The sequence below is a fragment of the Streptococcus sp. 2022WUSS037 genome, assembly GCF_044427225.1.
Classification (GTDB): domain Bacteria; phylum Bacillota; class Bacilli; order Lactobacillales; family Streptococcaceae; genus Streptococcus.
Window position 1 is genome coordinate 1 of the sequence record NZ_JAOTGJ010000006.1, and the last position, 57,671, is coordinate 57,671.

Genomic DNA, 57,671 nt, shown 5'->3' on the forward strand with positions numbered 1-57,671 from the left:
CCGCAAACCAAGTAGACTTGACCTAAATCACTGAGTCGGATGGTCATAGTGCAGTACCTTATCCAAGATTGTTTCTAATATTTTTTGGTTGATAGAGTGAAAGAATGTGACTTCCACTTTTCCGAGATGAATTTTCATCAGAATATCATTTCTGCCTTTCTTCTCAAAGCGGCGAGATAGGGGAATAGTCAATGGGACGATGGGGTGTGACATAATAAATCCTCCAGTTTTGTTTTTTATAACAGTATACAGGAGGAGGGAGTGATTAGATAGATACCTTGTTATTGGGCGGTTACAATACATTGTCCGAATGAGACGATGTATGGAGGCAATCGTATGTGGCTTCGTAGAAGTCGTTTGCGATTGTCTTTTTCGTTTCTCATAAAAGTCGGCGATATGGCAAGGACTGGTGTGACTGGCTGAAGCGATATTGTGAATACATTTGAACAGAATCTTTCTAGCGTAGGGATTGCCACGCTTGGTAATGTGTTCCTTAGCGAGGAAGTTGCCAGATTCATAGTGTCTCAGATCAATACCGATAAAGGCATTGATTTGATTGGCAGACTGAAAACGGCGAATATCTCCCAGTTCACCAATAATACTTGTTGCAGTAGTCTCAGCTATTCCAGGAATAGAGAGCAGAATGTCATATTCAGGTAATGGCTGAGCTAGTTCCACCATTTGGTCTAGGACAGTTTGTCTCTGTTCAGAAAGCCGAAGCAATTCTTTTCCATAGTAACGAACCTCTTCCAGCATTGGAGAGGTTTTCTTGACGGCACAATAAGATTGATTAGCTAGTGCTATCAGCTTCTCAGCTAAATACGCCACACGCTTGTCCGAAATACGTTTTGAGGTGGACTGACGAATGCTCTCTAAGAGTTCGTCCTTGCTTAAATCAAGCACGAAGTCCTTGTAAGGAAACGCAGTAACTAAGTTCCAGTATTGTTCCCCAGTTGGCTTTGATAAGACAGTCTCTATCTCTGGAAACGTGACTTGCAAGACCTTGTGCAGACGGTTTTTAGCTCGAACGATGTCCTCAGCTAAGTTCTGATAGAAGCGACTTAAATCTCGCAGTTCTTGATAGACTTCTTCTTGGACATAAGTGGGTTTACGATTCAGCACAAATTGAGATTGAGCCAGTTTTTCGGCGTCAATTTGATCTGTTTTCCGCACACGCAAGCTATCCAGTTGCTTCTTAGCTTCTAAGGGATTAAGCCGTGTATAAGCGTAGCCATGTTCATCCAGAAAAGCTTGGAGACGACGAGAATAGACACCTGTTGCTTCAAAGATGATTTCTGGCTTATGGACGGTTTTCAAATCGCCAAGTAGCCGAGCAAAGCCTAAGGCGTCATTGGACATGGTATAGCCATGAACTTTCTCACCATTGACTAGAATGGCCACTTCTGAACTTGCCTTACTCACATCAATCCCAAAAACTGCACGCATGATATTACCTCTTTGTCTTGAATGATTCCTTGTTTTAGTGATGTCATTTTCAATACTCGACGTCTGGCGTCCCACATACTTTGATAACATTCTTTCTAAAACAGGTGTCTTGCCAGTTTTTGATGCGACGTCTAGCGTCAAAAGAGTTCTCGACTTAACAAGACACCTCTACTTTAACATAAAGAAAAAGTAGTGACTACTCTCTCCCGTCGGAGATTTCCTCACTACTAATCTTAGTATGTTTTTGTTTTTTTTGAATCAAAGAAGAACAGCTACATCATGTAACTGTTCTTTTGTTGATTATTGGCGAACTTCTAGAAGTCCTAAATCTCCATCTTCACGTTTATATAATACGTTTGTAGTACCATCATTTGCATCAGTGTAAATGAAGAAGTCATGACCTAGTAATTCCAATTGGAGAATTGCTTCTTCTATATCCATTGGTTTTAAATCAACCTGCTTTGTTCTTACAACTTTTACTTCGTCTTCTGTTTCTTCAACTAAATCTTCTGCAAATACTTGACCTGTTGCAACTTTTTGGCGATGTTTTCTTTCAATTTTTGTTTTGTTACGACGAATTTGACGTTCAATCTTGTCTACAACCAGATCAATCGAACCGTACATTTCCTGTGATACATCCTCAGCTCGAAGTGTCATTGAGCCAACTGGAATTGTAACTTCAACTTTTGAGCGCTTATCACGGTAAACTTTTAGATTTACTTTCGCATTCAATTCTTGATCTTCATTGAAATATTTCTCAATCTTTGCTACTTTCTCTTCTACATAAGTACGAAGTGCTTCTGTAACTTCAAGGTTTTCTCCACGAATACTGAATTTAATCATATTAGTACCTCTTTCTTGGCTTTCGCCTTTCTTCACTATAATTATACCACATTACAAGAATATTGCAACCGTTTTCTTACCTTGCAAGTGAAAATGTTTTGATTTCTTTCTGTCCGGTTTTCATGAAAAGACTTGTGACAAGCTGGATTGTAGCTCCTGTTGTGTAAATATCGTCGATTAATAAAATTTTTTCTGGTAGATTTTTTTCATCTAGTAGGTAAAATGTTTGTTCTGTTTCTAACCTCTCTTCTCGACTTTTAGAAGATTGCTTTTTACTATCTCGTTTGCCCAGCAACTCTTGATAAGGAATCTTAGCAGCTTCTAGTAAACCAGTAACCTGGTTAAAACCTCGTTCTTCCAATCGTTCTTGACTGAGTGGAATGGGAACGATGGTGTAATCCGAAAAATCTGCTATTGCTTCTTTGATTTCTCTTGCAAATATTTTTCTGAGAACATAGTCGCCTTGAAATTTGTATCGGCTAAAGTATGCCGCCATGGCTTCATTGTACTGAAAAATGGCCGTGTGGGATACTGATTTCCCTTGGCTTAGCCAGTAGTGACAATCCTTGCAGCTTCCTTCTTCCCCGCTTTTAAAACAATATGGACAGTGTTGCTCTGCTATTTTTTCAAAAGTAGCAAGACAATCATGACAAACTCCTGACTGGGTTTTGCCAAAGAAAATAAGCTCAGAAAAGGTTTGTCTGGTTTTCAAGTTTTGAGTACATAGTAAGCAGTTAGACATAGCCGGCCTCCTTGTTCATTTGTTTGATTTCAGCAATGGCCTTTTCAATGGAACGGGTAGACCCCTCGTGGAAAAACTGGAGTAGGCCAGTCGGACGATCCATACTCCTGCCGACTCGACCTGCAATCTGCACAAGACTGGACGAGGTGTAGAGGTAATGATTAGCTTGGACAACGATGACATCAACACCAGGGAAGGTTACCCCACGTTCTAGGATTGTGGTAGAAATTAGGATTGTAATGTCTTTATTGCGAAATCCTTCTACTACTTCAAGACGATTTTCTGTTTGACTGGATACAAAGCCAATTGTTTCATCTGGAAATGTTTTTTCCATTATCTTAGCAAAATTTTGACCTTTGGAAATTTCTGGTACAAAAATGAGCAAGGGAAAGCCTGATTTTCTCTGTTCTTGGATTGCCTTCGTAAGTTTGGGGACCAGTTTATTTTGCTTTAGGTTGGCATCAAACTTGGAAAACCAAACCTTTTGTGGCACAACAAGTGGATTTCCATGAAATCGTCTCGGTAGACTGAGCCGTTTTAATTTGCCTGTTTTAACTTTTTTATCCAATTCATCTGTTGATGTTGCTGTCAAAAATACTTGAACACCGTCTTCCTTGACCGCATTATCTGCCGCTCGATAAAGCATGGGGTTGTCTGCGTAGGGGAAGGCATCTACTTCATCAATCAAAACCAAATCAAAGGCCTGATAAAATTTTAACAACTGATGTGTCGTTGCAACAACGAGAGGCGTTCGGAAATAGGGTTCGGACTCTCCGTGTAAGAGACTAATGGGGACTGAAAAGTCATTTTGCAGTCGTTTATAGAGTTCGATGCAGACATCAATTCGTGGACTGGCTAGGCAAACTGCTCCGCCTTTATCAATCACAGAGGCAACGGTGTGGTAAATCATTTCTGTCTTGCCAGCACCCGTTACGGCATGAACCAAGGTCGCTTGTCTTTTTTCAACATTTGCTAGCAAGCCGTCAGAAATCCCTTGTTGCCAATCGGTTAACGTCCCCTTCCATTTCAAACAAGAATTTACAGGAAATTCTTGCTGTGGAAAATGGTAGAGTGTTTCATCTGACCGTACTCTGCCCAAAAGCAAGCAGGCTCGACAGTAATATGCTTCGTTTGGCAACTTGTTTTCTTCTTCAAACACTGTTCCACATCGAAAGCAGGCTTTCTTTTCTGAGAAGTTCGCAATTGAAACTGCCCTTTCTCTTTCTTTTGCTGTTAATTGGTATTTGGTAAATAATCTTCCATAATAATTTTCTAATTCTTTCATCACTTATTTATTCGGAATTTCTTGTCAGTTTTTAAAAAAATTAGTACAATTTGGTTATGAAAGAATTTAAAACAATTAGAGAAGATGGTATTGTTGAAGAAGAAATTAAAAAGTCACGATTTATCTGCTTTATGAAACGAGTGACCAGCGAGGAGGAAGCTCGCGACTTTATCAACAAAATCAAGAAAGAACATTACAAGGCTACTCATAACTGCTCTGCTTTTGTCCTTGGAGAAAATATGGAAATCAAGCGTTCCTCAGATGATGGAGAGCCGTCAGGAACTGCTGGTGTGCCAATGCTGACGGTTTTAGAAAATCACGAACTGACCAATGTCGCAACGGTGGTTACCCGCTATTTTGGCGGCATCAAACTGGGTGCTGGTGGTTTAATTCGTGCTTACGCTGGAGCCGTGGCTAATGCAGTCAAGGAGATCGGTGTTGTGGAAGTCAAGGAGCAGGAAGGTATTTCCATTAGTATGTCCTACGCCCAATACCAAGAGTTTGCCAATTGGCGAGCTGAGCAAGGTCTGGAAGAATTTGATACCCAGTTTACTACTGAAGTTTCAACCATGATTTTTGTCGATAAAGAATTCCTTGAACAAACATTAGCAAGTCTTACTGACTTTTACCACGGAAAAGTATTCGCGGAAAAAGCTAACTCTCGAATCGTTGAGGTACCTGTCTATTAAAAAAAGCTATCGGCGAGATAGTTTTTTTATATTATCCTTTTTTGACTTTCTACTATATAATGTATAATAACATTATTTGGAGGTGCCTTATGGCTATTTATCAAAATATTACGCAATTAGTTGGAAAAACTCCGATTATCAAACTTAACAATATTGTACCTGAAGGAGCTGCTGAGGTCTATGTCAAATTGGAAGCTTTCAACCCAGGTTCTTCTGTAAAAGACCGTATCGCCTTGGCTATGATTGAAGATGCTGAAAAGGCTGGTACAATCAAACCTGGAGATACTATTGTTGAGCCAACAAGTGGTAACACTGGTATCGGTCTTGCTTGGGTTGGAGCAGCAAAAGGTTATAAGGTGATTATCGTCATGCCTGAAACCATGAGTGTTGAGCGTCGTAAGATTATCCAAGCTTATGGAGCTGAACTCGTCTTGACTCCTGGTAGCGAAGGGATGAAGGGGGCTATCGCCAAAGCAAAAGAGATTGCTGAAGAAAAAAATGGCTGGGTTCCTTTCCAGTTTGCTAATCCATCCAATCCAAAAGTTCACGAAGATACAACAGGACAGGAAATTTTGGAAGACTTTGGAACAACTGGTTTAGATGCCTTTGTATCTGGCGTTGGTACTGGTGGTACCGTTTCAGGTGTTTCGCATGTTTTGAAGACAGCAAATCCAGATATTGCTATCTATGCTGTCGAAGCTGATGAATCAGCTGTCTTATCTGGTGAAGCACCTGGTCCGCACAAGATCCAAGGTATTTCGGCAGGTTTTATTCCAGATACTTTGGACACTAGCGCCTATGATGGCATTATTCGTGTCAAATCCGATGATGCCTTAGCTACAGGTCGTGCTATCGGTGGAAAAGAAGGATTCTTAGTTGGTATTTCTTCAGGTGCAGCAATTCACGCTGCTATCGAAGTCGCTAAGGAGTTGGGAACTGGAAAAAAAGTGTTGGCAATCTTGCCTGATAATGGTGAGCGTTACTTGTCAACAGCTCTTTATGAGTTCAATGATTAAAAAGAAAGAAGGTTAGGAATGCATCCTATACCTTCTTTTCTTTGTGTTCTTTGAGATAGCCTTTAGCTTCCTCAATCCATTTCGGAAGTTGTTTTGCTAAAGGGGAAAAACCAATTTTATTCCGTTCATTTGTAAAACGATGATGACGCGGAATTTTTTGTTGTTCTTCTTCTAAGGTCCGGATTGATAAACTAGCCTTTTCAGTATATTCATCAAAGTCGACTACCTGTACCAAAACCTCTTGCCCCAATTTTAAATGATCATAAATATTATCAACAAAACCTGTTTTGATTTCCGAGATATGGATTAGGCCCGTCGTCCCATTCTCTAATTGTACAAAGGCTCCATACGGCTGAATGCCCGTTACCGTCCCCTTGAGTTTATCTCCGATTTTCATCTTAATCCTCTATTTCGATGGTCTCAATTACAACATCTTCATGTGGACGATCTGCTGAATCTGTTGCAACCGCTGCGATAGCATCCAAGACGACGAAGGAGTCTTCATCAACTAGATGACCAAACACTGTGTGGCGTTGATCTAGATGTGGTGTCCCGCCATTTTTGACATAGGCTTCTGCAACTTCTTTAGGCCAACCGCCTCGTTCTAATTCTTTCGCATTGTATGGGAAGTTTTGGTTTTGAACGATAAAGAATTGGCTTCCATTTGTATTTGGTCCTGCATTGGCCATTGACAAGGCTCCTCTGAGATTAAAAGCTTCCATTGAAAATTCATCTTCAAACGCAGTACCATAAATAGATTCACCACCCATACCTGTTCCGGTTGGATCGCCACCTTGAATCATAAAGTCTTTGATAATACGATGGAAGATAATTCCGTCATAATAGCCATCTTTAGAAAGAGCTACGAAATTTGCTACAGTTTTGGGTGCAATTTCAGGGAAGAGTTTTACTGTTAACTTACCATGGTTAGTCTTGATATGCGCAACTGGTCCTGTAACATTTTCCAAATCTAATTGCGGGAAATATTTTTCTTTTTCTACCATACCTAATTTCTCCAAGGCATCAAAAATGCCATCTTCTTCTACTTTTTTTGTGATATAATCTGCATGCTTTTGCAGTTCTGGATGCGAATGCCCCATAGCGATACTAATTCCTGCATAATCGAATAACTCAATATCGTTGAGTCCATCTCCGAACACTAGGACATTTTCAGGTTTCAGGCCTAGTTTTTCAACAACCTTAGCAACACCAGTTGCTTTGGAAGAGCCTTTTAGCACAATGTCCGATGAAATAGCATCCCAACGAACACTACGCAATTCCGCTTGCAACTCTTCTGGAAGTTCTACTTCGTGACCATCTTTCTCGAAAGTTAGCAATTGGTAGATGTCATTTTCTTTATAAAAAGTTGGGTTTGTTTCCAAACCTTCATAAATCAAGTCAATTACTTGACTAATGCGGTCAGTTCGTGCAGAAAGTGTCCCTTTTTGACTACCAAGCATACCATATTCGATTCCAATTTCTTTAGCCCAATTTAATACAGATTCTACTAAATTTTGGGGCATCGGCTGATGGTACACTACCTGACCTTTGGCATCTTCTACGTAGGAGCCGTTAATCATAGCGAAAAAGTCTGGCTTTAAGGCCTTGATTTCTGGCACCAAACCATAAGGAGTTCGTCCTGACGCAATTCCTGTCAAAATTCCCTTTTCTTTTAGTGATTTGAAAACCTGCTGAATTGATTCAGGAATGTAGCCTGTATTCTTTACACGTAGCGTGTCGTCAATGTCAAAAAAGACTATTTTTATTTTTTTTGCCTTATATCTGAGTTTTGCATCCATATAATTCCATTATCCTTTGGTTGAAAATTAACTAATTTTCATTATACCACTATTGGTCCTCTTGCGCCACCAAACCATGCTGGAAAGCATAAACAACTGCTTGAGTACGATCGCTAACAGCTAGTTTGGATAAGATATTGGAAACATGGGTTTTAACAGTTTTTAAGGAAATGAAGGATTCATCTGCAATTCGTTGATTATCATATCCCTTGGCTAACAGCGTCAAGATTTCGCGTTCACGGGCTGTCAAGTCATCATGTAAATCTGGGTGGCGTTTATGGTGCTCTACTTTTTTCTCTACTTCTGTCTCAATAGCATATTCTCCAAGAGCTACCTTGCGGATGGCTGCTAAGATTTCGTCAGCACTTGACGTTTTCAACATATAGCCACGAGCTCCTGCTTCCAGCACAGGATAGATTTTTTCATTATCTAGGTAGGAGGTCAGGATGACAATCTGCGCTTGCGGCCACTCCTTCAGCAAGGCCAGGGTTGCTTCTACGCCAGTCATCTTGGGCATAACCAAATCCATCACTACAACATCGGGTTTAACCTCTAATGCTTTAGCCAAACCTTCCTCGCCATCACTAGCTTCTGCAACTACTTCAACATCTGGCTGTAAATTTAAGTAACTTTTCAATCCTAGACGAACCATCTCATGGTCGTCAACTAGCATCACTCGAATCGTATTCATCTTCTTTTCCTTTCAATAGTGGGATACGAATATCGATCGCCACTCCCTTATTTGGGGCTGTGCGAATTTTTATCGTTCCAGCCATGTCTTCAACCCGCTCACGTATGTTTTGAAGACCGTAACTTAATTCATCATCTGCCCCTTGTTGGAAGCCGATACCATCGTCTGTCATTTTCAACTGCAGTTCTGTTTCCTTCTGCAAGAGGTAAACATCCAAATGCTTGGCCTTGGCATGTCGCAAGGTATTACTGATAATTTCTTGCGCAATGCGGAAGAGATGTTCTTCAATTAGTTTCGGTAGCTCCTCTACTTCATGTTGGAAATGAACGATAATATTACTTTTGTCGCTAACTTCACGCAAAATCAGCTCAAATCCTTCAACCAAGGTTTTACTTTCAAGTTCACTTGGGCGTAGATGTAATAATAGGATGCGTAGGTCTCTTTGGGCAGACTCAATCATGTCTTTCACGAGCATCAGCTGTTCCTGCAAAGTTTCCTGCGGAAGAGTGGATAGATTGGACGATAATCCTGACAAAATCATGCTCGTTGCAAATAACTCTTGACTAACCGTATCATGCAAATCCCTGGCAATCCGTTTCCGTTCTCCCTCAACAATCTCTTCTTTCTTGACTAAATCTTGATTGTCAACCAGCTGTACCTGACGCGTGAGGTTTCTGACCTTATCAGACAACTGGAGCAAGAGTTGATCACTTTCGGTATCTGTTCGAATACTTTTATTCTTCAAGATAGCTTGTAACTTCGTCCGCATAACCTGAGTGGAGGCTAGGCTGACAGTTTGTACCATTACAGCTAGAAAAAGAGTCAAAACAATAACTAGTAGAATGAGAGTAAACACGAGCTGCTCCGTTGAAATCCAGAGCGTAACATCTAGCAATGAATAATTTAAAAGTGGGAGGGTGGAAGCAATCACTACAAAAACAATAAGACAGGCAAACCAGGCTAGGAGTAGGTAGGTACGTTTTCTCATACGCGAACCACCTCCACATCTCCCAGTATATTGTTGGTAACGACTTTTACACGTTTGTGTGATTCTTGATAATCGGGACTATTGACCGCTATACTTTCATTCCGCAAATCCCAGTATGATTCACCCAAGAAACTTACTCGTCCATAGATACTAGTTGCTGACAGTGCAACCTCAACATCAATTGGAACAATAATTTTTGTCCGTCCAAACGTTTTACGAATTACAACAATATTATCTCTACCAACTAATACAGTCTTATCCAAATCAACTACATCATTGCCAAACAAGCGTACAATGTTAATATCTTCAAAACCAAACCTATCTTGAGAGTGGTCGTGGTTGCCAAACCATCTATTTTTCTCTTTTTGAACCTGTAGAGAATAGTCACTAAAAACAATGTGGGTATATTGGTTTCTCTTTTCATAGCGTGAAAAGAAATTAATCAGCATGTACACGACTAGTAGCATAATCCCAATAATGAAGAAGGGATTTAAAACAAAGACCAAAAATAATAGAGATAAGGAGCTGACCAGTAAAACACTGTTGACTTTTCTTCCTAGGAAGTACCAAATGATGAGTAATAAGGCAGAGAAAAGTAGCAGGGTCCGACTGGCCTCATTGGCTACCACATCAAAGGCTGCCATCGTAAAAATCATACTTTCTATTAGTAGAAAAAATTGAACTTTCCGCATCTTCTCCATCCTTTCTATACTATTGTAACAAAAAATAAGTAAAAGAACTCCATCTAAAGTAGGAAATATTAGTTCAAAGCAACGAGATGCAGGCTGTACTTGGGTACGGCAAAGTAAATTAACAAGGCAAGCAAAATAAACTAAACATACTACAAACTATGCAAATCACTCCTAGGCCATCACCCTTGATGGACAGAAGGAAACAATTTTGGCATAGGGGACCGCTCACAAACTACGCTCTCTAATTAAGAGAAAAAGGTTCGGCATCTGCCCAACCTTATTCATCTTTATTGTCCACTATCTGTTGAAGTACTTGTACTCGTGGAACTTCCTGTTGAGGAATCGCTACCGGCGCCGGTTGATGCAACGGAGACATACAAGGTAACTGTTCCATCAATTGTTGCGCCAGCAGTAGGATATTGTCCAATGACGATATCACTTGTCGTTGAATAATAGCTTCTATCTTCTTGTTTTTCAATACTTTCCACATTGACACCCAGTGCTTGTAATTGACTACGTGCCTGTGAATAGGTGTACTTGCCAGATGTTAAATCAGGCATAATCAATTCTTTTCCTTTTGAAATAACTAGATTGATGATAGAACCTTTTGTCAACTCTGTATTGGCAACGGGATCTGTACTGATAACTTGACCCGCAGTAACAGATGAGCTGTATTCCTGAGTAATAGTTCCAATACTGAAGCCTGCTGTCTGAAGAATTTGAGTAGCATTCTCCTGAGTTTTTCCAACAACGTTTGGAACAACTTGTGGCGCTACTCCTTTGGAAACGTAAAGGGTAATTTTTGCCCCCTTCTCAGCAGAACTATTTGCTCCTGGATCTGTTTTGATGACGAGACCTTGGGCAACTTTTTCGCTATATTCTTCTTTTGTTGTCACTTGGAAACCAAGAACCTCCAATTCCTGCCGTGCAGTATCAGAATCCTTATCTGTCACATCTGGAATAGATACCATCGCAGCCGTTGCTACTACAATATCAATCTTACTTCCTTGACGTCTGGTCGTCTTTGCAGCCGGGGAGGTCCGTATTACCAAGCCTTCATCTACAGTCGCTGTCGCTTCTTCTGTGATGTTTCCAACTTTCAATCCTGCCACTTCAATCATTTCTGTAGCTTTTTCAACGGTTTGACCAGATACGTCAGGGACTGTAACTGTTCGTGGAGTGTTGAAAAATATGAGTCCAGTCGCTATGACTGTTAACAAAATAGCCCCTATCAAGACTTTGTAGCGTGTACGCATACCTGATCTTGGTTTTGAAACAGGCTTATTTCCCGACTTCGCCACTTCTTTCTTACCAGACCCCTTATCCGTCGTAGAAGTTTGGGCAGAACTGTTTGTATGCGGTACTTTCGTTTCAACATTGGCTTGGGAGAGTTTCGGCAAGGTTTTTGGATCAACCTTGTTCCCTTCTAGTTCAACCCTGGGTTCATTCCGACGATCCATGGATAGGGCCGAAGCTAAATCTGCGTACATTTCTGCAACCGACTTATAGCGCTCGTTTAATTTTTTAGCCGTTGCTTTTAGTACAACATTTTCTAAAGCCTGAGGTACGTTGGCATTCTCTTCTCTAACAGATGGGAGAGGTTTTTGGAAATGCTGAAGAGCGATCGTCACAGCACTGTCTCCATCATAGGGAATGCGACCCGTCAACATTTCAAAAAGGATGATTCCCATCGCATAAATGTCACTTTGAATGGTCGCTTTCGAACCACGCGCCTGCTCAGGTGAAAGATAGTGAACAGAACCTAACATGGAGTTGGTTTGTGTCAAACTCGTTTCAGCAAAGGCAACTGCAATACCAAAGTCTGTTACTTTAGCGACTCCATTGGAAGTCAAAAGGACGTTCTGAGGTTTCAAATCTCGATGGACAATTCCTCTCGTGTGCGCCATTCGCATAGCAAGGAGAATCTGTCCCATAATTCGCACCGCAACATCGTTGGAGAGTGGTGCATTTTCTTTTATATAACGTTTTAAATCGAGGCCATTGACATATTCCATAGCCAGATACTGTTGACCATCTTCTTCGCCGATGTCCGAAATACGAACGATATTGGGATGGTCAAGTTCTGCCATGGCACGCGCTTCACGTTGAAAACGCTGGATAGCAATTTGATCTGTCTGATAGTTGGTCCGAAGAACTTTAACGGCAACCTCTTCTCCATCTAAAATCAAATCTCTTGCTAGGTAAACATCTGCCATACCGCCTCGACCAATTTGCCGAACGATTCGATACCGACCGGCAAAGATCTTACCGATTTGAATCATTACCTAGCCTCCTCCGTAATGTGAAACAAACCTACTGTAATATTATCTAGACCGCCTGCATTATTAGCAAAACGTACAAGTGTTTCTACCTTGCTTTCAATGGATACATCACTCAATACAATATCACGAATGTCCTCGGTTGGTACCATATTGGTTAAGCCATCGCTGTTAATAAGGACATAATCTCCAACCTCAAGAGTTTTCAAAGCAATGTCTGGTTCAATTGGTTCGGCTTGTCCGATGGACTGCGTTACAATATTTTTTTGAGGGTGACGCTGTGCTTCTTCTTCTGTGAGCTGACCAGCTCGAACAAGGGCACCTACCAGCGAATGGTCGTTGGTTAGACGTGTATATTCGCCATCTCTAATCAATCCAACTCGTGAATCTCCGACATGGGCATAGATCATTTGGTTGTCGATGACAACAACTGCTTCAAGAGTTGTTCCCATTCCCTTATATTCCTCTGTTTGACCCAATTCATAAATCTTTTGATTTTCTGCATCAATGATTCCAACCAGCCATTCACGAACATCATTTAAGGTAATCAATTGAGTATCAACCCAGGCAGCACCTAAATCTGTCGCTGCCATCTCACTGGCAATATGACCAGCACGGTGACCGCCCATTCCATCAGCCAATACGACTAAATCAATACCTGCTCTGTTTTTATAGCGGTTAATATAATCTTGGTTGTTCGAACGTTTTTGTCCAACATCAGTAAGTAATGCAATTTCCATAATTTTTATCGTTGCTAAGCAACTTCCTCCTCTTATTCTAGGATTTTCGTCTAAGTTGACCGATGAAAAATCCATCTGTCTTATACTGTTCAGGGGTTATCAACAAGCAGCCATCCACCATAATATCTGTTTGAGGGTGTTCTAGTGTCACCTGCTCAAAATTGGGATGGTTTTGCAGAAATTCTTGAATGACCTCTTGGTTTTCCTTAGCAATAATCGTACATGTGCTATAGGTTATTATACCACCAATTTTCAAGCTTTGGCAAACACTGTCCAGTATCTGCAACTGGATAGTCTTTAGAGAATCAAAGTCCATCGATGCCTTGTTATAACGAATATCTGGCTTACGGCGGATGAGTCCGATACCTGAACAAGGGGCGTCTACCAATATCTTATCAAAGGTATCAGAGCCAAATGTTTCATGAACACGACTGGCGTCCAGACGTTTGGTCTCAATCTTATCTTCTAGACCTAAACGAAGTGCGTTTTCTTCAATCAGGTTTAGTTTATGATCATATAAATCCAACGCATAAACTTTTCCATCCGTAAGATAGCTTGCCATATGACAGGTCTTTCCACCCGGAGCTGCACAGGCATCCAAGATGATTTCATCCCCTTGAATATCCAAAGTCGGAGCTACCAATTGACTGGTTTCGTCTTGAATAGTGATAAGCCCTTCCCTGAAATAATCTGTCCCCGCAAAGTGTCCATGAGATTTAACCAATCCAACTGGTGATAACTGCGAGTGTTGGGCATCTAGCTCCTCTGCTAATTGCTCCACTCGTTGACTATCTGTCACGCGTACGCTGGCTTTATTTCGGGTATGAAGACTTTGTAAAATCTTCTCAGCACGTTCATCGCCATATTCTGCAATCAGAGTTTGGACCAACCAAACTGGCACAGAATACTGAACGGATAGACGTTTATTTTTTCGTTTGATTTCTGCAGGATTGGGCAAGGTCGATTGGCTCATTTTGCGTAAAATAGCGTTGACAAACTTGTCAGTTCCAGGCTTCCGCTTGGCAATATCAACTGCCTCATTGACAACTGCATGGGGGGGCAATTTGTCCAAATATACCAACTGGTAGAGGCTCAACATGAGGAGATAGTAGACCCAAGTGTCCAACTTCTCTCTGTCTTCAATGAAATGGGCCAGGTACCATTCCAGTGTTATCTTCCGAGAGACTGTCCCATAGACCAACTCGGTCGCCAAGCCCTTGTCCTGTATTGATAAAGGAGAAGATTCTAGGGCCTGATTGAGTGCGATATTGGAATAAGCACCCTGATCAAAGACTTGTTCCAATACAGATAAGGCTAGACTTCTTGCTGTTTCATGTTTATTGACCACCAAATTGATCTCCTACTGCAATATCTCGACCTGCACCATTTAAAAAGTCTGCAATGGTCATTTTAGGCTTACCTGCTGGCTGAACCGTTTTCAGTGAAAGAGCTCCCTGACCTGTCGCAATGACCAATTCTTTCTTGCTTCGAGCAATGACTTGACCGACTGGACCTGTTCCTTCTACTTCAACAGCTTCTTGAATTTTAAAGCGTTCCCCTTGCCAATAGGTGTGGGCAACTGGCCACGGATACATACCACGAATGTGATTGAAGAGTTGGCGAGCAGATTTGTTCCAATCCAGCACCTCTTCTTCTGGTCGAATGTTCGGTGAAAAAGTTACCTGTTCTGGATTTTGAGCGACTGGTTTCAAGTCCCCAGCAATATAGGCTGGCAAGGTTTGTAATAATAAATCCCGACCAACAACTGCCAATTTTTCAAACAAGCTGCCGACATTATCGCTTTCTTCAATGGCAATGCTATCGCTGGAAATCATGTCGCCGGCATCCATTTCCTTGACCATTTCCATGATGGTTACGCCGGCACGCTCATCACCGTTAATCAAGGCATAATGGATAGGGGCACCACCACGGTATTTAGGAAGAAGAGAAGCATGAACATTGACTGCAAAGTCAACTGAGTTCAATAATTTGGTTGGTAGGAATTGCCCAAAAGCTGCCGTCACAATCCCATCTGCTCCTAAATTCATCAGCTCGTCTAGTTCTTGGCTTCCAGATAGTTTTTCAGGTTGATAGACTGGTAATTGGTATTCCAAGGCTACTTCTTTCACAGGGGTCATTTGGATGACTTTTTTTCGTCCAACAGCTCGGTCTGGCTGGGTGACAACAGCAAGGATTTCATACTGGTCATCCGCCAAAAGTCCTTTTAAGACTGTCGCTGAAAATGCTGGTGTTCCCATAAAAATCAACTTGGCCATACTTGCTTTCTCATCTCCTTTACGTGATTCTAACAAATTCTATTATCCCTTAATTATACCATTTTTGCTTATTTTTTCCTTAATTTAGGGTTTATTTGAACCATATAATCAAAAAAATGCAAGGTCTCTCACGACCTCACATCATATTCTGCGGTTCATTGTCAATAATCAGCCGCAAATCTTGATTTTCTCTCTCCTGTGTCCAATCCAAAATCTGGTTCAACACCTCTTCCAAACGGTCTTCATGCCGGTATTTCAAGATGATCTGGTAGTGGTAGAGATTATGGGTTCTGGCAATGGGCTTGGGCGTCGGTCCCAAGATTTGAATTGCATCTGTTAAGTGTTGACGGAGAAAGGCTACAGTTTCATAGGCTTTTTTCACGACAAATTCTTCTGACTTGTGCGAAAAGGTTAAGCCAACTGTAAAATAGTAAGGTGGATAGCCAAGATTTTTCCGAATGCCCATCTCATAACGATAGAAACCTTCATAATCCTGCTCTTTGGCAAAAGCAATGGCATAATGATTGGGGTTATAGGTCTGAATCAGGACTTCCCCTTCCTTATCAGCTCGACCAGCCCGACCGGCTACCTGAGTGAGCAACTGGAAGGTCCGCTCAGAAGAACGGAAATCAGGCAAATTGAGAGCCGTATCAGCATTGAGCACTCCAACCAGCGTCACATTTGGAAAATCCAAGCCCTTGGCAATCATCTGGGTTCCCAGAAGAATATCCGCTTCGCCTCGACCAAACCGTTCGAGCAAGTCCTCATGAACACCTTTTTTCTTGGTAGTATCCACATCCATACGCAAAATTCTAGCTTCTGGCAAGAGCTCCTGCAATTCATCGTAGGCCTTTTGCGTACCCGTCCCATAATAACGAATGGAACGACTTTGACAGTTTGGACAGGTCTGAGGAATCCCCTTTTGAAACCCACAGTAGTGGCAATTCATTGTTTTTGTGTCCATGTGGAGCGTCAGGGAAATATCACAGTTGGGACACTGGTCAACACTCCCACAATCACGACACATGACAAAAGAAGAATAGCCACGGCGGTTTAACATAAGAACGACCTGTTCCTTACGAGCCAGCTTTTCTCTAATCTTTTCAATCAAGACAGGGGTAAAATTACTAGCCTCCTGCTGACCAATATAATCACGGAAATCCACAACTTCCACTTCTGGAATACGAGCCAAGGGATTGGCCCTCTGGTTAAGAGTCAATCTTCCATAAACTCCTCTACTAGCCCGAGCCCGTGTTTCAAGGCTTGGCGTAGCAGAACCCAAAACCAAGGTGGCTCGATTATAGTCTGCCCGCAACTTTGCCACATCACGTGCATGGTAGCGTGGATTGCTGTCCTGCTTGTAGGTCGCCTCATGCTCCTCATCAATGATGATAACACCCAAGTTTGTCAATGGTGCAAAAATAGCTGATCGAGCCCCGACAACTACTTGGGCATTCCCAGCCTCAATCTTCCGCCACTCGTCATACTTCTCACCGTCAGACAAGCCCGAATGCAAAATAGCGACCTGCTGGCCAAAACGAGAAATAAAACGATTGGTCATCTGAGGGGTCAAGGAAATTTCAGGTACTAGCATAATAGCTGTTTTCCCCATTTTTAAGACCCTATCAATGACCTGGAGATAGACTTCCGTCTTCCCAGAGCCAGTCACTCCTTGCAGTAGAAATGTCTGACTTTCCTGACCGATAGAGGCCACAATCTCCCGAACCGCAATCGCCTGCTCTGGATTCAAATCCAAGGCCTGCGTTTTTTCCACCTTATCAAAAACACCCTGAGTCCGCGACACTTCCTCTTCCCAGACTTCTATATAGCCATTATCTTGGAAATAGCGGAGCGTATCAGCTGAATAGTCCGATTTTAGGTTTGAAAGGAGCTGGTCTTCAGAGTGTTCCAGAAGAAATTCCCTTAACTGCTGGCGTTTCTTGGCTCGATTGTTAATGTCTGCTTCTCGTAATTTCTCCAGACAAACACGGTACCATTTTTCCGTCTTGATTTGTTTCTTATCCTTGGCCACATAGTCTACCAAGATTTTTCCTGACTGGGCCAGACGCATGATTTTCCCTTGCTCTTTTACATCCAAGTCAGAAAAACGAATCTGGTCCTTATCACCAAATAGACTAATCTGCTCTGCCATTTCCAAGCCAAGCCCTGGACGGAGCAATTTGTCATAGGTCGAATTGAGCAAGCTGGGCAGCATGGATTTTAAGAGGGTAATTTTATAGGAGAAGACAGACTTCCTCATCTGGTCCGCCAACCAAAATTGCTCTTGATTGAGAACGGGGCTATAGTCCAAAACCTCGGCAAGCTCTTTCAAGTCTTGTACCTTATTTTCGTCATCTTCATCAATCAAGTCAACTACAATCCCTTGAATCAGCCGATTTCCCTTGCCAAAGGGTACATGGACACGCACACCAACCATGAGCCCCTCTTCCAACTCAGCTGGAACGCGATAGGAATAAGCTTGATCAGTCTGCATCAAAGGAACGTCTACAATAACCTGTGCTAACATACTTCCTCCTTTCTGTAAAAAATCTAACAATCCGTAAGTGAAAAGAAACCCGGATGGTAATCCCAACCGAGTTTTTTATTAAATCTTTTCGCCTTCTTCTTTTTCTTTAGCGATTTGTTCTTTGATTTTCTTCTCTTCTTCTTCCGCCAAACGCTTCGCCTCTTCGGCACGGCGACGAACTGCCTCACGTTTTGCCTCTGGATCTGGGTGGATAACCACATTACCAGATTCAATTTCTTCCAAGGCACGAAGGGTTGATTTTACAGAAGTAAATTCTTGAGTTGGTTTTGCTCCCGCTTCCAATTCATGGGCACGTTTGGCCTCAAGAATAACCAATGAGTACTTAGATGGTACCTTATCCAACAAGGTATCAATAGATGGTTTCAACATCATAATAGGATTCTCTCTACTTTCTATCTATAGTTCCTTACTTGTTCACATCACGAATCATTTCATCATAGCGTCCGATCACACGGTCCACACGGAAATGTTCCGCTTCGATAATGCGTTTCACACGTTCAGCTGCCAATGGAACTTCATCATTGACAACCGCATAGTCATACTCACGCATCAAGGCAATTTCTTCCTTGGCACGTTCGATACGCTGGGCAATGACTTCCTCGCTATCCGTTCCTCGACCAACTAAGCGGTCTTGTAGTTCTTCCAAATCTGGTGGTGTCAAGAAGATAAAGACACCGTCTGGAACCTTTTTCTTCACTTGAAGAGCACCCTGCACTTCAATTTCTAAGAAAACATCAATTCCCCTATCAAGCGTTTCGTTGACATAGGTCAAAGGAGTTCCATAGTAATTTCCAACGTACTCTGCATATTCCAACATTTGACCCTGGCGAATCAAATCTTCAAATTCCTCACGACTACGGAAGAAATAGTCAACTCCATCAACTTCTCCCGGTCTCTGTGGACGTGTCGTCATGGATACAGAATATTCAAATTTATTATCAGAGCTTTCAAAAATTTCCTTTCGAACTGTTCCTTTTCCAACACCAGATGGGCCAGAAAAGACAATGAGTAAGCCTCGCTCTTTCATGATATCTCCTTTTAAATCTTTCATTCTAGTGTAACAAAATTTAGCATGAATTTCAACTGCTTTTAAATACGATTAGAATATTTTCTATTCCCAACCCTAAACGAACTTTGAGCCAGTAGAAAAAGAGCCCTTCGGACTCTTCTACATTTACTTAGCAACATCTGTTGCTCTTGTTTCACGGATAACTGTGATTTTGATATTTCCTGGATAATCCAAGTTATTTTCGATTTTCTCACGGACATCGTGGGCCAAGATAGTAATTTGATCATCTGAAATTTTATTTGGATGAACAATAATTCGCACTTCTCGACCTGCTTGAATAGCATAAGATTGTTTAATCCCGTCAAAGCTATTGGCAATTTCTTCCAAGTCTTGTAGACGCTTGATGTAGGCCTCCATAGACTCACGGCGTGAACCTGGACGAGCCGCACTCAAGGCATCCGCAGCTGCCACAATAACGGCAATAGTACTTGTCGCTTCCACATCTCCATGGTGGCTGGCAATGGTGTTGACCACAATCGGATGTTCTTTGTACTTCTTAGCCAATTCTGTACCAATTTCAACGTGGCTACCATCTACCTCACGGTCAATGGCCTTACCAACATCGTGGAGGAAACCTGCACGGCGAGCCAAGTTGACATTTTCACCCAACTCAGCAGCGAGGACCCCAGCTAATTTGGCAACTTCAATCGAGTGACGAAGAACATTCTGACCATAGGATGTACGGAAATGCAAGCGTCCCATAATCTTAATCAAATCTGGGTGAAGGTTTGGTGCGCCAACTTCGTAGGCAGCAGCCTCACCATACTCACGGATGCGATTGTCCATTTCCACACGGTGTTTTTCAACCAATTCCTCAATACGAGCCGGATGAATACGACCGTCTTGAAGCAGGGTTTCCATGGTCATGCGAGCAATTTCACGACGAATTGGGTCAAAACCTGATAGAACAACCACTTCTGGTGTATCATCAATGATAACATCGATACCTGTGAGACTTTCAAAGGTACGAATATTTCGACCCTCACGTCCAATAATCCGTCCCTTCATCGCATCATCCGGTAAATGAACCGATGTAATCGTCTGCTCAGCCACATATTCACCTGATATACGTTGCATCGCTTGGGCTAACAAGTCCTTTGCCATCTTGTCAGAACGTTCTTTTACTTCACGCTCTGCTTCCTTGATACGAGTCGCAATTTCATGCGTCAGTTTATCACGTGTATCGGTAAGGATGATTTCCTTCGCCTCTTCTTGACTGAGGGCCGCCACTCGTTCTAACTCCAAAGCTTTTTGTTCTTCGAGTTTTACAACTTCTTGTTCACGCTCATCAATGTGCTTAGCTTTATCGGTCAGACTTTGTTCCTTTTGTTCCAAAGTCTTTTCCTTGTTGGTCAAATTGTCGTCTTTGCGGTCCAAGCTGGTCGCCCGCTCTGTCAAGCGTGATTCGATTTGCTTCAACTCTTGACGTTCTGACTTAAATTCTTCTGCAATTTCTTCTCGGTACTTACGAGCTTCTTCCTTAGCTTCCAAGAGTAATTCTTTTTTCAAGGTCTGGCGATCGCGCTCAGCTGTTTTTAGAATAACCTCAGCTTGCTCTTCTGCTCGACCACGAACATTACTAGCTTCTTGTTCTGCGTTTAAAAGTGTCAATTCTGCAGTTTCTTTTGCAGATTTCATCTTCAAAGAAATGGCAAAGTAACCTAATACTAAACCAATGAGAGCAGAAACAAGTGTCACTACTACTGTAATGATATCCATATTTCTACCTCTTTTTTTATAATTCGATTTTCACAAAATCTGTATCTATTTTATCATAATTGAACCGATTTCACAATTCCAAATTGTCAAATATGGTATAATAAATTCATCACTTATTTGGAGGAAACCATGAAAAAAGAAGTCACTGTCGAAAGCTTCGAACTAGACCACACTATTGTGAAAGCACCTTACATCCGCTTAATTTCTGAAGAAGTCGGACCAAAAGGAGACATTATTACAAACTTTGATATTCGCCTTATCCAACCCAACGAAAATGCCATGGATACTGCCGGTCTTCATACCATTGAACACCTCTTGGCAAAACTCATCCGTCAGCGTATTGATGGCCTGATTGACTGCTCACCATTTGGCTGTCGAACTGGTTTCCATATGATCATGTGGGGCAAACAAGACCCTGCTGAAATTGCTCAAGTCATCAAGGCTAGCTTGGAAGAAATTGCTGATGGCATTACTTGGGAAGATGTCCCTGGGACAACCATTGAATCCTGTGGTAACTACAAAGACCACAGCCTACATTCAGCTAAAGAATGGGCCAAACTAATCCTTTCTCAGGGAATCTCTACCGATGCCTTTGAAAGAAAAACAATCTAACACAAAAAGCGGCTAAACCGCTCAGAACGTAGACAAACTCCTAAAAATATAAAACATTAAAGAAGTTTACGAAAGATAGCAAGTCATTAAACTCTTAGAAACATTGATATTTCGGTGTTTCTGAGAGTTTTTTTATTTTCAACATAAAGAAAAAAAGATTGAAGAAAATTGTCCAAAATGGACTTTTTCTTCAATCCGAAGCGGATAAACCACTTTTTTGTTCAATAATCCAAGGCATCAGAATGGCCAGCACCATTGCCGACAAAGTAGCCTGTCTTACAATTTATAGAGAACAAGTAGGTCCCATCTGGTTTAAACATATTGTAGTAGCCATTGCCGTTGATAATATTAACTTTTTCCAAGATATATTGATTGCCTGTTATATACCCACGTTGTTGCGAAATAGTCACAATATTTTCAAGAATACCTGGATTGAAATTCCATGCTTCATTGTTTACATCATCAATCATTGCTTGATTATAAGGAACACGACTGCGGTCACGTTGCAAGACAACACCAGCTGGCACGGCAATACCAAAGTCGGTTGTTGAGCCTGAAACCGTTGTTGAAGCGACTTCTGTTGTCGCTGGTACACCAGTAGATACAGTTTCATCAGCACCTTGGTTGCTTGTGACTGCAGCCTCACTTGCTACCGTAGCCGAAGCGACTTCCTGTTGTGAACGACCAAAATTCACGACCGATGCCAATAGACTGTCAACCGCACTAATCCCTGTCGTTGTCGCAGAAAGAGATTCTCCTGATTTAACCATCGCCGTTGTATCAATTTCACCATTAACAACGATTTCTTTATCAAATTGACCATTAATGGCCTGAATGGCTGCAATAGCTTTTTCAAGATGATCATACTGTTCTTTAGCTTTGGTATAACTGTCCGAATTCTTATCCAATTTTTCCAACAGCACTTTCAGTTCTGCTAATTTACCAAATTCTGAATTTTTTAGCTTGGTCAAACTACTATCCGTAAAGAAACTATTATAGAGCTGTTCAAAAGCGGTCACATTCGCATCTGTCGAACTTGATGCTGTCGATGACGTCTGGCTTGTACTTGTTGAACTGGAAGAAGTCGCAGTATTCGATTTGTTAACCGAATTCATCCAAACCAGGGCCGTCGCCATTACACCAATCATTGAAAGCCCTACTGCTGACCAGAAGTAAAATTTCTTTTTTTGGTCCCTATCTGCGCCCTCACTATGGTCCAAGTCTTCGGCTTCATCTTCTTCCAATTCTAAACTAGAATCATCTGCCACTGGAGATACCCCCTCCATTGCTACAGTACTTGCAATCACTGTTTCTTCCAAGGTTTCCATCGGAGTTACTGAAAGTTCTTCTACAATAGGAGCAATCTCCTCACTAACTTCCTTAAGAGAAGACTCATTTGCTTCTACCTCTTCCACGCTTTCATGTCCTTGACTTTTTTCCACATCAGCCACCTCAACTAAAGGAAGATGATTGATTTTGGTTTCAAATTTTTGAGATTCAATTTCTGCGCGGTGTTGCTTGATATAACGATCCAAGAGACCATCATCTTCTGTCACACCCGCTTCAATCTCCTTATGTTTTTTGACTGCTTCTTCGATTGTTAAATCTTTCGCCACTTCAAAATCTAAAACTTTCTCCTCATCCAAAGGAAGATGATGACTATTTTTTTCTCCCACGATGTCCTCCTATCCTTGCACTTCTTGCACTTGACGTTTCACTCGTTGACCAAAAAATTGATAAAGATCCACTTTTAGGGTACCATTATACAGTTTGCGTTTCTTATCCGCTTGCTGTCCAAAACGGGTTTCAAACAACTCATCACTAGTTAGAATAAATTTAGACCATGTTTTGAGTGGTTCAAAAGTCTGCCCCATTTCTCGATACAGGGTAACAATGGCTTCATCATCCAACAAACGTTCTCCGTAAGGTGGATTAGAAATAATGACACCATTAATTTTATCTGTACGCAAGTCTTGCACACGCATTTGCTTGAAAACAATATCCTGCTCAACTCCTGCCGCAAATGCATTCTTCTTCGCAATTTCAATCATACGAGCATCAATATCTGATCCAGCAATATCTAATACCACATCTGCTTTGATAGAAGCTTGCGCTTCTTTGCGTAATGCAGCCACCAATTGATCCTCAACCCACGGCCATTCCTCAAATGCAAAACTTCTCTTCAAACCTGGGGCTATATTTTTGGCCAACATAGCTGCCTCAATACAGAAAGTTCCCGATCCGCAAGTAGGGTCAATAAGCGGTTTATCTGGATACCAATTCGATAATTGCAAAATAGCAGCTGCCATATTTTCTTTGATTGGTGCGCCACCTTTTTCCACCCGATAACCACGTTTGAACAAACTAGAACCTGTCGTATCAATCATGACTGTCGCCACATCTTTCAAAATCGACACTTCAATTTTAAACTCTGCCCCCATCTCTTGCAAGGGAACCCCTTCGGGACGAGAGAAGTGTTTCTGCAGTTTCTTAACAACTGCTTTCTTAGAAATAGCCTGCACACTTGGTTCATTATGCAATTTCGATTTGACACATTTGGCCTTGGAAATAGGGAACTTGCAGCCTAGAGGCAAGTAATTTTCCCAGTCCAAGTTAAAAACTCCTTGGAACAACTCTTCAAAAGTCTTTGCTGGAAATTGTCCAACAATGATTTTAATTCTATCTGCTGAACGCAGCCAGATATTGGTTTCGATAATGGATTTTACATCTCCTTGGAATCGAACACGGCCATTTTCCACTTGACATTCATAGCCGAGATTACGAATTTCTCGACCCACAACCGCTTCCAGACCTGCTGCTGCCGTTGCAATCAACTCAAATTGTTTTTTCATTTTTTTCCTCTACAATAAAAGCTAGCAGAGCTAGCTACCTATTTTATGCAATTTTCTGTAAGCCATGTTTTGTTCCGGTAGTACTAGGTTCTACCACCTTCGATAACCATCTGTCTACTGTTCTAAACAGTCAGGATTTCTGTTCATTTCCATCCATCCCATGCCCCGACCAAAGTTTGGGTTGCTAGCTTGAGGGGTTTACCGCGTTCCATTTTTTACGTTTCCATAAAAACTTCGTCACTGTGGCACTTTCAGATCTACTCTGGCATATCAAAAGACTTAGCCATTTTAACCGCCGTAACGCCCAAGGGCGTCCCTAGGCTTATTGATTCGCCTAGCACAAACACTACTGGCATCTCAGCCAGTGCTAGCATGGACTTTCCTCATGGTAGAAAACTACCACGCGATTATCCAAAAATTGCACCTTAATTATCTTAGAAGTTGTATCTACAAAGCAAGCCACTTTAAATCAAGGAATATCTCTGACACAAATACAGAATGTATTTGTGCACAAGAAAATTACTGCGAATAAAGTGTCAGTTTAGGTGTACAATTTTCTATTCTATTCTTGACCCTGAACGATTTGTTTTCCAAATACTTCTTTCTCCAGACGGTTCAGACGGCGGAGAATATCAAAGTTTGTCGCTGAAGATGAACGTTCTGTACGCAATACGTCGTTCGATTCTTCAGTAGGAAGAGTTGTTTTGGGAGAATTTGCTGCCTGCGCTTTCAATCTAGCAATTTCGCCTTTTAATTCCTTGATAATCGCTTCATAAGCATCATAGTCTTTCATAATATCATCAAGAAAATCGTTCACTTCATCTTGATCATAGCCACGAAAACCAATTTTAAAATCTTGCTCGAAAATATCTTTTGTCGTAAATTTAATACTTGCCATCTCTCTCTCCCTAATCTAAAACGTCACTACTACTATTATATTAAAAAAAATAGGGAAAAATCAAGTCAAATCACTCAGAATTTGAAAAATTTTCAGCCTCCTCATTCAATTCTTCAAAGGTAAGCGTTTTTCTATTATATCCTTCTTTCTTTAAAACCATGTGATATAAATATTTCAAATTGGTTTCATTTTCAGAATCGTAAAATAAATAACAACCTGTCGTATTATCCAGTAAAAACTGGTTATAGTCTCTAAATTGCCCTGGGTTTTCATAGCGTGGATAAGCATACTTTACAAAATCAACCTGCTTAAACCGTGCTAACTTTGCTTGGTTAGCCTCATTCCACTGTTCGCCATGATTTTCAAATGGAAATATTGTTGCAATACTCAGTTGATACCCTTCGGCTCGTAAATCTTCTAAGACTTCTAAGGACCAGTATTCAAAACCCAATTGACCTGTCAGTATAAACCAACTAACTCCCTCTTCTAAAAAACGAATAAAATTCTTACGAATTGCAGATTTAATAATGTGCAATCGAGGATCTTTTTCTGAAAAAATTCCCAGGTCTGTATGTCTATAACCTGTTACCAAAAGGCTCTTAGTATCCATTTCTTGTACTCTTTTCGCTAATTATGGTATAATATGCTGATATTATTTTATCAAGAAGGAGTTCTATGGTCAATTATCCTCATAAGGTGTCAAAAAAAATCAATAGAACCAGTCCTATTTCATCCCAGCGAGTAAACTTTGCTAATCGCGGAATGTCTTTTGAGGCCGCTATCAACGATAGCAATCAATATTACCTTGCGCACGGCATTGCTGTCATTCACAAGAAGCCAACTCCCGTGCAAATTGTAAAAGTTGATTACCCCAAACGGAGCCGTGCTAAGATTGTCGAGGCATACTTTCGACAGGCATCTACCACAGACTACTCTGGTGTTTTTAAAAGACATTATATTGATTTTGAAGCGAAAGAGACACGCCAAAAAGCATCTATGCCCATGAAAAATTTTCATGCGCATCAGATTGAACACATGAAACAGGTTGTAAAACAAGGTGGCATTTGTTTTGTCCTTCTTCACTTTTCAACATTAAAAGAAACCTATCTCTTGCCAGCCACTCATTTGATCGAATTTTATCAAGTAGACATGGGTAGTAAATCGATGCCTCTAACCTTTATTCGACAATACGGCTTTGAGATTCAAATGGGGCGTTTCCCCAGCATCCCATATCTGGAAATCGTTGAAAAAAATCTATTAGGTGGTGAATCTTTTGAAAACTACAACAATTAAAAAAGCTCTTCTAATCACTGCAAATATGTTACTGGCGGGGGCTATCATTGCCTGCCTGGCCGGAGCTGCATTGGTTGTTTACTACATCCAAAGCGCTCCAGAATTGACAGAAGAATCTTTGACAGCAACTGTGTCAAGTAAAATTTACGATAAGAACGGAAATCTTATTGCAGATTTAGGAGCAGAAAAACGTTCGAATGCCAAGACTGAAGAAATTCCAACAGACTTGGTAAATGCGATTGTCGCAATCGAAGACCAACGCTTCTTCAATCATAGAGGTGTTGACGTGATTCGTATTGCAGGTTCCCTGATTAATAACTTGAGCGGAGGACGTTTGCAGGGTGGCTCGACACTTGACCAACAGCTTATCAAGCTGACTTATTTCTCGACATCCGTAGAAGATCAAAATCTAAAACGGAAAATTCAAGAGGCTTGGCTGGCTACTCAATTGGAACGCCGCAATACCAAACAAGAGATTTTGACCTACTACATCAACAAGGTATATATGTCAAATGGTAATTACGGTATGAAGACTGCTGCTCTTGCTTTTTATGGAAAAGAGTTAAAAGATTTGACTCTTCCTCAATTAGCTCTTTTAGCAGGAATGCCCCAAGCGCCAAACCAATATGATCCTTATACCAATCCAGAAGATGCAAAAGCACGTCGCGATTTGGTATTGGCTGAGATGCTGGAAGAAAAGTACATTGATAATACCAAGTATGAACAAGCTGTTCTAACACCTGTAACAGATGGTTTGCAACCACTATCTACTGCAGCTGCTTATCCTGCTTATATGGACAACTATCTGAAACAAGTCGTTGAAGAAGTTGAAGTAAAAACAGGTTACAACTTGCTGACAACAGGGATGGATGTCTATACGAACGTCGATCCTGCCGCCCAGCAGCAACTTTGGAATATCTACAATACAGATATGTATGTCAGCTATCCAGATGATTTATTACAGGTAGCTTCAACGGTTGTGGATGTTTCTAATGGTAAAGTCGTTGCGCAATTAGGTGGTCGTAAACAGGAGACAAACGTCTCATTTGGTACCAACCAAGCCGTTGAAACCAACCGCGACTTTGGTTCTACAATGAAGCCAATCACAGACTATGCTCCTGCTTTTGAAAACGGCATTTATACATCTACAGCAGATTTAATCTTAGACGGTCCTTATAATTATCCTGGTACAACAACTCCTGTCAATAACTGGGATAAACAATACTATGGCAATATCTCTGTTAAGACTGCTATTCAGTATTCCCGAAATGTTACAGCCGTTAAAGCATTGGAAGCTACAGGATTAGAAAATGCCTTGAAATTTTTGAATAGCGTTGGTATCGATTACCCTGATATTCATTACTCTAATGCTATTTCAAGTAATACATCAGATACTAGCAGTAAGTATGGGGCAAGTAGTGAAAAGATGGCTGCTGCCTACGCCGCTTTTGCTAATGGCGGCACATACTACGCTCCGCAGTATGTCAATAAAATTGTCTTTAGTGACGGAACAGTAACAGAATACGCTCCTCAAGGGACTCAAGTCATGTCTGCCGAAACAGCCTACATGATGACCGATATGATGAAGGCTGTTATGTCTTACGGTTATGGATTAAACGCTTCTGTTAGTGGAGTTCCTATGGCAGGTAAAACAGGTACATCAAACTATACCGATAGCGAAACAGATACTATTCTAGCTTCAATTCCAGAAGCAAATTATAGCTATATGGTCGTTCCTGATGAAAACTTTGTTGGATATTCTAGTCAGTATGCAATGGCTGTTTGGACCGGATATACCAATCGTATGACTCCTATCCTTGATAACAGCATGCGAATTGCAACAGATGTCTACCACAATATGATGCTCTTTATGCATTCGGACTATACTGCTACCGATTGGGAGATGCCAAGCGGACTCGTACGTTACGGTTCCAACTACTATCTCAGAGGTAGTCGCTCACTCTCCAATGCTTATAACACGTACACTAGCTCTAGTACAAGTTCTTCTAGTTCGACTGAAACTAGTGAAACAACCGAAGCGACGACAACATCAAGCGAAACATCATCTGGAACTTCAACCGAGACTGCAACTTCTTCAACTGAAACTGCAACAACAGGAAACAATCCTGCGACGGGACAGACAGATGGTCAATAAGAAAATTCCCAGACTCTTCTGGGTTTTTCTTTTGCTTAAATTATGATAAGATAAGATTATGAAACCTGAAGTATTTTATAAAACCTTGGCAGACCAAGGTATTCAATTAACTGACCAACAAAAACACCAATTTCATCGCTATTTCCAACTACTGGTGGAATGGAATGAGAAAATCAATCTGACAGCTATTACTGAAGAAAGCGAAGTCTATCTGAAGCATTTCTACGATTCTATCGCTCCAATCCTGCAAGGTCATATTCAGAACGAACCTCTTCGGCTTTTAGATATTGGAGCTGGAGCTGGATTTCCTAGCCTACCTATGAAGATTATCTTTCCGCAACTAGATGTTACCATCATTGATTCTCTTAATAAACGAATTAACTTTTTACATTTGCTTGCCGAAGAACTAGAGCTCGAAGGTGTTCATTTCTATCATGGTCGTGCAGAAGACTTTGCACAAGATAAGAACTTTCGTGCACAATTTGACCTTGTCACGGCACGCGCAGTTGCCCGCATGCAGATTCTTTCTGAATTGACTATCCCTTATTTGAAGCTCAACGGAAAATTAATCGCACTCAAGGCGTCCAGCGCAGAAGATGAATTGACCCAGGCAAAAAATGCACTCAATCTCCTCTTCGCAAAAGTCATCGAAAACCACGACTATACTCTTCCAAATGGCGACCCTCGAACATTGACCATCGTCGAAAAGAAAAAGGAAACTCCAAATAAGTTTCCACGCAAAGCTGGTATGCCAAATAAAAGACCCCTTTAAACATAAGAAAAGCGAGTTTCACTAAGAAACCCGCTCTTTTATTATCCAATTTTTGTAATATTGGTTGCTTGAAGACCACGTTGGCCTTGTTCCACTTCAAATGTCACTTTTTGACCATCTTCCAAAGATTTAAAACCATTAGACTGAATTTCAGAAAAGTGTGCAAATACATCTGGACCGTTTTCTTGAGCAATAAAACCAAATCCCTTTTCTGCATTAAACCATTTAACTGTACCTTGTACCATTTGTGTTACCTCTTTTTATTTATTTGTAAAACTGATCAAGAGGAAAAACAAAAGATGAAACTGATACTTAAACTCTAAACTTATTTACATTCCCTACTGTAACAGTATATTTCCTATATGTCAACGATAAAGGGTTAATCGGCCCAATAAACTCAATAATCATCACCACGGATTATAGAATCGTCCCTGATTAACAAAAAATAGATAGATTGTCACGACTACTAGAGCAAGAATAAATAGCAAGACAGCGTAATCTATTCTCTGTAGAGGCTGTTGGGTATACCATGTTCTTTTTTTATTCTTGCCAAAACGCCGCAATTCCATAGCCGTTGAAATCGTATCAATCCTCTCCAAGGAGCTGAAAATCAGAGGAATGACAAGGGATAGATTCCCTTTTATACGATCCATCAATTTTCCTTTCCTGGACAATTCCAAACCACGCGCTTCTTGAGACATTCGAATCGTATAAAACTCTTCTTGAATATCTGGAATATAGCGCATGGTCAAACTGACTGCGTAAGCAACTTTATAGGATACCCCAATTTGATTCAAGCTGGAAGCAAACTGGCTAGGATGAGTGGTCATGAGAAAGATAATCGCTAAAGGAACTGTACAAAAATACTTCAAGAGAAGATTCACCAGATAAAATGCTTGCTGACTCGTCAAGGAATAAACTCCCAGACCTGATAGCAAGGGGGTATCTGCTCCGTAAAGTTCCACTCCATACCGTGGTGCAAACAAGTGAACCATCAGGGCATTCATTGCAGCAAAAATAATCGTCAGAATTAAAACAAGAGAGATTTCTTTATAACGAATCCCTGACATTTTGAACAAGGCTAGAGAAAATACTGCGATAAAAAGAATCAAGCGGGTATCGTAAGTAATCATAGCAAGAATGGAAACTATGAGAAAAAAGAGTAATTTACTGACAGCCGATAAACTATGAATAAAGCCAGTTCCTGGATGGTAACCAATTAGTTTTTGTTGACTCATCTTCCTCTCCTTTCTTCCTGCATATAAAACGTCGTTAATTCTAAAGGATTAACTCCCAACCTCTCCGCCAAGTGAAAAATTGATGTTTCTTTTAAATTGGCTCGCTCAATCACCGTATCATCAGATAAAATTTCTGCTGGACTGGCATCTTCAATAATCTGCCCATCCACCACAACAACAGCTCTATCTGAATAATCTAGCATGAGTTGCATGTCATGGGTAATCATGACAATGGTGTGTCCTTGAGCATTTAATTGGTCCAAAAACTCCATCATTTCCCGATAATGTCGTTGATCTTGTCCTGCTGTTGGCTCATCTAGCAAAATAATTTCGGGATTGAGAACCAAGATAGATGCTATCGTTACCCGTTTTTTCTGCCCATACGAAAGTGCCGAAATCGGCCAATTACGAAACGGATACAGGCCACATACCTTCAAGATATGGTGAACTCGGTGTTTGATTTCTTCTTCTGTCACCCCTCGCATGCGCAAACCAAGGGCAACCTCATCAAAGATCATCGTTTGGCTAATCATTTGGTTGGGATTCTGAAGAACATAACCAATCCGTTCTGCTCGCTCTTTAACAGAATCTTCTTTGATTGACTGCCCCTTCCAGAGAATCTCACCTTCACCCTGAATAAAACTACAAAGCACCTTGGCTAAAGTAGATTTCCCAGCACCATTTTTTCCAACAATAGCTAGACGTTCCCCCTTATGAATCGTCAGTTGAATGTCTGTAAGAACTTGTTTATTAGGATAGGAAAAATGAAGATGCTTGACTTCTAACAAAGCCTCTTTCTCTCCATTTTCAAAGTGTAGAGTCGGTAGGGACGCTATATTCAAAGCCTCAATATCAATTTCCCAAACTGAGGAGAGGTGTTCTGCCTGCGCAATCGGATATCCTAAGGCGCGAAGAGTCGATAGATATAAGAGTTCACGGATGCCGTTTTCCTGTAACAATGAGGTACGTAATAAATCATCAGGTCCTCCATTGAACAAAATCCGACCGTCATTAATCAATACAACTCGGTCCACCTGACGATACAGTACGTCCTCTAAACGGTGTTCGATAATAATGGTTGTGGTCCCTTCTTGCTTGTGCAGACGGTCAATCAAATCAATCGTATCTTGGCCCGATTTGGGATCTAAATTAGCAAGTGGCTCATCAAACAACAAAATAGGACTCTCATCAATAAGAACTCCGCCCAGACTGACACGTTGCTTTTGACCTCCAGATAAATCTTGTGGTCGATGTGCCAGCAAATCGGTCAAAGACAGTCTTTCTGCCCAATCTCCTACTTTTTGCTTCATCACCACCTGGCTTTCCATGTCATTTTCCAAAGCAAAAGCTAGGTCCTCGGCAACTGATAAGCCAATGAATTGACCATCTGTGTCTTGAAGAACCGTTGATACGAGCAAGGACTTATCATAAACTGAAAGATTAAAAGCTTCCTGACCATCCAATAGTAAACTTCCGCTATGTTCTCCCTTGTAAATATTGGGAATAATACCATTAAGACATTGTCCAATCGTCGACTTTCCTGAACCAGATGGACCAATAATCAGAACTTTCTCTCCCTGATAAATCGTTAACTGAATGTCTTTTAAAGTGGGTTCCTGTTGCGCTTGGTATCTAAATGTAAAATCTTTAAACTCAATGATTTTTTTCATAGGACTATTATAGCGTAAATTGACTCTGAAAAAAAGGAAGAATCATCAGTTTCTCCCTTTTCAAATACCTTCATCCATGATTCTAGAGCAGATGAATTCTACCTTCTTACCTCACAATCACATTAAAATGATGCCCATCAAGGTCCGTAAAACTTGCTCCATAAAAGCCGTGGGCATCTGTCGAGCGATCTGCAATTGGTCCACCATTTACTTCAACACGCTCGATAAGTCTATCCACTTCTTCCCTACTCGCCACATTAAGCGAAATCAAGACTTCATCTCCTTCTCTTTTCTAATTGATAGGCTTCGTATAGAATGGACTGAAAAAATATAAAGAATTCTGATTGCACAAAAAATTGCACTGATTTTTCAATGCAATTTTGGTAGTACTAAGCATTTGCTGGAGTCAGAGTTTCCCCAATCGCTTCCAAGCGTTCTGCCCATTCTTGACGAGTCAAGCCGTTTTCAGAAATGTAACGATTGCGCTCATGAGCACGGCATTCAGCTGAACAGCCACGAACATACTTGTGCTCATTCTCTTCTGATGTCAAAATACGACGGTTACAGAATGGATTGCCACAGTTGACATAGCGCTCACATGGTGTGCCATCGAACCAGTCCTTACCAACGACAACTGGGTCTACATGGTTGACATCAACTGCGATACGCTCGTCAAAGACATACATCTTACCATCCCACAATTCGCCACGAACTTCTGGGTCTTTACCATAGGTTGCGATACCACCATGGAGCTGACCTACATCCTTGTAGCCTTCTCGAACCATCCAGCCTGAGAATTTCTCACAGCGAACACCACCAGTACAGTAAACAACTACGCGCTTGTCCATGAATTTCTCTTTGTTATCACGGACCCATTGTGGCAATTCACGGAAGTTGCGGATGTCTGGGCGGATGGCACCACGGAAGTGACCAAGGTCGTACTCGTAGTCATTACGGGTATCCAAAACAACTGTATCTTCGTCCAAGAGAGCTTCTTTGAACTCTTTTGGTGACAAGTAGGCACCTGTTGTTACAAGTGGGTCAATGTCACTGTCGAAGTCGTTGTCTTCTAGACCAAGGTGAACAATTTCTTTTTTATAACGAACAAACATTTTCTTGAAAGCTTGCTCATTTTCTTCATCAATCTTAAACCACAAATCGCTGAACAATGGGTTTGCATGAACGTAGTCCATGTACTTTTGAGTTGTTTCATAGTCACCAGAAACAGTACCGTTGATTCCCTCATCAGCAATCAAAATACGTCCTTTGAGTCCGATAGACTTACAGAAAGCTAGATGCTCAGCAGCATAAGCTTCAGCATTTTCAATTGGGACATATTTATAATAAAGTAATACACGAATGTCTTTTGACATGATTTCTCCTTCTCAATCTTTGCAATAGATGATAAAACTCTGTCATTTCTAATAAATGATACCTTACGATTATATCGTTTAGCCCCTCAAAAGACAAAAATCTGAACTGAAAATTTAGAACCTCTATTCGCAGGTTCAGTGCTTATATGTAAAAAATACGGTAACATGAATGACATGCTACCGCATTTATTGAAGGTTCGCTATAACTTCTTAGTCGTCTAATTCTGTTTTCAGTTGTCGGAGTTTTTCCAAGGTATCATGTCCGATAAGTTGGTCCACTTTTCGCTTATGGCGTCTAGCAATATTTTCCTTCCATTTATCTTCAATAGGATTATGTGGCTTCTCGATTTTCCTTTGCTCTTTGATTTCTCTTGCCTCCTGCCACTCCACTCCTTTAATAACTTCTTCCCAATAGCTGGCAATGGCAGAGCAGAGATAGAGTTGGACCTTATTCAACCAGTGTCCAAAAAAAGTTTGCGGAGCATTTTCCTCCACTAGCCGATAGGTCCTTTGGATTTCAATAAGTTGACTTTGGTATTTTTCCCACTGGAGCATAGCTTTACTCGGCTTTTTTCGATAAAGTTGACGCTGTTTGATTAGAGCTATATACGGTGCAACAAAACGACTCGTCCGTATCTTGATAAAATTTCTGGAGGAGCGAATGGCCACCAGCATGCCTGAGGCCAATAAGCGTTCAACCTCCCTTGCCTGATTATCTGGAAAACGGTAATGGACTTGCCACCCCTCTTCTTCAACCACTAAGCGAATCTGTATCCTGCCATTTTGCCAACTCGCCTCCACCTCTTGCTTTTCATCCCATAACTTTTGAAAAAAGAGAAGAAGGTAGTAGCTTTGCTTACTAAGTTCATACCAACTGTTCGTGTGGTAAAGGTAGGTCCGAATCGCTCCTTTCATATAAAATTCGCCATGGAAATCATAAAAAGTTGGCTGTTTATATGTAGATTGTGATGGGTGGTTACTAACTCGGAAAACCTTATAATAATAACTATTCCAAAGAATGCAGCCATAAATTGATTTCGTCGTTTTCGATTGATAAAGACTTAAAACTTCCTCGTCAGGATTGAGTATAGAATGAATAATCGGTCCCAACTTTTCTTCTGTCCAGACCATACTTCTCCCCTTGAACACATGTATTTGTTTGTTATATATTATTATATCATATTTGTGATTTTTTGTATTAAAAAACCCTAGAATTTTTTCTAGGGAAAATAAAACTTAATCTTTAGACAAGCTACCTGTCTTCGTTTGAGATTTTGCATAAACAGCCAAAAGGAGTGTCCCTGCAATAGCAACTGTAATACTGTTTGTAATACCTGCTACAAGTCCCTGTGCAAAGACCTTATTCGCCGCCTCACTGTAGATAAGAATATCTAAAACTGGGGCAATGATTCCCCAAGCAATGAGGTTAGCTACTACTTGAAAAATATTGAAAGCAAAAATATCTTTTCCGTCAAAAATTCCTTCTTGAATACGCAGACGATTTCTAGCAAAACCTAACACCAAGCCAAAAACTGCTGAGGCTAGAACCCATGACCACCAAGGCGACCCACCTCGCAGTGCGTCTATAAAGGCATGACCAATAAGCCCTACAAAGAAACCAACAATTGGTCCAAAAACAATTGACAAGAGCGACTGAACTGCATACTGCAATTGAATGTAGGTATTTGGTACAAAGGTTGGAATACTAATCAGCAAACCAATAACCACAAAGAGGGCTGCGCCGATACCAGTAGCAACGACTGTTTTGATTGAATTATTTTTCATAACTATCCTATCTCCTAAAATTTCTTTAATTACTAATACGTTTGATTTCAATATGCCAGTTTTGACCTACACCGACATTATAAGCCTTGGCAAATGAGCCCTGATTGATCGCAACACCTACACGATAGAGGGAATTGATATAAATCAATGGCTGTCCGATACGTACATCCGCAAAAGACTTGCCATAGGTTACTTGGTTTTGATACACAAGCATGTCGTTATTGTATATGGTCACTTCAAAGCGATCTTCAAACTGCGGTTGTAAGGTGTAAAATTCTTCCCTCGTAATCGAGGTCCAAAGCGAGCCGAATCGAACATCTAGAATATCAATTGCGCCTTTTACATAATCTGAACCAACTTCCGTTGGGACTGTTGGAATTTCCACAATCTTATCCACGCTTAATTCTGGACCAACTTCTTCAAAGCTAATGTGTCCAGAAGCCAATTTAGCTCCCGTATAGGCATAAACATCTCGACCATGGAAGGTGTACGAATGTTCTGTATTGGCACGGCGATTGGCCACCTCTGAAATTTCTCGAACCGCCTTTATCCCCACATATTTTTTTATGAAGGATAGCGTCCCATTATCTGGCGTTACAATATAGTGATTTTGTTCAGTCAAAGCTACTACACTCTTACGTTTTGAACCAACTCCTGGGTCAACAACCGAAACAAATGTTGTCCCCTCCGGCCAGTATTCGACCGTTTGAAAGAGGCGATAAGAACCTTCAAAGATATTGTACGGAGTAATATCATGTGTTAGATGGTGAACAACTAAATCTCTCGATTCTTGGAGAGCAACACCAATCATCGCTGAAACTGCACCATCAACTAAACCAAAATCTGATTGTAAAACAAGTAAATTATTTGACATACATTCTCCTAATCTTATTACCGTTCTATGATAACAGAAAACCCGTGACCATTCAAATAGATATTTCCAAAGCCTGGCTATAGTTTTTCCTTATACCTCATCTGTCAAGCACTCTACTATCAGCCACCGAAAACTCCGCAAATTTTCCCATCGTACCTTCTTCGAACTTAAGATAAAATCCCCCACTCTCTAGTTCCAACCAACTATCGTCTTTGAGCAATTGGATACAAAGAAAACCGCCTACCGGCAGTTCCAATCTCCAACCTTCTAATAAAAATGACTGTCCCCCGGAATTTACAATCTTTTAATATAAAAAAAGTGCTACTAGCACTTTTTTTATATTAAAACCCATCTACATTCGTGTAGATTTTTTGGACGTCTTCGTCGTCTTCGAGGGCGTCGTAGAGTTTTTCAAATGTTGCGAGGTCATCGCCTTCAAGTGATACTTCTGATTGTGGAATCATTTCTAGTTCAGTAACATTGAACTCTTGGATTCCTGATTCTTTAAGTGCCACAATTGCCTTGTGCAAATCAGTTGGGGCTGTATAGACAGTGATTGTGCCGTCTTCTGCTTCTACATCATCGACTTCAACATCTGCTTCTAAGAGTAATTCGAAGATGGCATCTGCATCATCACCAGCAAATACAACCACACCTTTTTTATCAAACATGAATGATACGGAACCAGATGCACCCATGTTTCCACCGTTTTTACCAAAGGCAGAGCGAACATTGGCTGCGGTACGGTTTACGTTTGATGTCAAGGTATCAACGATAATCATAGAACCATTTGGTCCAAAACCTTCGTAACGACCTTCCACGAAGGTTTCATCTGTGTTTCCTTTTGCCTTGTCAATGGCCTTGTCAATGATGTGTTTTGGAACCTGCGCTTGCTTAGCACGGTCGATAACAAATTTCAGCGCTGAGTTTGTTTCTGGATCTGGGTCACCCTTTTTCGCTGCTACATAGATTTCAACACCAAATTTGGCGTAAACTTTTGAGTTAGCACCGTCTTTTGCGGTTTTCTTGGCTACAATATTGGCCCATTTACGTCCCATGGGGAACCTCCTACATTTTATAAAATCGCTTTATTATACCATAAATAGCAAGGATTGAGAAGATTTTTAAAATCTTCTTCACTATACAGTTGACATGTATAGTTTTCCGATATATAATATATAGCACAACTGTACATTTGAACTACATAGGAGAAGCCAAATGAAAAGGAACAAGCACCTCCCCCTAACGGAGACAACTTACTATATTCTATTAGCCCTCTTGGAACCTGCCCATGGCTACCATATCATGCAAAAAGTAGAGGATATGAGTGATGGTGATGTGAAAATCGCTGCAGGAACCATGTATGGAGCGATTGAGAATCTTTTGAAACTAAAATGGATTTGTTCCGTTCCAAGTTCCGATAAAAGAAGAAAAGTCTATCAAGTAACAGCAACGGGACAAGAGATTATTAAACTGGAAACACAGCGTATTCAAAAACTACATCATATTGCCAAAGAATTAGGTTTTTAGGAGGAAGCCATGATAAAACACAAATTATTCACCAGTTTACAAGAGGAAGAACATTGGATTAATTCGATTCAATCTGAAGGCTACCAGCTTGTCAAAGTAACACCGTGGACAGCAGCCTATCATTTTGAAAAATGTAGTGTCATCCCTCGTCCCATACGCCTTGATTTTCATGAACATATTGCAAAAGGAGAATATTCAAATTACCTCTCTCTATTTGAAGACTGTGGTTGGCAACCTATACAAGGCAGCCGTAGATGTGGCATCCATTATTTTCAACAAACAATCGAAGCTTCAAGCACAGAAATTTTTTCTGATACCGAATCGAAAAAAGCATTCTATTCACGCTACCAAAATTATGCCTACTCCTATTTCGGATTATTTCTGACCTTATTTTTTATCCATTACCAAGTTGGAATCCAAAATGGATACACACTTTGGAATCCTAAATCCTGGTACCTAACTCCAGGACTATGGGAACGGACTGGTACCAGTTTTTGGTTTGGTTTTCTCTTTGAAACCCCATTCGCATTGTTTAGAAGTGGCATCATTCCGTTATTTTTCCTTGCTTGGTCTATTTATTTCCTCCATATCGCTGAAAAAGGTAAAAAAGAAGCGAAGAAATTAGAAAAATACTGATGGCATACTATCCAAAAGAAAAAGATTGAAAAGAATTGACTGCAATCATCTTTTCAATCTTTTTTTAATTTTTACAACTCAACTGTCGCAACTTGACTATCTTGACTGACCTGTCCAAGATTTTCAAGGCTGACAGATTTGATTTCAGCTGTGTTTGTGAAGGCAACGACGATAGTTGTTTCACGTCCTGCTGAGCGAATAGCTTCAAGATCTGCAACAAGGAGCAAGTCACCTGCTTCAACGCGTTGGCCATCTGTTACCTTAGCTGAGAATGGAGCGCCGTTTAACGCAACCGTATCTATGCCGACGTGCACCAAGACTTCTACACCCTTGTCAGACAAAATACCGACAGCGTGTTTGGTTGGGAAGACACTAGTTACAATACCTGAAACTGGTGCGTAAACATTGCCGGAGTTAGGCTCAACTGCATAACCATCGCCCATCATTTTTTGTGAGAAAACTGGATCGTTCACTTCTGTGATGGCAATGGCTTGCCCTTCAGCAACAGAGTAAACTGTCTCCGTCACACCTTTGAACTGAGTCTCAGGAGCAACTTCTTCTGTCGCCACAATTTCCGTACGAGGAATAGCTACGCCTGATTCTAGCAAGTCTTGAATGTCTGATTTGAGAACATCTGCTTTTGGTCCATAGACTGCTTGAACACCTGAGTCTTTGATAATCAAGCCCATAGCACCAGCCTGTTTCCAAGCATTTTCATCTCCAACCTGTGCCATATCTTTAACACTAACGCGAAGACGAGTCATACAAGCATCCACATCAGCGATATTATCACGGCCACCAAGCAAGTTGATGATTTGAACCACTTGTGAATTGGCATCCGCAGTATCTACGTTTGAGTTAGAAACTACATCTGTTGTTTCTGTATCATAGTTACCATTGCGTCCAGCTGTTGCTAGATTGAATTTTTTAATCATAAAGTCGGCAATGAAGTACATACCAACTGCAAAGAGGGCTGTTACCCAGATGAAGTTAATAACATCCATACCGATACCAGCTTTAATCGCCATCGGTGTACGTGTAAGGAATTCGATATTACCAAATGAGTGCATACGCAAGTTGACAACGTCAGCCATGGCAAAGGCCGCACCTTGCACAAAAGCATAAACGACATAAAGTGGCATTGCTGCAAACATGAACATGAACTCGATTGGTTCTGTTACACCTGTCAAGAAGACGGCAAGTGCTGAAGAAATAAACATACCTTTGTACTTATGTTTTTTATCTTCATCCACATTGCGGTACATAGCGTAAGTCAATCCCATCAAAATCCCTGATGAACCAATCATTTGACCAACTTTGAAACGGGCTGGAGTAATGTTTGCAAGAAGGTCATTGTACTGAGCCATATCACCAGCGTCTTTGAGGTTGATCAAGTCTGTAATCCAAGCCAACCAGAGTGGATCTTGTCCAAATACTTGTGTACCTGCTTGTGCACCTGTCAAGATGTCATAGGTACCACCAAGTGACGTATAGTTCATTGGAATGGTCAACATGTGGTGCAAACCAAATGGAAGAAGCAAACGTTCCAAGGTACCATAAACAAAAGGCGCAAGAATTGGTGCTGTATCCTGTGAGCTTGCAATCCATTTACCAAAGCTGTTGATTCCTGTTTGAACAACCGGCCAAAAGATAGCTAATCCTAGCGCTACAAGAACTGAGCGATAGATAACCACAAATGGTACAAAGCGTTTACCGTTAAAGAAGGTCAAAACATCAGGTAATTTGCGGTAATTGTAGTATTTGTTATAGGTTGTTGCCCCTACAAAACCAGCGATGATACCAACGAAGACACCCATGTTCAGAGCAGGTTGACCCAAGATATTGACGAAGTAGCCTGAAACTGGAATCTCTGTTCCAAAAACAGTGGTTACGGTTGCCGCTGCATCTGCAAGCATGTCAGTCGTCACACCAAAGAAGTGACCTGTAATCAAGTTAATAAGGATAAAGGCAAGACCTGCTGAGAAGGCACCACCAGCCTTTTCCTTAGCCCAGCTACCACCGATAGCCAAGGCAAAGAGCAAGTGAAGGTTTCCGATAATCCCCCAACCGATTTGGGCGATAATATTCCCAATACGAATCAAGAGTTCTGATTCTGGGCTGATTAACGGAATAGAGTTTCCGATAGAAACCATAAGACCTGCTGCAGGCATAACTGCAATCACGACCATTAAACACTTACCGAATTTTTGCCAAAATTCGAAACTAAGAAATTTTTTCATTTTTTCTCCTTTATTTTTTGGCTCTGTGCCATTTTATACATTAATTTCAACTTCCACACCAAAATGGTCTGAAATAATCGGACGATTCTCTCCATTGAAAATCACTAAGCTGGATAAAACTTCCTTTTTCTGATTTAAGAAAATGTAATCCAATCGTTTTTCCTGACTGTGACCAGCCCAGCCATCAATAGCCTTTTCAACCGTAATCCCCTGGTCTTTTTCCATCGCTAGATTGTATGAATCATAAAGTCCAAGCTCTGTAATCGCTTCGTAGGCCTCTCGATCTGAGAAGGCATCGGTATTAAAATCTCCCATGAGAATCTTAAAACGTCTATTGCCAGTCCGTTCCACAATCGTACGAATGTTATCAAGCTGGTCTTCCTCTTCACTCCCCGGAAGATTGATGTGACAAGAATACAGGTCAATCAACTGGTCTTGATAGAAGACCGTCAAGCCCATAATTTTTCGTGATAGGATGGAATCAACAGATTTATTCTGACTACAATAAAATGGATCCACTTCATAAACTGGCAACTTGGTAAGAAAGGCAATCCCTTCTTCGTACTTATCGTAGCCGATATGTGAGTTACTCCAATAATATGAATAGTCAAATTGTCCCAAGGATCTTAATTTTTCTAATAAAATCAAGCCATAATTATCCGCCTTCAAGTCTTTCGTTACCAAATCAGCAGTTATGAGCTGATTGACTTCTTGAAGAGCGATGACATCATAAGCCTTTTCGGCTATTGTTTGGGCTAAAACATCTAGTTTTTCATCCTGCCTTTCTTCTAACCAGGCATGGACATTAATTGTTAGTAATTTCATTGCTCCCCCTCTCTCTGAAAATGCGTAACCGTTTTCTTTTTATAGAAATAGTATAACGTAAACGTTTGCATTAGTCAATAACTTTTCCGTAATATTTTAAACTTTTACGTAAAAGCCGTGTGTTCTACTAAATAAAATAGATGTATTGCCCCTTTCTGGCTCTTTTATGATACACTAATGGGTAGAAAGACAGGAAACTATGAGTAAGTATAAAAAAGTTTATCAAGATATTAAGAAAAAAATCGAAGAGCAGGTTTGGTCAACTGGACAGGCCCTACCGACAGAAAATGAATTAATGGAAGTGTATTCTTACTCCAAGGACACCATTCGCAAAGCACTATCTCTTCTTGAAATGGATGGTTATATTCAAAAGAAACAGGGGAAATCTTCTATTGTTATCGAACATGGTCTAATGAAGGACCAGTATCTTTCTGAAATTAAAACAGCGGGCGAATTGAACAAAAAATCACAGCACCAAATTCAGACCCAGCTTACTTCGCTTTATATTATTCAAGGTCAAGAAGATTTAATGTCAACTTTCGAAGTTGATGATAAGGTAGATTTCTATCGAGTGAGTCGGGTACGGACAATTGATGGTGAGCGGTTGGAATATGACATTTCCTATTTCGACCGTAGGGTCGTCCCTTATCTCAGCAAAGAAATTGCCGAAAGCTCTATTTACCGCTACTTAGAAGAAGAACTCCATTTAACAATTTCTCATTCCAGACGTGAAATCTCCTTCCGTTTTGCAAACGAAGAAGAAAAACAATTGATGGACTTAGGAGACTATGACATGGTCGTCGTGGTCACTAGTATCACCTATCTTTCAAATGGTCAAGCTTTCCAGTATGGAACAATTAGTTACCGTCCAGACAAAGTTAGCTTTGTTTCTATGGCGAAACGGTAAAAGGAAACTTTCGATTTTTTCGACCAAGTGTACAAAACTTCTAGAATTTTATAGTTATAAAAAGAATGTCTCCGCTTTTTTGCAGAGACATTCTTTGCATTTATATACTAAGGAGAGCACCAATAATGGTAAAAACTGATAGTTTTTTATTCTTCAACACATAGGAAGAATTGATCTGATAAGTTTTGGAGTGGTTCAATCAACTTTCCTACTAATTGTTGGAATTCAATTAGTTACTGTGCCAAATATCTTCGTTATACTGCTCGATTGTACGGTCAGATGAGAAGAATCCTGCTTTGGCGATGTTGTGAACAACTTTCTTGTTCCAAGATTCTTGATCTTCGTAGTCTGCAAAGACTTGCTCTTTGACTTCAATGTACTCCGCCAAGTCAATCAAGGTCATGAACCAGTCTTTAGAAATCAATTCATGGTGCAAGCGACCTAGACGCTCTTCATTACCGAGGGCAAGCACTTCATCGCTGACGATAAAGTCTACCGCACGTTTGATGTTGGCATCGCCATTGTAGTAGTCTGCAGATACGTAACCAGCCTTGTCGTACAAGTCGATAATAGTATCTGAGTCCTTACCAAATATGTAAATATTGTCCATGCCAACCAACTCTGCAATCTCAACGTTGGCACCGTCCATAGTACCAAGTGTCAAAGCACCGTTGAGCATGAATTTCATGTTACCAGTACCTGATGCTTCTTTAGAAGCCAATGAGATTTGCTCAGAAATATCTGTCGCAGGGATGAGTTTTTCAGCAACAGTTACATTGTAGTTTTCAACCAAATGAACATTGAGGTATTTATTTACTTCTGGATCATTATTGATCAACTCTGACAAGCAAAGAATCAAATGAATGATGTCTTGAGCGATAATATAAGCTGGGGCTGCTTTACCACCGAAGATAACAGTGATTTTACGTTTTGGAAGGTTACCATTCTTGATTTCAAGGTATTTATGGATAACATACAAGGCATTCATTTGTTGGCGTTTGTACTCGTGGAAACGTTTGATTTGTGTATCGATGATAGAGTTTTCGTCCAATTCGATACCCTTGTTATCTTTGAGGTAACGTTTAAGGGCCAACTTGTTCTTGTGTTTGATTTCTGCCAACTTAGCATGAACTTCCTTATCATCAGCAAAGGCAAGCAATTTCTCAAGTTTCGTCGCATCTGTCAAATACTCATCGCCAATCAATTCCTTGATGTAGTCTGCAAGGTCTTGGTTAGCAAATTCCAACCAACGACGGAAGGTGATACCGTTTGTCTTGTTGTTGAATTTTTCTGGGTAAAGCTCGTAGAAAGCTTTCAATTCAGAGTTTTTGAGGATTTCTGTGTGAAGTGCAGCTACACCGTTCACTGAGTTTGAGAAGTGGATATCCATGTGAGCCATGTGCACACGACCTGATTCATCAATGATTTGGACTGCTGGGTCTTTAATTTCTGCACGAATAAGGGCATCCAATTCCTTGATGATATCTACCAAGTGAGGCACTACTTCTTCTAGGAATTCAAGTGGCCATTTTTCAAGCGCTTCCGCTAAGATAGTGTGGTTTGTGTAACCAGTCATATTCTTAACGATGGCAACTGCTTCCGCAAATTCAATACCATGTTTTTCAGTCAAAAGACGGATCAACTCAGGAATCACCATTGATGGGTGAGTATCGTTGATTTGCACATAAGCGTAGTCAGCCAAGTCATGCAAGTTTGAACCGCGCTCAATTGCTTCATCAATCAAAAGTTGAGCAGCATTTGATACCATGAAGTATTGTTGGTAGATACGGAGCAATTCACCATTCTTATCAGAATCATCTGGGTACAAGAAGAGTGTCAAGTTTTCTTTAATATCAGTCTTGTCAAATGAAATGCCATCTGTAATCAAGTCATAGTTGACAGACTCAATGTCAAACAAGTTAAGGTAGTTCTTGGTTTCTTTTTTATAGCCAAGAATATCAAGACGATCTAACTTAGATTTCAACGTGAAGTTTTTAAATGGCACGTCATAACTGATATCTGTTGGAATCAACCAAGAATCATTTTCAATCCAGAAGTTTGGCTCTGCATCTTGTTGGTTGTCCTTGAAAACTTGTTTGAACAAACCGCAGTGGTAGTTGAGACCAACACCCTCACCGTTGATTCCAAGTGTTGACATAGAATCCACAAAGCAAGATGCCAAACGTCCAAGACCACCATTACCAAGAGATGGTTCTGGTTCCACGTCTTCAACTTGTGCTAAAGATTTTCCAGCAGCTGCCAATTCAGCTTTAATATCTTTATAGATTCCCAAGTTGATCAAGTTGTTTGACAAGAGTTTACCGATAAGGAACTCTGCTGAGATGTAGTAAACCTTGCGTTTACCTGTGTTTTTTGGTTTTGTAGCTGCAGCTTCTTTTACGTAGTTTAACAATTGAAGATAGATTTCTTCGTTTGTTAAATCAGCTAATTTTTTCGAAGTATTTGTTTCTGCAAATGTTGTAAAGTTAATCATGTTTTTCATTTCCTCGTTGATATAGTGTTGTCATTTTGACTAAGAAGTCTTTGCGTTCCTGGGTTAAATCTTCAGCTTTCATTCGCCATTCCCAGTTACCTCCGACAGTTGAAGGCATGTTCATGCGGCTTTCTTCGCCCAAGTCAAGAACATCTTGCATGGTCGCAATAGCTGTGTCGCTGACAGTGGCAAAGAGTGTTCGAAGCATGGCTTGAGTCACTGGCTCAATCGGCTTTCTGTTGGTATAGGCATCTACAAACTCCTGTTGTTCAGGCTCTAGATTGTTATACCAACCGTTGACCACCTCATTATCGTGTGTGCCTGTGTAGGCGATAGAGTTTGGTACGCAACGGTGTGGGATGTCAATGCTTCTCCCTGTCACATCGAAGAAGCCAAATTCTAGAATCTTCATTCCTGGATAGCCACAATCTGCAAGCAACTTACGAGCCTTGGCATCGATATTTCCTAGATCCTCTGCAATAATAGGCAAGTCGCCGAGTGTTTCCTTGACTGCCTTGAAAAGATTGTAGCCTGGACCTGGCTCCCAAGTACCAACCTTGGCAACTTTAGCATCTCCTGCTACCTGCCAGTAATCTGAGAAGCCTTTGAAGTGGTCAATTCTCAAGACATCGTAAAGTTTGAAACTCTCGTGAATGCGGTAAATCCACCAGTTGTAGCCAGTTTTTTCATGTTGCTCCCAATCGTAGAGTGGGTTACCCCAAAGCTGGCCATCTGCAGAGAAGTTATCTGCTGGCACACCTGCCACATAAAGCGGCTTACGCTCACTATCTAATTTGAAGAGCTGTGGCTTGGTCCAAACTTCCACACTATCGGCAGAAACATAAATTGGCATGTCTCCGATAATCTTAATGTGGTTTTGATTGGCATATTCTTTTAGCTGTTTCCACTGGCTAAAGAAGAAATATTGAGTGACTTTAAAGTAATCAATTTGGTCTGCCAATTCCAAGCGGTATTTTTCAAGAGCTTCTTCATTTCGAGCAACAACTTTCTTGTCATCCCACTCTTGTAGGGCCTTGTTTCCAAAGTGTTCTTTAATAGCCATGAATTCCGCATAGTCATTTAACCATGACGAATTGGCTTTTTCAAACTCTTGAAAGGCTGCTTTACGCTTGTCATCGCTCAAGAAGTTTTTAACGGCTCTTTCCAAAATCGGACGACGAGCCTCATAGATCAAGGCGTAGTCTACTTTTTCTGGATTGTCCCCAAATTTCACATCTTGGTAGTCAAAGTTGGCCAATAAATCTTCTTCTGCCAACAAATCAAAATCAATTAAATGGGTATTTCCTGCAATGGCAGAAAATGATTGATAAGGTGAATCTCCGTAACTTGTCGTTGTGAGAGGAAGGAGCTGCCAGTAGGTCTGCTTGGTTTCGACCAAGAAATCTACAAAGTCATAGGCAGGCTTTCCAAAAGTACCGATACCAAACTTACCTGGAAGTGAGGTAATATGCATTAGAATTCCACTGGTACGATTTGTCATAAAAACGCTTTCCTTTCTATCGAATACGTTTATTAGTTTAACGCAAACGTTTGCATTTGTCAAGGATTTATACAATATTTTTAAAACTTTTACGTAAAATCATTCAAAATCTCCCATAAATACGCATTCTACCGCTCTTGTTGCCGTTAAACAAAAAAAGAAATTCTGAGTATTGAACCTCAGAATTTCAATATTATTCTATTATTTTATGAAAAGGTTTGCTCGCTGATTTGAATCTCATTTTCCACCACATCAGCCAACAAGTTTGTCACATCTAGGTGATCCAGATAGTAATCTGTCACCTTGTCTCGAATCTGATTTTCAATCACACGGCGCAATGGACGAGCTCCCATAGCCTGATCATAGCCTTCTTCCATCAAGAACTCTTTGGCTGCCTCAGTCACTTCTAAGTGAATACCTTTTTTAGCTAGGGTCTTATTGACCTGGCCTAACATCAAATCAACGATTGCCTTGAGGTCTTCTTTGCCCAAGTGTTTGAATTCGATAACTGCGTTGAAACGGTTAAGGAACTCCGGACGGAAGAATGGTGCGATGCGGTCCATGATGTCTTGATTTTCTTCACCTTCTGGCATTCCATAACCAAAACCAGCATTTGAAGTCGCGATGACAAGGGTATTTTTGAAATTGACTTGGTTGCCCTGTCCGTCTGTCAAATGACCATCATCTAGCACTTGCAAAAGGAGGGTAATCACTTGTGGATCTGCTTTTTCAATCTCATCCAAGAGTACAATGGAGTAAGGATTACGACGGACACGCTCTGTAAGAGTATGGGAATTATCATCATAACCAACATAACCAGCTGTGGTACCGATTAATTTGGAAACGGCTGTCCGATCACTGTATTCAGACATATCCAAACGAATAATGGCCTCCTTGTTACCAAACAAGTCTAGCGCTAACTGTTTTGCCAACTCTGTCTTACCCACACCTGTCGGACCGACAAAGAGGAAGGAACCAATCGGACGGTTGCCGTCATCAAAACCTGCACGATTCCGACGAATAGCACGAGATACTGCTTCCACCGCATCGTCTTGACCAATTACATTTGTCTCCAGGCGATGTTTCAATTCCTTGAGTCGTTCAATGTCAGAAGCTCCCATTTGTGAAACTGGAATTCCTGTCATTCGCTCAACCGCCTGAGCCACATCATTAACAGTCGCTACCACTTTCTGTTGCTCCGTGTGGTTGTCAATTTGTTCTTGGAGCTTGTCGATGCGGACTTTTTCATTGAGTGCTGTTTCGTAATCTTCTTTTTCAGCTGCTTGACTTTGCAAAGCTTTAGCCTGTTCAATCTCTGCCTCCAAAGCCTGGATATCTGTAACAGGATGTTGTGCAGCTAAGTGAGCAGCAGTCACATCGACCAGATCAATAGCCTTATCAGGCAAGCTACGTTGTGGAATATATTGGACGGAATAATCAACCGCAGCTCTCAAGACCTCATCTGGCAATTCAATATTGTGGTGGGCTTCATAAAGCGGCTTGATACCTTTCAAAATCTGGTAGGTGTCTTCTGCGGACGGAGCATTAACCTTGACTTCATTGAAACGACGAGCCAGAGCAGCATTTTTGTGAATGGTATTGCGGTACTCGTCTTGCGTGGTCGCACCAATGACGGTCAACTCTCCACGTGACAGGGCTGGTTTGAGAATATCTGCTAAGCCCTTGGAACCTGAGTCTCCACCAGTGCTACCAGCTCCCAAAATCTGATGAATTTCATCAAAGAAGAGAATGATATTGCCAGCTTTTTTGACTTCATCCACAAGATTTTGCACATTTTCCTCAAAGGCTCCGCGGTACTGAGTCCCAGCTTCCAAGCCTGAAATGTCGATGGAGATGATTTCCTTGTTCTTAATGGCTGCTGGCACATCACCATTGACAATGGCTTGAGCCAAGCCTTCTACTACCGCAGTTTTACCAACACCCGCATCACCGACCAGAACAGGATTGTTTTTCGTACGGCGAGCCAGGATTTCAGATGTTTCTTGAATTTCCTTGTTTCGTCCAATGACTGGATCCAACTTCCCTTCACGCGCATCTTGTGTCAAATTGCAACCAAGTTTTGCCAGAATTCCGTCTGACTTTATCTGACCTTTAGCCTGGGTTTGAGCCACTTCTTCTGTCTGTGGCAGGCGACCAGTCTGACGGTAAATGGCAAATTCCTCCGGTGTCACTTCACGACCATTGATAGAATAGCGACGACGCTCTGTACTATAACCACCCATGTTGCCCATGAGTTGATTGAAAATATCGTCCATATTGTTAAAGTTATTGAAATTGTTATTCATCGTTTTTACCTCGTTTAAGTTTTATTTGTTTTTGACTTTTACTGACCTTTGTTTTAAAAAAATAGCTAGTAGGGTATAATCCTGTCTTTCATATTAACCTCCTTAGAAGTTTGTCTTTTACTGACCAATAGGTCCAAGAGTAAGTCAAACTCTTCTCGTTTGACCTAAACTGACCTTTTGTTCAAAGAATTCGTAAGGTCCTTTACCTTACGAATCTTATTTTACATCATTGGTCAGTAAAAGTCAATAGTTTTGTTTGACTTTTTTTGACTTTTTGATATAGTCTTTTAGTTTACTTTTAGTACTAGCTCTAAAGGTTTGGGGAACCTTTGGAGGTGGAAAATAGAGCGAACAAAGTTCGCATCAAAAGCTGCAGGTAGCTTCAATAGTCCAGTGGACTATTAAAGGTTGGAAATCGCACTTACGATAGTAAGTAACATTCGCAAGGTACGGCAAAGCGAGTTCAAATAATAATGAGATTATTTGAAGTTGGAGATAGAGGCTGGGCAAAAAGCCCAGCACCGCTTCTCAAAGTTAGTGTCAACATCTCAGCGCAGTGGTTGATTGGCAGATTTGTTCGTGTTTTACACTCCAAATCTAACCTAATCAACTGTGCGGGGGTGGGAAAACGAACTCTTCTATGAATGGTTTAGTTCTTTCCCACTCCCATTCGCCGCAGTAATAAAAGATAAACTGAATGACGCTAATAGGGTATAATCCTGTCTTTCATATAACCTCCTTAGAAGTTTGTCTTTTACTGACCAATAGGTTCAAGAGTAAGTCAAACCCTTCTCGTTTGACCTAAACTGACCTTTTGTTCAAAGAATTCGTAAGGTCCTTTACCTTACGAATCTTATTTTACATCATTGGTCAGTAAAAGTCAATAGTTTTGTTTGACTTTTTTTGACTTTTTGATATAGTCTTTTAGTTTACTTTTAGTACTAGCTCTAAAGGTTTGGGGAACCTTTGGAGGTGGGAAATAGAGCGAACAAAGTTCGCATCAAAAGCTGCAGGTAGCATCAATAGTCCAGCGGACTATTAAAGGTTGGAAATCGCACTTACGATCGTAAGTAACATTCGCAAGGTACGGCAAAGCGAGTTCAAATAATGATGAGATTATTTGAAGTTGGAAATAAGGAAACGAAGTTTCCTCATTCGCCGCAGTAATAAAAGATAAACTAAACGACGATAAAAAATCTAACTGACGGTAGATTTGATAGCTACTAGATGATAATCCCTTCCAAATGATCTAGTTCATGCTGAACAATCTGAGCTTGGAAGTCTGTCAGCTTTAGGCTCTGCTTTTTCCATGAAGCATCCAAAAACTCCATTTCAATCTCCTGATAACGAGTGGTGGGGCGGGTACCTTCCAACGACAGGCAACCCTCCTCAGTCTTATAAGGCTTGGCCTTGCTGATGAGGACGGGATTGTACATGACCAGGTTGGTAAAACCCATGTTGACGATGATAATCCGCTTTTTGACGCCAATCATGTTGGCCGCCATGCCCACGCATGCGTGAGCGTTGGCTACCAAAGTATCCTGTAAATCTTGACCTACCTGCACATCTAGCTGAGTCGCAGGCTCAGACTTCTGCTGCAGGAAGAAAATATCTTTCATTATGGGTTGAATCATGGGAACCTCTTTCGATAAAGTATATAGTATTATTTTACTATTTTTTTGATAATTTGAATTATTTTATGCTTTATAGGATGAGGATAATAGCGAAAAGTACCAGCTTTTCTCAAAATGTAACCATTAAAGTTCTGTTTAAATCGAAGAACACCATCTGAGCTGTCGAATATCCCTTGAATACCAAGGAAATTATAACGCTTAAGATTTCGTTTTATTGCACGTTGCATCGCCTCATATTGAAGTAAGAAAGGTGCAGATAGGCTTTGAAACTCTGAATATGAGCCACCAAAAAGATAAGTTGCCTCATTCACATCATAAATTATCAGTGCACATGCCAAAAAAATAGGAGCTGTCTGAGTTTGATTTAAAATATTTTGAACCGCCTCCTGTTTTTTCAACAATTTCTGCACTTGCTGTGCATACTGTTTTGAATTTCTATCACTTGTTTCTATTTCCTTTTCAATTTGCTTTAGACTGGCTTTCGGGTCAAGTTCTGCAACTAAAAAATCTGCCTGTGTACCAAAGCTTTCAAAAAGACTGTTATAGTAACCACTATCTCTATCTTCAAAGCCTTGTCTAGCTCCAGTTTCCTCAATTATTTTTTTGAAAGCTGAAAGCTCCTTATGATTGATGCTACGAATCCTGATACCGTAACTTTCTGAATTTTTTATGTTTCGTTTACTATTTTTATTGTAGGATTGCAATAACGACGTTGTTGAATACCCTTGCAAATCCTTCACATAATGCCAAACAGGCTCTCCATTTGGATAACCTGTTTGTAAGCCATCATGTTTAAATCCAACTTGCACCAGCTTCTCAATTAGTTGAGTATCTGCTTCACTCATTGGATTCCCTACACTATCAAAGATTTGATAGGCTTGGGAAGGCTTGACCACCAATTCAAGTACGCCTTCACGCTTCGCATAGTTTTTTAAAGATTGATAAAATTCCTCTAAATAAGCATGATCGGTAACCAGCGGTCCAGAATTCAATTCCATATACAAACCACCAGCCATCTTCTTACAGAAAAGCAAAGTAGAAATAACGATCTCTAATTGTGAATTTTTAAAACCAACATAGCGAACATCGTATCCTCGCTTGGATAGTAATCCAGCCATTTCAATGGATTGAAAAAATGATTTTTCATTTACTTGTTGACAATGCTTTAAAAATTCTTCTTTAGTTATTTGACAAAAAGTCATTATTTTTTCTTCCTTAATTTTTTTCTAATTTCCAGTAAAACTTGAAAAATCTTATATAATATTGGCGAAACAATAAGGTCGAACTCCCCAATATACTCTTCTACTACTGGATTCAAATGTGATTTAAAGTGATAAAGGCCTCCGTCTAAAGTTGGCTCTATTCCTCCTAAATTTTGCCATTTCACACCTCGTTCGAAAGCATACTTTGCTGTCTCCACCCATGTTAGTAAAGCAGGCTGATAATGTTTAAACTTTTCATCCATACCAGCATAGATATTTTCAGATGTTCCTGCAAAATTTATTGTCAAAGTACCAGCCAATGGAACTAGCTTACTCCCGTTACGAGTCATAGAATTTATCATTTCTAATTCTGCATTTATTCTTCGGGTTTCTTTTTTATAATGTTCAATCTTCGATTGTCTTGTAGTGGAGGTGAAGGTCATGGCCTCTTTTACTAATTTTTCTTCAAGATAAGATAACTGTTCATATCTCTCTGCTAAATCCAAATAGGCAACTACAATATAAGAATTTTCTGGATAGGCATTCAATATTTTTTGATAATACTCCCTCCCCCGCAAGCGAATAGATTTGCGCTCCTCAGTCTTTTTTAATAGCTCTGAAAAATCTCTTAACAACTCCTCACGACCAATTCGAATCTCAATACCTTTATTACGCGCCGACCGAATATTTTGTCGAACTCGTTTATTTAGTGATTCCTCTGAGAAGGATTCGCTATATAATACTGCATGACAAGTAGGTTGGATTGTAGCCGACATGGTCTGCACTCGACCAGACCAAATACCTCCCAAATCAACAATCCTATCTTTGACGGCAAGTACATTTAATTCCTCTTCCCTATCTCCTGTTATAGTTTTACTAGATAGTCGAATAAATGGATCGAATTTTATAACAACACTGCGTTCTCGAAGGGCAAATTCTTTTATAGACTTAAATACAAATGACACTAATTCAGCATCTTCATAATCCATTACAGGACCTCTTGGTATATAAATCATCGTAAAACCAAATGGTACTACCAATCTTCTGATAAGAAGAGAAGCAACTGCCACTAATTTCCCATCTTTAAAAAAGCCTAGTCTCTCATTTCGCCACTCACTTTTTACGGTTGCCCACTGACTACTCTGCAACAGGTTAGCCTGTGGTGATTGCTTTACAAATGAATCATGTTCCTTAGCAGAAATACCTACTTTATAAGTGTAAAACATTGATTATTCCCCTTGTTCATAATTACTTTTAACGCTAATTAGGAAGGGCTTGCCCGTAGTGTCAAGCCCTGCTATACTAGTATAGCAATCGATTTTGTCAAGTATTTTTACTCAATCATAAAAAAATAATAATGTTTTATTTGTGCCACGAAATCACTCATGCATATATATATTCGTTTCCTTTGGTTTCTAATATTTTAAAATTTAGCAATGTACCTCCAAGTCATAATTAAATTGATATATACATAGCCAAGATGAACATAAAAAAGCCTAGTTCTCACTAGACTTTCCTTATTTATTCTTGGCAATAAATCGCAATTGCCTGATTGGCTTCCAAGCTCTGCATTTTTCCAAAAGCTTCAAAAATAGCCTGCATCTCTTGGGCAAACACCCAGTCCTTACCGGCATCGTATTTCTCTTCAAATTCCGCAAAGGCTGAGGTATTCCCCCAACACTCCTTGGCCTCCACCTTGTAGGCGTCTAGTTGACTGCTGTCAAATGCGTGAAAATCCATGACTTCTCCTCCTTTTTCTGTGAGCAATCTGTCGTGATTGATGATGCGATCCAGTCGTTCCCTTTTGAGCTCTAAAAGGGTGATATGGTTCCGCAAGACCTGCTGACGATTGACTTCCGTCACATCCAAAAGCTGCTGATACTCAATGAAAATCAAAATCAGTCTAGGCGACGCAGATGCAGATAGAACTGAAGTTCATCAAATCAAGTCAACGACGTCTGATTTTGATTTTCGAAGAGCATGAATGTCTCTGAGAGGAAAATCCAATTCTCGAAATAATAGAATTTCTTGCAGACGAGCCAAGTTCTCCTGATTATAGTAGCGATAACCATTTTCAGCCACAAATGCTGGTTTGAGCAAACCAATCTGATCATAGTGGTGCAAGGTCCTCACCGTCAGTCCCGTCAGCTGACTAACCTGCTTTACCGTCCATTTTTCGTTCATGTAAACCTCCTCTCTATGACCAGTATAAGGGATAACGTAAGGTGAGAGTCAAGGGAAATATTAGATTTTCTTCAACTGGTTATCCACAATAGCAATCTCATTTTCCTGACACCAGTCCAGTACAAGTTCTTCGTAGCATTGTGCCTCAAAGGCGTACCAGTCTTCCAAGCGGTCACGTCTCTCTAGCTCACTCTTAAAACGCCCAAAGGCACCGCGACCTCGAATGGATCGAGACAGGCGGTCAGGTAAGTCACCATCAGGCAAATGATAAACATAACGCTCCATGAATGTGTAGGGATTAAAGTCATAATAGGTCGGCAGCCTTACAAACCGTCCCATCACATCCTCCTCAATCTCTTCTTCTAAACCATCACGGGATTCAAATCTAAAGTCCTCAACAGACAGATAGACTAATTCATCTAGGTGACTATCATAATAGTACCTGTCATCTTGATTCAGCATCTGCAATGCATCAACCACATCTCGAAACCAAACTGCCATATCCTACCACCTCACTGCATCTAATTCCTCTATCATGGCTTTGCGTCGCGGATACTGGACTTTCCACGAGGTGCGAAGGCTTTCACTCACTACTTTTCCATCAGGTAAACCTGCAATTTTTGCTAAATACTCTGCTAACTGGCGATAGCGATTTCGACTACTAGCCACCTCCATCTGCTGACTGACAGCTTGGGCGTAGGCATCTCGTAATTGCTCGGGCAGTTTCTCTGATAAATAGTCCTCAAACCGGTCCAAATTTTCTAAGAACCAGTAACTTGCTGTAATGCGGTCCAATAATTCCTGTGGTCGGTCTGCCAATTGCAACAACTTCAACTGCTGTGACTGGAAACGACGATCCTCCAGCAAATCATCTAAGTAGCTCTGCCATTCTTCCCTAGAAACATAGTCCCGTAACTCCTCTATCAGTTCCAAGTCAGTATCACCAGCTGAGAAAATCATCTCCAGGAGTTCTTCTCTCACCTTGTCATCCCGCCCCTGAGAACGATAGATGTCCCGTAGCTGCTGGCTATAATCCGACACCAATCCTCTATACTGGGCATCCAATCGCTTACTTTCCTGTAAGAGGTGAACTGCCCGGTCTAGCTGCTGATTTGCTACAGCCTGAGCAATGGCCAGTTTACGAAGCTCTGCAACCTCCCAATGATTGGCCTGGAAGGTCAGCAAGTCTGCCTCACTAGAGCCCAACTGAACCAACAACCTGTAACAGAGCATGGCAAATCGATCACGACGGAATTTCCATGACCAAGAGGACTTGTCTCCTTCTTCTATCGCCTGCAAGACCGCTTGAAAATAGGTCAATTTCTGCTCAAGGAAGGTTTCTTCTTGAAACTCCATTTCCACAAATTCCATGAGAAGATCCTCTGCAACCTCATAGCCACTTAGCTGTCCTAAGCACCAGTCTAGTAATTCTTGGGCAATCTTATCCGGAGCTACAGTCAATAAATGCTGCCAGTAGCCAGCAAGGCTATAAAGTAGACTACCAGTTGTTCCATTGGAATCATCCAACTCTTGTTGGCAAATCTGATGATAGAAGGCATCTGATACAGCCAAGAAACTCTCATACTCACACCTATCTAGCAAAGGCTGGAGATACTGATGCATGGCCTTTTCCACGGCCCGTTCGTAATCCCTAGTCTGCCTATACTCGATATAGCCCGTACGCCTGTCCTCAAAAGGAAGCCCCAGATCTCTGATTTCCTTTTTCACATTTTCCACTTGCTGTGAAGTTAACTGGGCAGAGAAACGCAGCTGAATTCGATTAGCCAGTTCCCTATCTTCTTGAGCCAATTCAAGAATAAAATCCCGTAGCTGCTCAACTGTCAGTTTATCCAAGAGCTGGGCAAGTGACACATCCTTTCCCTTGACAACTGGCTGACCCTCCAACTCCGAAATGGCAAACAAGACTGCAGCCATATGCTTACAGTGGTTCATCTCCTGAGCATGGGGACACTCACACCACATACTGACTAGCTGACCATGCTCCAAGTCAATCTCCACCTGATAGACTTGACTACCAATGACATGTGCAGAGTAGCCCTCACCTGTCTCTTCAAGCCCTTGAACAGCGTCATCTAAAAACAAACTGTAGCCCCTATCTACAATGTGAGGCTTAAAATAGTCCATCCAATTTTTCATGATTTTTATCCTTTGATTTTGTTACTTAAATTATACAAAAAAAATAGGAAGGTTTTCAAGTCAACTACAAAAACTTCCTATTTTCTCTTGATTTCAACTCCTATTCATTACTCCACCCTCACCGGCACGCGCCCGTAGGTCTGCTCTGCTATTGCGTTAGCGCCCAACCGATAGACGCTATCTGCCTGCTGGGTCAGGCTGTCCCAGGGCTCTTTGCCGATCCGCGTCACCAAGGCCACCCGCTCCTTGACGGTCTTGAGATAGGCCTGGCCTCGAGCCGAAAAGCCTAGGACATGGACCGCTTCTGGCAAGGGAGTTTCCACCGCATTGACCAAGATGTAGGTCAGCACCCGCCGCACTCTCGCCTTAGTGTAGCGCTTGGTCGCAACAGCTTCCACCAACTCCTCCACGGTCGCTACGCTCCCAATAGCAGAGCGGATACGACTGGCTAGTTCATCGTTGACCTGAAAGACCTGACTGAGATCTCGGTGGGTCGCAATCTGGTAGCGGAGCAGGGGAAAATAATTTCTCCAGCTTACCTTGGTCGCCTCTTCAAAGAGACTGGCAGACGGTAAAAAGTCACGCACCAAGTCCAACTGGTCAGCACCCTTTCGGATAGCCGTCGCCGAGGCGTAGGTCGTTTCCACCTCTTCCGAGTGAAAACCAGCCCCCTGCCGCTGAACTGGACCAAGCTGAATACCTGTTCCAGCCACCGCCTTAGCGTAAGCCAAGCCCAGAATATGATTGGGTGTATCACCTGTGAAGGTCAGCCCAGCAAACTCCTGCCACATGGTCTGGGTCTTCTGTGGATAAGAGAGACTGTCTGGCAAGTTTTTCACAAAATTTTCCATCTCTTCCGACTTATCCATATAGATATCCGCAATTTTCTGGTAATCCAGCATTTCTTCCGTACCGAAGACCAACTGCTTCACACCTAACTTGTGTAGAATGTCAATCGCCCCCTTGGCAAAATGGTCAGCTGACTGGACTGACACCAAGAAAGGCATTTCGACCACCAAGTCTGCCCCGTGTTCCAAAGCCATCTGAGCCCGTGTCCACTTATCCACAATGGCTGGCTCACCCCGTTGCATAAAATTGCCAGACATAACCACGATTTTCAAGCCTTCCGCCTGTTCCAGCAGGTATTTATGCCCCGTGTGAAAAGGATTGTATTCTGCAATAATCCCTGAAATCATGCCTTGACCGCCTTGAAAAACCACCGCTGGCTAGTTTCGGTCGGAGCTTGAGCTTCAAAGTCCGCAAAGACTTCCACAGAGGCAAAACCAGCTAGTTTCAAACATTCCACATAGGTTTCAATCGGATAGGTCCGCTCTTCATGAACTTCATCCCGACGGATAAACCGCTCCTCTTGACTGTCCTCATCTTTGACAAAGAAGGTCAATTCGTGCACAATGGAATGCGCATGCTCACCCTCATAGGTATCCCAGACGAAAGCGAAGTCCTCGTAATTTTCATGGTAGCTATAGCCTGCAAATACTTCTTCCATTTGATAGATGGAGTGAACGTCAAAAAGGAAAGTACCACCTTGATTGAGAACAGAGTGAACTCCTTCAAAAACTCGCAAAACGGCTTCTCGGTCTGCCATATAACACAGACTATCCGAGTAACAAGTCACCGCATCGAAATCTCCAACACCTTCCAGAGCCATCATATCTGCTTGGGCTAGTTCCATCATGACACCAGCTGCTTC

The 57,671-nt window shown here is 41.1% G+C and carries 51 protein-coding genes, 1 other RNA gene and 2 pseudogenes (1 of these 54 running past the window's edge); 9 read left to right on the top strand and 45 right to left on the bottom strand.

The window, feature by feature from the left end:
• Nucleotides 1–297 precede the first annotated feature (297 nt).
• The 4 genes and pseudogenes from ODU55_RS03940 to ODU55_RS03955 form a co-directional block, all read right to left on the bottom strand.
• A pseudogene (locus tag ODU55_RS03940) lies at nucleotides 298–1,446 on the bottom strand (IS110 family transposase); the annotation flags it as partial.
• Between the two features lie 300 nt (nucleotides 1,447–1,746).
• Nucleotides 1,747–2,289, bottom strand: coding sequence for a ribosome hibernation-promoting factor, HPF/YfiA family (gene hpf / locus ODU55_RS03945; protein ID WP_029186180.1), 543 nt, complete (start codon nucleotides 2,287–2,289; stop codon nucleotides 1,747–1,749).
• 76 nt (nucleotides 2,290–2,365) lie between these two features.
• Nucleotides 2,366–3,031, bottom strand: a complete 666-nt coding sequence (locus ODU55_RS03950) for a ComF family protein (RefSeq protein WP_398581949.1) — start codon at nucleotides 3,029–3,031, stop codon at nucleotides 2,366–2,368.
• A complete protein-coding gene (locus ODU55_RS03955; RefSeq protein ID WP_398581950.1) occupies nucleotides 3,024–4,316 on the bottom strand; it encodes a DEAD/DEAH box helicase in 1,293 nt (430 codons plus the stop codon). The genes ODU55_RS03950 and ODU55_RS03955 overlap by 8 nt, the downstream gene beginning before the upstream one ends.
• A 56-nt stretch (nucleotides 4,317–4,372) precedes the next feature.
• Between ODU55_RS03955 and ODU55_RS03960 the strand changes: the two genes are divergently transcribed.
• Together ODU55_RS03960 and cysK are read left to right on the top strand one after the other, a co-directional pair.
• Complete coding sequence (locus tag ODU55_RS03960) at nucleotides 4,373–5,005, top strand: YigZ family protein (RefSeq protein ID WP_161947046.1); 633 nt, start codon at nucleotides 4,373–4,375, stop codon at nucleotides 5,003–5,005.
• An 89-nt stretch (nucleotides 5,006–5,094) separates the two neighbouring features.
• Nucleotides 5,095–6,021 (top strand): cysteine synthase A, encoded by a 927-nt coding sequence (gene cysK, locus ODU55_RS03965; protein WP_024384077.1) that lies wholly within the window; start codon nucleotides 5,095–5,097, stop codon nucleotides 6,019–6,021.
• 25 nt (nucleotides 6,022–6,046) lie between these two features.
• Here the strand turns inward: cysK and ODU55_RS03970 are convergent, their stop codons facing one another.
• From ODU55_RS03970 to ODU55_RS04030, 13 genes are all read right to left on the bottom strand, one after another.
• On the bottom strand, nucleotides 6,047–6,418 hold the full coding sequence (locus ODU55_RS03970) for a S1 RNA-binding domain-containing protein (protein ID WP_002937017.1): 372 nt from the start codon (nucleotides 6,416–6,418) through the stop codon (nucleotides 6,047–6,049).
• Nucleotide 6,419: 1 nt separating this feature from the next.
• Nucleotides 6,420–7,820 carry a bifunctional Cof-type HAD-IIB family hydrolase/peptidylprolyl isomerase gene (locus ODU55_RS03975; protein WP_029173958.1) on the bottom strand — a complete coding sequence of 467 codons (1,401 nt, stop codon included), beginning with the start codon at nucleotides 7,818–7,820 and terminating at the stop codon, nucleotides 6,420–6,422.
• Between the two features lie 49 nt (nucleotides 7,821–7,869).
• Complete coding sequence (locus ODU55_RS03980; protein WP_002937025.1) at nucleotides 7,870–8,511, bottom strand: response regulator transcription factor; 642 nt, start codon at nucleotides 8,509–8,511, stop codon at nucleotides 7,870–7,872.
• The gene (locus ODU55_RS03985) at nucleotides 8,483–9,499 is read right to left on the bottom strand and encodes a sensor histidine kinase (protein ID WP_024384078.1); all 1,017 of its coding nucleotides are present in this window, start codon (nucleotides 9,497–9,499) and stop codon (nucleotides 8,483–8,485) included. Before ODU55_RS03985 ends, ODU55_RS03980 begins: the two co-directional genes overlap by 29 nt.
• Entirely contained in the window at nucleotides 9,496–10,191 is a 696-nt protein-coding gene (gene liaF, locus ODU55_RS03990; protein WP_024384079.1) for a cell wall-active antibiotics response protein LiaF, read from the bottom strand. The genes ODU55_RS03985 and liaF overlap by 4 nt, the downstream gene beginning before the upstream one ends.
• A 287-nt stretch (nucleotides 10,192–10,478) precedes the next feature.
• Entirely contained in the window at nucleotides 10,479–12,473 is a 1,995-nt protein-coding gene (gene pknB / locus ODU55_RS03995) for a Stk1 family PASTA domain-containing Ser/Thr kinase (protein WP_398581951.1), read from the bottom strand.
• Entirely contained in the window at nucleotides 12,473–13,210 is a 738-nt protein-coding gene (locus ODU55_RS04000; RefSeq protein ID WP_398581952.1) for a Stp1/IreP family PP2C-type Ser/Thr phosphatase, read from the bottom strand. The genes pknB and ODU55_RS04000 overlap by 1 nt, the downstream gene beginning before the upstream one ends.
• A gap of 37 nt (nucleotides 13,211–13,247) precedes the next feature.
• Entirely contained in the window at nucleotides 13,248–14,561 is a 1,314-nt protein-coding gene (gene rsmB / locus ODU55_RS04005) for a 16S rRNA (cytosine(967)-C(5))-methyltransferase RsmB (protein ID WP_398581953.1), read from the bottom strand.
• Nucleotides 14,548–15,486: a methionyl-tRNA formyltransferase gene (fmt, locus tag ODU55_RS04010; protein WP_398581954.1), complete on the bottom strand. Its 939-nt coding sequence runs from the start codon at nucleotides 15,484–15,486 to the stop codon at nucleotides 14,548–14,550. The genes rsmB and fmt overlap by 14 nt, the downstream gene beginning before the upstream one ends.
• Before the next feature lie 136 nt (nucleotides 15,487–15,622).
• The gene (locus ODU55_RS04015) at nucleotides 15,623–18,013 is read right to left on the bottom strand and encodes a primosomal protein N' (protein WP_398581955.1); all 2,391 of its coding nucleotides are present in this window, start codon (nucleotides 18,011–18,013) and stop codon (nucleotides 15,623–15,625) included.
• 78 nt (nucleotides 18,014–18,091) lie between these two features.
• On the bottom strand, nucleotides 18,092–18,406 hold the full coding sequence (rpoZ, locus tag ODU55_RS04020) for a DNA-directed RNA polymerase subunit omega (RefSeq protein ID WP_004195201.1): 315 nt from the start codon (nucleotides 18,404–18,406) through the stop codon (nucleotides 18,092–18,094).
• Nucleotides 18,407–18,440: 34 nt separating this feature from the next.
• Nucleotides 18,441–19,061, bottom strand: a complete 621-nt coding sequence (gene gmk, locus ODU55_RS04025) for a guanylate kinase (RefSeq protein ID WP_105106898.1) — start codon at nucleotides 19,059–19,061, stop codon at nucleotides 18,441–18,443.
• Nucleotides 19,062–19,208: 147 nt separating this feature from the next.
• Entirely contained in the window at nucleotides 19,209–20,822 is a 1,614-nt protein-coding gene (locus ODU55_RS04030; protein WP_398581956.1) for a ribonuclease Y, read from the bottom strand.
• Between the two features lie 129 nt (nucleotides 20,823–20,951).
• Here ODU55_RS04030 and ODU55_RS04035 point away from each other — a divergent pair, with 129 nt between their 5' ends.
• The gene (locus ODU55_RS04035) at nucleotides 20,952–21,434 is read left to right on the top strand and encodes an S-ribosylhomocysteine lyase (RefSeq protein WP_398581957.1); all 483 of its coding nucleotides are present in this window, start codon (nucleotides 20,952–20,954) and stop codon (nucleotides 21,432–21,434) included.
• A 221-nt stretch (nucleotides 21,435–21,655) separates the two neighbouring features.
• On the opposite strand, the gene ODU55_RS04040 is transcribed toward ODU55_RS04035, so the two are convergent.
• The 5 genes from ODU55_RS04040 to ODU55_RS04060 all read right to left on the bottom strand — a co-directional run bounded on the left by ODU55_RS04040 (nucleotide 21,656) and on the right by ODU55_RS04060 (nucleotide 25,794).
• Nucleotides 21,656–23,110 carry a cell division site-positioning protein MapZ family protein gene (locus tag ODU55_RS04040; protein ID WP_398581958.1) on the bottom strand — a complete coding sequence of 485 codons (1,455 nt, stop codon included), beginning with the start codon at nucleotides 23,108–23,110 and terminating at the stop codon, nucleotides 21,656–21,658.
• A 9-nt stretch (nucleotides 23,111–23,119) separates the two neighbouring features.
• Entirely contained in the window at nucleotides 23,120–24,286 is a 1,167-nt protein-coding gene (locus tag ODU55_RS04045; protein WP_398581959.1) for a class I SAM-dependent RNA methyltransferase, read from the bottom strand.
• 53 nt (nucleotides 24,287–24,339) lie between these two features.
• Nucleotides 24,340–24,705: RNase P RNA component class B (gene rnpB, locus ODU55_RS04050), an RNA gene on the bottom strand.
• A gap of 143 nt (nucleotides 24,706–24,848) precedes the next feature.
• Nucleotides 24,849–25,184: a cell division regulator GpsB gene (gene gpsB, locus ODU55_RS04055; protein ID WP_398581960.1), complete on the bottom strand. Its 336-nt coding sequence runs from the start codon at nucleotides 25,182–25,184 to the stop codon at nucleotides 24,849–24,851.
• Nucleotides 25,185–25,254: 70 nt separating this feature from the next.
• On the bottom strand, nucleotides 25,255–25,794 hold the full coding sequence (locus tag ODU55_RS04060) for a DUF1273 domain-containing protein (protein ID WP_029997093.1): 540 nt from the start codon (nucleotides 25,792–25,794) through the stop codon (nucleotides 25,255–25,257).
• Between the two features lie 65 nt (nucleotides 25,795–25,859).
• Here ODU55_RS04060 and recU point away from each other — a divergent pair, with 65 nt between their 5' ends.
• The 3 genes from recU to rsmG are packed head-to-tail and all read left to right on the top strand — an operon-like array spanning nucleotide 25,860 to nucleotide 29,404.
• Nucleotides 25,860–26,477 carry a Holliday junction resolvase RecU gene (gene recU / locus ODU55_RS04065; protein ID WP_024377451.1) on the top strand — a complete coding sequence of 206 codons (618 nt, stop codon included), beginning with the start codon at nucleotides 25,860–25,862 and terminating at the stop codon, nucleotides 26,475–26,477.
• On the top strand, nucleotides 26,458–28,632 hold the full coding sequence (pbp1a, locus tag ODU55_RS04070) for a penicillin-binding protein PBP1A (protein ID WP_398581961.1): 2,175 nt from the start codon (nucleotides 26,458–26,460) through the stop codon (nucleotides 28,630–28,632). Before recU ends, pbp1a begins: the two co-directional genes overlap by 20 nt.
• Nucleotides 28,633–28,690: 58 nt before the next feature.
• On the top strand, nucleotides 28,691–29,404 hold the full coding sequence (gene rsmG / locus ODU55_RS04075) for a 16S rRNA (guanine(527)-N(7))-methyltransferase RsmG (RefSeq protein WP_004195222.1): 714 nt from the start codon (nucleotides 28,691–28,693) through the stop codon (nucleotides 29,402–29,404).
• A gap of 41 nt (nucleotides 29,405–29,445) precedes the next feature.
• On the opposite strand, the gene ODU55_RS04080 is transcribed toward rsmG, so the two are convergent.
• From ODU55_RS04080 to ODU55_RS04120, 9 genes are all read right to left on the bottom strand, one after another.
• A complete protein-coding gene (locus ODU55_RS04080) occupies nucleotides 29,446–29,649 on the bottom strand; it encodes a cold-shock protein (RefSeq protein ID WP_004195223.1) in 204 nt (67 codons plus the stop codon).
• A 162-nt stretch (nucleotides 29,650–29,811) separates the two neighbouring features.
• Nucleotides 29,812–30,642 (bottom strand): energy-coupling factor transporter transmembrane component T family protein, encoded by an 831-nt coding sequence (locus ODU55_RS04085; RefSeq protein ID WP_398581962.1) that lies wholly within the window; start codon nucleotides 30,640–30,642, stop codon nucleotides 29,812–29,814.
• Nucleotides 30,639–32,312 (bottom strand): ABC transporter ATP-binding protein, encoded by a 1,674-nt coding sequence (locus tag ODU55_RS04090; protein WP_398581963.1) that lies wholly within the window; start codon nucleotides 32,310–32,312, stop codon nucleotides 30,639–30,641. Before ODU55_RS04090 ends, ODU55_RS04085 begins: the two co-directional genes overlap by 4 nt.
• A gap of 106 nt (nucleotides 32,313–32,418) precedes the next feature.
• On the bottom strand, nucleotides 32,419–32,583 hold the full coding sequence (locus tag ODU55_RS04095; RefSeq protein ID WP_398581964.1) for a VOC family protein: 165 nt from the start codon (nucleotides 32,581–32,583) through the stop codon (nucleotides 32,419–32,421).
• Between the two features lie 118 nt (nucleotides 32,584–32,701).
• Entirely contained in the window at nucleotides 32,702–33,685 is a 984-nt protein-coding gene (locus ODU55_RS04100; protein WP_208582770.1) for a rhodanese-related sulfurtransferase, read from the bottom strand.
• 210 nt (nucleotides 33,686–33,895) lie between these two features.
• The gene (locus ODU55_RS04105) at nucleotides 33,896–34,816 is read right to left on the bottom strand and encodes a hypothetical protein (protein ID WP_398581965.1); all 921 of its coding nucleotides are present in this window, start codon (nucleotides 34,814–34,816) and stop codon (nucleotides 33,896–33,898) included.
• Nucleotides 34,817–34,921: 105 nt separating this feature from the next.
• Nucleotides 34,922–35,470, bottom strand: coding sequence for an ECF-type riboflavin transporter substrate-binding protein (locus ODU55_RS04110; protein WP_105148067.1), 549 nt, complete (start codon nucleotides 35,468–35,470; stop codon nucleotides 34,922–34,924).
• Between the two features lie 25 nt (nucleotides 35,471–35,495).
• Nucleotides 35,496–36,344 carry an S-adenosyl-l-methionine hydroxide adenosyltransferase family protein gene (locus tag ODU55_RS04115; protein ID WP_004194192.1) on the bottom strand — a complete coding sequence of 283 codons (849 nt, stop codon included), beginning with the start codon at nucleotides 36,342–36,344 and terminating at the stop codon, nucleotides 35,496–35,498.
• A 341-nt stretch (nucleotides 36,345–36,685) separates the two neighbouring features.
• Nucleotides 36,686–37,402, bottom strand: a complete 717-nt coding sequence (locus ODU55_RS04120; protein ID WP_004194195.1) for a YebC/PmpR family DNA-binding transcriptional regulator — start codon at nucleotides 37,400–37,402, stop codon at nucleotides 36,686–36,688.
• A 160-nt stretch (nucleotides 37,403–37,562) separates the two neighbouring features.
• On the opposite strand from ODU55_RS04120, the gene ODU55_RS04125 reads away from it, so the two are divergent.
• Nucleotides 37,563–37,874 carry a PadR family transcriptional regulator gene (locus ODU55_RS04125; protein ID WP_004194196.1) on the top strand — a complete coding sequence of 104 codons (312 nt, stop codon included), beginning with the start codon at nucleotides 37,563–37,565 and terminating at the stop codon, nucleotides 37,872–37,874.
• 9 nt (nucleotides 37,875–37,883) lie between these two features.
• Nucleotides 37,884–38,510 (top strand): DUF2812 domain-containing protein, encoded by a 627-nt coding sequence (locus ODU55_RS04130; protein WP_398581966.1) that lies wholly within the window; start codon nucleotides 37,884–37,886, stop codon nucleotides 38,508–38,510.
• A gap of 71 nt (nucleotides 38,511–38,581) precedes the next feature.
• Here the strand turns inward: ODU55_RS04130 and ODU55_RS04135 are convergent, their stop codons facing one another.
• Together ODU55_RS04135 and ODU55_RS04140 are read right to left on the bottom strand one after the other, a co-directional pair.
• Entirely contained in the window at nucleotides 38,582–40,750 is a 2,169-nt protein-coding gene (locus ODU55_RS04135) for a PTS transporter subunit IIBC (protein WP_398581967.1), read from the bottom strand.
• A gap of 33 nt (nucleotides 40,751–40,783) precedes the next feature.
• Nucleotides 40,784–41,575, bottom strand: a complete 792-nt coding sequence (locus tag ODU55_RS04140; protein WP_253212387.1) for an endonuclease/exonuclease/phosphatase family protein — start codon at nucleotides 41,573–41,575, stop codon at nucleotides 40,784–40,786.
• A 199-nt stretch (nucleotides 41,576–41,774) separates the two neighbouring features.
• On the opposite strand from ODU55_RS04140, the gene ODU55_RS04145 reads away from it, so the two are divergent.
• Nucleotides 41,775–42,482, top strand: a complete 708-nt coding sequence (locus tag ODU55_RS04145) for a UTRA domain-containing protein (RefSeq protein WP_029186820.1) — start codon at nucleotides 41,775–41,777, stop codon at nucleotides 42,480–42,482.
• A 229-nt stretch (nucleotides 42,483–42,711) separates the two neighbouring features.
• On the opposite strand, the gene glgP is transcribed toward ODU55_RS04145, so the two are convergent.
• The 12 genes and pseudogenes from glgP to ODU55_RS04205 form a co-directional block, all read right to left on the bottom strand.
• Nucleotides 42,712–44,976 carry a glycogen/starch/alpha-glucan family phosphorylase gene (gene glgP, locus ODU55_RS04150; protein ID WP_398581968.1) on the bottom strand — a complete coding sequence of 755 codons (2,265 nt, stop codon included), beginning with the start codon at nucleotides 44,974–44,976 and terminating at the stop codon, nucleotides 42,712–42,714.
• Nucleotides 44,969–46,477: a 4-alpha-glucanotransferase gene (gene malQ / locus ODU55_RS04155; RefSeq protein WP_398581969.1), complete on the bottom strand. Its 1,509-nt coding sequence runs from the start codon at nucleotides 46,475–46,477 to the stop codon at nucleotides 44,969–44,971. The genes glgP and malQ overlap by 8 nt, the downstream gene beginning before the upstream one ends.
• 206 nt (nucleotides 46,478–46,683) lie before the next feature.
• On the bottom strand, nucleotides 46,684–48,783 hold the full coding sequence (locus tag ODU55_RS04160) for an ATP-dependent Clp protease ATP-binding subunit (protein ID WP_398581970.1): 2,100 nt from the start codon (nucleotides 48,781–48,783) through the stop codon (nucleotides 46,684–46,686).
• 1,223 nt (nucleotides 48,784–50,006) lie between these two features.
• On the bottom strand, nucleotides 50,007–50,417 hold the full coding sequence (locus ODU55_RS04165) for a peptide deformylase (RefSeq protein WP_398581971.1): 411 nt from the start codon (nucleotides 50,415–50,417) through the stop codon (nucleotides 50,007–50,009).
• 29 nt (nucleotides 50,418–50,446) lie between these two features.
• On the bottom strand, nucleotides 50,447–51,619 hold the full coding sequence (locus ODU55_RS04170; RefSeq protein ID WP_398581972.1) for a peptidoglycan bridge formation glycyltransferase FemA/FemB family protein: 1,173 nt from the start codon (nucleotides 51,617–51,619) through the stop codon (nucleotides 50,447–50,449).
• Nucleotides 51,619–52,845: a peptidoglycan bridge formation glycyltransferase FemA/FemB family protein gene (locus ODU55_RS04175; RefSeq protein ID WP_398581973.1), complete on the bottom strand. Its 1,227-nt coding sequence runs from the start codon at nucleotides 52,843–52,845 to the stop codon at nucleotides 51,619–51,621. Before ODU55_RS04175 ends, ODU55_RS04170 begins: the two co-directional genes overlap by 1 nt.
• A 295-nt stretch (nucleotides 52,846–53,140) precedes the next feature.
• Nucleotides 53,141–53,515 (bottom strand): hypothetical protein, encoded by a 375-nt coding sequence (locus tag ODU55_RS04180; RefSeq protein WP_398581974.1) that lies wholly within the window; start codon nucleotides 53,513–53,515, stop codon nucleotides 53,141–53,143.
• Between the two features lie 87 nt (nucleotides 53,516–53,602).
• Nucleotides 53,603–53,803, bottom strand: a pseudogene (locus ODU55_RS04185) (MerR family transcriptional regulator); the annotation flags it as partial.
• 60 nt (nucleotides 53,804–53,863) lie between these two features.
• Nucleotides 53,864–54,304: a UPF0158 family protein gene (locus ODU55_RS04190; protein ID WP_398581975.1), complete on the bottom strand. Its 441-nt coding sequence runs from the start codon at nucleotides 54,302–54,304 to the stop codon at nucleotides 53,864–53,866.
• A 3-nt stretch (nucleotides 54,305–54,307) separates the two neighbouring features.
• Entirely contained in the window at nucleotides 54,308–55,960 is a 1,653-nt protein-coding gene (locus tag ODU55_RS04195; RefSeq protein WP_398581976.1) for an SWIM zinc finger domain-containing protein, read from the bottom strand.
• 107 nt (nucleotides 55,961–56,067) lie between these two features.
• Complete coding sequence (locus tag ODU55_RS04200; RefSeq protein ID WP_398581977.1) at nucleotides 56,068–57,156, bottom strand: nucleotidyltransferase; 1,089 nt, start codon at nucleotides 57,154–57,156, stop codon at nucleotides 56,068–56,070.
• On the bottom strand, nucleotides 57,153–57,671 hold the 3' portion of the coding sequence (locus ODU55_RS04205; RefSeq protein ID WP_398581978.1) for a class I SAM-dependent DNA methyltransferase. 228 nt of this gene lie beyond the right edge of the window; the window shows 519 of its 747 coding nt (coding positions 229–747); its start codon lies beyond the right edge, outside the window — the gene reads right to left on this strand; it ends in the stop codon at nucleotides 57,153–57,155. The genes ODU55_RS04200 and ODU55_RS04205 overlap by 4 nt, the downstream gene beginning before the upstream one ends.

What these genes read in the sequence shown, in the direction of transcription:
- hpf (WP_029186180.1), bottom strand. Translation starts at nt 2,289, where the DNA reads ATGATTAAATTCAGTATTCGTGGAGAAAACCTTGAAGTTACAGAAGCA.
- ODU55_RS03950 (WP_398581949.1), bottom strand. Translation starts at nt 3,031, where the DNA reads ATGTCTAACTGCTTACTATGTACTCAAAACTTGAAAACCAGACAAACC.
- ODU55_RS03955 (WP_398581950.1), bottom strand. Translation starts at nt 4,316, where the DNA reads ATGAAAGAATTAGAAAATTATTATGGAAGATTATTTACCAAATACCAA.
- ODU55_RS03960 (WP_161947046.1), top strand. Translation starts at nt 4,373, where the DNA reads ATGAAAGAATTTAAAACAATTAGAGAAGATGGTATTGTTGAAGAAGAA.
- cysK (WP_024384077.1), top strand. Translation starts at nt 5,095, where the DNA reads ATGGCTATTTATCAAAATATTACGCAATTAGTTGGAAAAACTCCGATT.
- ODU55_RS03970 (WP_002937017.1), bottom strand. Translation starts at nt 6,418, where the DNA reads ATGAAAATCGGAGATAAACTCAAGGGGACGGTAACGGGCATTCAGCCG.
- ODU55_RS03975 (WP_029173958.1), bottom strand. Translation starts at nt 7,820, where the DNA reads ATGGATGCAAAACTCAGATATAAGGCAAAAAAAATAAAAATAGTCTTT.
- ODU55_RS03980 (WP_002937025.1), bottom strand. Translation starts at nt 8,511, where the DNA reads ATGAATACGATTCGAGTGATGCTAGTTGACGACCATGAGATGGTTCGT.
- ODU55_RS03985 (WP_024384078.1), bottom strand. Translation starts at nt 9,499, where the DNA reads ATGAGAAAACGTACCTACCTACTCCTAGCCTGGTTTGCCTGTCTTATT.
- liaF (WP_024384079.1), bottom strand. Translation starts at nt 10,191, where the DNA reads ATGCGGAAAGTTCAATTTTTTCTACTAATAGAAAGTATGATTTTTACG.
- pknB (WP_398581951.1), bottom strand. Translation starts at nt 12,473, where the DNA reads ATGATTCAAATCGGTAAGATCTTTGCCGGTCGGTATCGAATCGTTCGG.
- ODU55_RS04000 (WP_398581952.1), bottom strand. Translation starts at nt 13,210, where the DNA reads ATGGAAATTGCATTACTTACTGATGTTGGACAAAAACGTTCGAACAAC.
- fmt (WP_398581954.1), bottom strand. Translation starts at nt 15,486, where the DNA reads ATGGCCAAGTTGATTTTTATGGGAACACCAGCATTTTCAGCGACAGTC.
- ODU55_RS04015 (WP_398581955.1), bottom strand. Translation starts at nt 18,013, where the DNA reads ATGTTAGCACAGGTTATTGTAGACGTTCCTTTGATGCAGACTGATCAA.
- rpoZ (WP_004195201.1), bottom strand. Translation starts at nt 18,406, where the DNA reads ATGATGTTGAAACCATCTATTGATACCTTGTTGGATAAGGTACCATCT.
- gmk (WP_105106898.1), bottom strand. Translation starts at nt 19,061, where the DNA reads ATGAAAGAGCGAGGCTTACTCATTGTCTTTTCTGGCCCATCTGGTGTT.
- ODU55_RS04030 (WP_398581956.1), bottom strand. Translation starts at nt 20,822, where the DNA reads ATGGATATCATTACAGTAGTAGTGACACTTGTTTCTGCTCTCATTGGT.
- ODU55_RS04035 (WP_398581957.1), top strand. Translation starts at nt 20,952, where the DNA reads ATGAAAAAAGAAGTCACTGTCGAAAGCTTCGAACTAGACCACACTATT.
- ODU55_RS04045 (WP_398581959.1), bottom strand. Translation starts at nt 24,286, where the DNA reads ATGAAAAAACAATTTGAGTTGATTGCAACGGCAGCAGCAGGTCTGGAA.
- gpsB (WP_398581960.1), bottom strand. Translation starts at nt 25,184, where the DNA reads ATGGCAAGTATTAAATTTACGACAAAAGATATTTTCGAGCAAGATTTT.
- ODU55_RS04060 (WP_029997093.1), bottom strand. Translation starts at nt 25,794, where the DNA reads ATGGATACTAAGAGCCTTTTGGTAACAGGTTATAGACATACAGACCTG.
- recU (WP_024377451.1), top strand. Translation starts at nt 25,860, where the DNA reads ATGGTCAATTATCCTCATAAGGTGTCAAAAAAAATCAATAGAACCAGT.
- rsmG (WP_004195222.1), top strand. Translation starts at nt 28,691, where the DNA reads ATGAAACCTGAAGTATTTTATAAAACCTTGGCAGACCAAGGTATTCAA.
- ODU55_RS04080 (WP_004195223.1), bottom strand. Translation starts at nt 29,649, where the DNA reads ATGGTACAAGGTACAGTTAAATGGTTTAATGCAGAAAAGGGATTTGGT.
- ODU55_RS04085 (WP_398581962.1), bottom strand. Translation starts at nt 30,642, where the DNA reads ATGAGTCAACAAAAACTAATTGGTTACCATCCAGGAACTGGCTTTATT.
- ODU55_RS04090 (WP_398581963.1), bottom strand. Translation starts at nt 32,312, where the DNA reads ATGAAAAAAATCATTGAGTTTAAAGATTTTACATTTAGATACCAAGCG.
- ODU55_RS04100 (WP_208582770.1), bottom strand. Translation starts at nt 33,685, where the DNA reads ATGTCAAAAGACATTCGTGTATTACTTTATTATAAATATGTCCCAATT.
- ODU55_RS04105 (WP_398581965.1), bottom strand. Translation starts at nt 34,816, where the DNA reads ATGGTCTGGACAGAAGAAAAGTTGGGACCGATTATTCATTCTATACTC.
- ODU55_RS04110 (WP_105148067.1), bottom strand. Translation starts at nt 35,470, where the DNA reads ATGAAAAATAATTCAATCAAAACAGTCGTTGCTACTGGTATCGGCGCA.
- ODU55_RS04115 (WP_004194192.1), bottom strand. Translation starts at nt 36,344, where the DNA reads ATGTCAAATAATTTACTTGTTTTACAATCAGATTTTGGTTTAGTTGAT.
- ODU55_RS04120 (WP_004194195.1), bottom strand. Translation starts at nt 37,402, where the DNA reads ATGGGACGTAAATGGGCCAATATTGTAGCCAAGAAAACCGCAAAAGAC.
- ODU55_RS04125 (WP_004194196.1), top strand. Translation starts at nt 37,563, where the DNA reads ATGAAAAGGAACAAGCACCTCCCCCTAACGGAGACAACTTACTATATT.
- ODU55_RS04130 (WP_398581966.1), top strand. Translation starts at nt 37,884, where the DNA reads ATGATAAAACACAAATTATTCACCAGTTTACAAGAGGAAGAACATTGG.
- ODU55_RS04135 (WP_398581967.1), bottom strand. Translation starts at nt 40,750, where the DNA reads ATGAAAAAATTTCTTAGTTTCGAATTTTGGCAAAAATTCGGTAAGTGT.
- ODU55_RS04140 (WP_253212387.1), bottom strand. Translation starts at nt 41,575, where the DNA reads ATGAAATTACTAACAATTAATGTCCATGCCTGGTTAGAAGAAAGGCAG.
- ODU55_RS04145 (WP_029186820.1), top strand. Translation starts at nt 41,775, where the DNA reads ATGAGTAAGTATAAAAAAGTTTATCAAGATATTAAGAAAAAAATCGAA.
- glgP (WP_398581968.1), bottom strand. Translation starts at nt 44,976, where the DNA reads ATGATTAACTTTACAACATTTGCAGAAACAAATACTTCGAAAAAATTA.
- malQ (WP_398581969.1), bottom strand. Translation starts at nt 46,477, where the DNA reads ATGACAAATCGTACCAGTGGAATTCTAATGCATATTACCTCACTTCCA.
- ODU55_RS04160 (WP_398581970.1), bottom strand. Translation starts at nt 48,783, where the DNA reads ATGAATAACAATTTCAATAACTTTAACAATATGGACGATATTTTCAAT.
- ODU55_RS04165 (WP_398581971.1), bottom strand. Translation starts at nt 50,417, where the DNA reads ATGATTCAACCCATAATGAAAGATATTTTCTTCCTGCAGCAGAAGTCT.
- ODU55_RS04170 (WP_398581972.1), bottom strand. Translation starts at nt 51,619, where the DNA reads ATGACTTTTTGTCAAATAACTAAAGAAGAATTTTTAAAGCATTGTCAA.
- ODU55_RS04175 (WP_398581973.1), bottom strand. Translation starts at nt 52,845, where the DNA reads ATGTTTTACACTTATAAAGTAGGTATTTCTGCTAAGGAACATGATTCA.
- ODU55_RS04190 (WP_398581975.1), bottom strand. Translation starts at nt 54,304, where the DNA reads ATGGCAGTTTGGTTTCGAGATGTGGTTGATGCATTGCAGATGCTGAAT.
- ODU55_RS04195 (WP_398581976.1), bottom strand. Translation starts at nt 55,960, where the DNA reads ATGAAAAATTGGATGGACTATTTTAAGCCTCACATTGTAGATAGGGGC.
- ODU55_RS04200 (WP_398581977.1), bottom strand. Translation starts at nt 57,156, where the DNA reads ATGATTTCAGGGATTATTGCAGAATACAATCCTTTTCACACGGGGCAT.